At 65.2% G+C, this 54,465-nt stretch carries 57 protein-coding genes (2 of these 57 cut by a window edge); 33 read left to right on the forward strand and 24 right to left on the reverse strand.

From position 1 onward, the window contains the following. On the forward strand, positions 1–83 hold the final stretch of the coding sequence (locus tag LRS11_RS06380; RefSeq protein WP_260496033.1) for a bifunctional diguanylate cyclase/phosphodiesterase. Its footprint begins 1,591 nt before the window's first position; 83 of the gene's 1,674 nt are visible here — the last part of the coding sequence; the start codon falls outside the window, past its left edge; it ends in the stop codon at positions 81–83. Positions 84–189: 106 nt separating this feature from the next. Here LRS11_RS06380 and LRS11_RS06385 read toward each other — a convergent pair whose 3' ends face one another. Continuing rightward, on the reverse strand, positions 190–1,575 hold the full coding sequence (locus LRS11_RS06385; protein ID WP_260496034.1) for a NorM family multidrug efflux MATE transporter: 1,386 nt from the start codon (positions 1,573–1,575) through the stop codon (positions 190–192). Positions 1,576–1,710: 135 nt separating this feature from the next. On the opposite strand from LRS11_RS06385, the gene LRS11_RS06390 reads away from it, so the two are divergent. Beyond that, the gene (locus LRS11_RS06390) at positions 1,711–2,640 is read left to right on the forward strand and encodes a LysR substrate-binding domain-containing protein (protein WP_260496035.1); all 930 of its coding nucleotides are present in this window, start codon (positions 1,711–1,713) and stop codon (positions 2,638–2,640) included. On the opposite strand, the gene LRS11_RS06395 is transcribed toward LRS11_RS06390, so the two are convergent. Then, positions 2,637–4,130, reverse strand: a complete 1,494-nt coding sequence (locus tag LRS11_RS06395; protein ID WP_260496036.1) for a YifB family Mg chelatase-like AAA ATPase — start codon at positions 4,128–4,130, stop codon at positions 2,637–2,639. The genes LRS11_RS06390 and LRS11_RS06395 overlap by 4 nt on opposite strands. Positions 4,131–4,169: 39 nt before the next feature. Then, the gene (locus LRS11_RS06400; RefSeq protein WP_260496037.1) at positions 4,170–4,430 is read right to left on the reverse strand and encodes an accessory factor UbiK family protein; all 261 of its coding nucleotides are present in this window, start codon (positions 4,428–4,430) and stop codon (positions 4,170–4,172) included. Between the two features lie 412 nt (positions 4,431–4,842). Between LRS11_RS06400 and glnK the strand changes: the two genes are divergently transcribed. From glnK to sutA, 5 genes are all read left to right on the forward strand, one after another. After that, positions 4,843–5,181: a P-II family nitrogen regulator gene (glnK, locus tag LRS11_RS06405; RefSeq protein ID WP_021700071.1), complete on the forward strand. Its 339-nt coding sequence runs from the start codon at positions 4,843–4,845 to the stop codon at positions 5,179–5,181. A gap of 35 nt (positions 5,182–5,216) precedes the next feature. Continuing rightward, a complete protein-coding gene (locus LRS11_RS06410) occupies positions 5,217–6,533 on the forward strand; it encodes an ammonium transporter (protein ID WP_260496038.1) in 1,317 nt (438 codons plus the stop codon). Between the two features lie 92 nt (positions 6,534–6,625). Further along, a complete protein-coding gene (locus tag LRS11_RS06415) occupies positions 6,626–7,876 on the forward strand; it encodes an ammonium transporter (protein ID WP_260496039.1) in 1,251 nt (416 codons plus the stop codon). Between the two features lie 182 nt (positions 7,877–8,058). After that, the gene (locus tag LRS11_RS06420) at positions 8,059–8,484 is read left to right on the forward strand and encodes a secondary thiamine-phosphate synthase enzyme YjbQ (protein ID WP_260496040.1); all 426 of its coding nucleotides are present in this window, start codon (positions 8,059–8,061) and stop codon (positions 8,482–8,484) included. 97 nt (positions 8,485–8,581) lie between these two features. After that, positions 8,582–8,911, forward strand: coding sequence for a transcriptional regulator SutA (gene sutA / locus LRS11_RS06425; RefSeq protein WP_260496041.1), 330 nt, complete (start codon positions 8,582–8,584; stop codon positions 8,909–8,911). Positions 8,912–9,010: 99 nt separating this feature from the next. Here the strand turns inward: sutA and LRS11_RS06430 are convergent, their stop codons facing one another. The 6 genes from LRS11_RS06430 to lptM all read right to left on the reverse strand — a co-directional run bounded on the left by LRS11_RS06430 (position 9,011) and on the right by lptM (position 13,684). After that, positions 9,011–9,703: an HAD family hydrolase gene (locus LRS11_RS06430; RefSeq protein ID WP_260496042.1), complete on the reverse strand. Its 693-nt coding sequence runs from the start codon at positions 9,701–9,703 to the stop codon at positions 9,011–9,013. Beyond that, positions 9,700–10,659 carry a tyrosine recombinase XerC gene (xerC, locus tag LRS11_RS06435; protein ID WP_260496043.1) on the reverse strand — a complete coding sequence of 320 codons (960 nt, stop codon included), beginning with the start codon at positions 10,657–10,659 and terminating at the stop codon, positions 9,700–9,702. Before xerC ends, LRS11_RS06430 begins: the two co-directional genes overlap by 4 nt. A gap of 98 nt (positions 10,660–10,757) precedes the next feature. Then, a complete protein-coding gene (locus tag LRS11_RS06440) occupies positions 10,758–11,456 on the reverse strand; it encodes a DUF484 family protein (RefSeq protein ID WP_260496044.1) in 699 nt (232 codons plus the stop codon). Then, positions 11,453–12,283: a diaminopimelate epimerase gene (gene dapF, locus LRS11_RS06445; protein ID WP_260496045.1), complete on the reverse strand. Its 831-nt coding sequence runs from the start codon at positions 12,281–12,283 to the stop codon at positions 11,453–11,455. The genes LRS11_RS06440 and dapF overlap by 4 nt, the downstream gene beginning before the upstream one ends. A 6-nt stretch (positions 12,284–12,289) precedes the next feature. Next, entirely contained in the window at positions 12,290–13,537 is a 1,248-nt protein-coding gene (gene lysA / locus LRS11_RS06450) for a diaminopimelate decarboxylase (RefSeq protein WP_260496046.1), read from the reverse strand. Positions 13,538–13,546: 9 nt separating this feature from the next. Further along, complete coding sequence (gene lptM / locus LRS11_RS06455; RefSeq protein ID WP_173211174.1) at positions 13,547–13,684, reverse strand: LPS translocon maturation chaperone LptM; 138 nt, start codon at positions 13,682–13,684, stop codon at positions 13,547–13,549. Positions 13,685–13,858: 174 nt separating this feature from the next. Between lptM and LRS11_RS06460 the strand changes: the two genes are divergently transcribed. The 5 genes from LRS11_RS06460 to LRS11_RS06480 all read left to right on the forward strand — a co-directional run bounded on the left by LRS11_RS06460 (position 13,859) and on the right by LRS11_RS06480 (position 17,300). Beyond that, positions 13,859–14,911 carry an AraC family transcriptional regulator gene (locus LRS11_RS06460; protein WP_260496047.1) on the forward strand — a complete coding sequence of 351 codons (1,053 nt, stop codon included), beginning with the start codon at positions 13,859–13,861 and terminating at the stop codon, positions 14,909–14,911. A gap of 10 nt (positions 14,912–14,921) precedes the next feature. Continuing rightward, a complete protein-coding gene (cyaY, locus tag LRS11_RS06465) occupies positions 14,922–15,254 on the forward strand; it encodes an iron donor protein CyaY (protein ID WP_173211179.1) in 333 nt (110 codons plus the stop codon). A 16-nt stretch (positions 15,255–15,270) separates the two neighbouring features. After that, positions 15,271–15,456 carry a DUF1289 domain-containing protein gene (locus tag LRS11_RS06470; RefSeq protein WP_260496874.1) on the forward strand — a complete coding sequence of 62 codons (186 nt, stop codon included), beginning with the start codon at positions 15,271–15,273 and terminating at the stop codon, positions 15,454–15,456. Between the two features lie 317 nt (positions 15,457–15,773). Continuing rightward, positions 15,774–16,181, forward strand: coding sequence for a nucleoside diphosphate kinase regulator (gene rnk / locus LRS11_RS06475; RefSeq protein ID WP_260496048.1), 408 nt, complete (start codon positions 15,774–15,776; stop codon positions 16,179–16,181). Positions 16,182–16,499: 318 nt separating this feature from the next. Further along, positions 16,500–17,300 (forward strand): lipase family protein, encoded by an 801-nt coding sequence (locus LRS11_RS06480; RefSeq protein ID WP_260496049.1) that lies wholly within the window; start codon positions 16,500–16,502, stop codon positions 17,298–17,300. Between the two features lie 11 nt (positions 17,301–17,311). Here LRS11_RS06480 and LRS11_RS06485 read toward each other — a convergent pair whose 3' ends face one another. From LRS11_RS06485 to LRS11_RS06505, 5 genes are all read right to left on the reverse strand, one after another. Continuing rightward, positions 17,312–18,007: a glycine-rich domain-containing protein gene (locus tag LRS11_RS06485; protein ID WP_260496050.1), complete on the reverse strand. Its 696-nt coding sequence runs from the start codon at positions 18,005–18,007 to the stop codon at positions 17,312–17,314. 32 nt (positions 18,008–18,039) lie between these two features. After that, positions 18,040–20,892 carry a class I adenylate cyclase gene (locus LRS11_RS06490; RefSeq protein ID WP_260496051.1) on the reverse strand — a complete coding sequence of 951 codons (2,853 nt, stop codon included), beginning with the start codon at positions 20,890–20,892 and terminating at the stop codon, positions 18,040–18,042. Positions 20,893–21,233: 341 nt separating this feature from the next. Then, positions 21,234–21,476: a TIGR02647 family protein gene (locus LRS11_RS06495; RefSeq protein WP_260496052.1), complete on the reverse strand. Its 243-nt coding sequence runs from the start codon at positions 21,474–21,476 to the stop codon at positions 21,234–21,236. An 85-nt stretch (positions 21,477–21,561) separates the two neighbouring features. Further along, a complete protein-coding gene (locus LRS11_RS06500; protein ID WP_260496053.1) occupies positions 21,562–22,338 on the reverse strand; it encodes an ABC transporter substrate-binding protein in 777 nt (258 codons plus the stop codon). Between the two features lie 98 nt (positions 22,339–22,436). Beyond that, positions 22,437–22,712: a hypothetical protein gene (locus tag LRS11_RS06505; protein WP_260496054.1), complete on the reverse strand. Its 276-nt coding sequence runs from the start codon at positions 22,710–22,712 to the stop codon at positions 22,437–22,439. Between the two features lie 133 nt (positions 22,713–22,845). On the opposite strand from LRS11_RS06505, the gene LRS11_RS06510 reads away from it, so the two are divergent. Continuing rightward, positions 22,846–23,505, forward strand: a complete 660-nt coding sequence (locus tag LRS11_RS06510) for a glutathione S-transferase family protein (protein ID WP_260496055.1) — start codon at positions 22,846–22,848, stop codon at positions 23,503–23,505. A 42-nt stretch (positions 23,506–23,547) separates the two neighbouring features. On the opposite strand, the gene LRS11_RS06515 is transcribed toward LRS11_RS06510, so the two are convergent. From LRS11_RS06515 to argH, 4 genes are all read right to left on the reverse strand, one after another. Then, positions 23,548–24,303, reverse strand: coding sequence for an endo alpha-1,4 polygalactosaminidase (locus LRS11_RS06515; RefSeq protein WP_260496056.1), 756 nt, complete (start codon positions 24,301–24,303; stop codon positions 23,548–23,550). Between the two features lie 91 nt (positions 24,304–24,394). Then, the gene (locus LRS11_RS06520; RefSeq protein WP_260496057.1) at positions 24,395–24,874 is read right to left on the reverse strand and encodes a GNAT family N-acetyltransferase; all 480 of its coding nucleotides are present in this window, start codon (positions 24,872–24,874) and stop codon (positions 24,395–24,397) included. Positions 24,875–24,893: 19 nt separating this feature from the next. Then, on the reverse strand, positions 24,894–25,136 hold the full coding sequence (locus LRS11_RS06525; protein ID WP_260496058.1) for a hypothetical protein: 243 nt from the start codon (positions 25,134–25,136) through the stop codon (positions 24,894–24,896). A gap of 27 nt (positions 25,137–25,163) precedes the next feature. Further along, positions 25,164–26,558: an argininosuccinate lyase gene (gene argH, locus LRS11_RS06530; RefSeq protein ID WP_260496059.1), complete on the reverse strand. Its 1,395-nt coding sequence runs from the start codon at positions 26,556–26,558 to the stop codon at positions 25,164–25,166. A gap of 217 nt (positions 26,559–26,775) precedes the next feature. Here argH and LRS11_RS06535 point away from each other — a divergent pair, with 217 nt between their 5' ends. The 9 genes from LRS11_RS06535 to rsd all read left to right on the forward strand — a co-directional run bounded on the left by LRS11_RS06535 (position 26,776) and on the right by rsd (position 34,834). Continuing rightward, on the forward strand, positions 26,776–27,858 hold the full coding sequence (locus LRS11_RS06535; RefSeq protein WP_260496060.1) for a sensor histidine kinase: 1,083 nt from the start codon (positions 26,776–26,778) through the stop codon (positions 27,856–27,858). Next, positions 27,855–28,601: a LytR/AlgR family response regulator transcription factor gene (locus LRS11_RS06540; RefSeq protein WP_260496061.1), complete on the forward strand. Its 747-nt coding sequence runs from the start codon at positions 27,855–27,857 to the stop codon at positions 28,599–28,601. Before LRS11_RS06535 ends, LRS11_RS06540 begins: the two co-directional genes overlap by 4 nt. 100 nt (positions 28,602–28,701) lie before the next feature. After that, the gene (gene hemC, locus LRS11_RS06545) at positions 28,702–29,643 is read left to right on the forward strand and encodes a hydroxymethylbilane synthase (RefSeq protein WP_260496875.1); all 942 of its coding nucleotides are present in this window, start codon (positions 28,702–28,704) and stop codon (positions 29,641–29,643) included. Then, positions 29,640–30,419 (forward strand): uroporphyrinogen-III synthase, encoded by a 780-nt coding sequence (locus LRS11_RS06550; protein ID WP_260496062.1) that lies wholly within the window; start codon positions 29,640–29,642, stop codon positions 30,417–30,419. Before hemC ends, LRS11_RS06550 begins: the two co-directional genes overlap by 4 nt. A 16-nt stretch (positions 30,420–30,435) precedes the next feature. Further along, positions 30,436–31,560, forward strand: coding sequence for a uroporphyrinogen-III C-methyltransferase (locus LRS11_RS06555; RefSeq protein WP_260496063.1), 1,125 nt, complete (start codon positions 30,436–30,438; stop codon positions 31,558–31,560). Continuing rightward, entirely contained in the window at positions 31,557–32,792 is a 1,236-nt protein-coding gene (locus LRS11_RS06560; protein ID WP_260496064.1) for a heme biosynthesis HemY N-terminal domain-containing protein, read from the forward strand. The genes LRS11_RS06555 and LRS11_RS06560 overlap by 4 nt, the downstream gene beginning before the upstream one ends. A gap of 275 nt (positions 32,793–33,067) precedes the next feature. Then, a complete protein-coding gene (locus tag LRS11_RS06565; protein ID WP_260496065.1) occupies positions 33,068–33,559 on the forward strand; it encodes a disulfide bond formation protein B in 492 nt (163 codons plus the stop codon). Positions 33,560–33,648: 89 nt separating this feature from the next. Beyond that, complete coding sequence (locus tag LRS11_RS06570; RefSeq protein WP_260496066.1) at positions 33,649–34,176, forward strand: DUF3833 domain-containing protein; 528 nt, start codon at positions 33,649–33,651, stop codon at positions 34,174–34,176. A 184-nt stretch (positions 34,177–34,360) separates the two neighbouring features. Then, the gene (gene rsd / locus LRS11_RS06575; protein ID WP_260496067.1) at positions 34,361–34,834 is read left to right on the forward strand and encodes a sigma D regulator; all 474 of its coding nucleotides are present in this window, start codon (positions 34,361–34,363) and stop codon (positions 34,832–34,834) included. 21 nt (positions 34,835–34,855) lie between these two features. Here rsd and LRS11_RS06580 read toward each other — a convergent pair whose 3' ends face one another. Then, positions 34,856–35,503, reverse strand: a complete 648-nt coding sequence (locus LRS11_RS06580) for an FKBP-type peptidyl-prolyl cis-trans isomerase (RefSeq protein WP_260496068.1) — start codon at positions 35,501–35,503, stop codon at positions 34,856–34,858. A 127-nt stretch (positions 35,504–35,630) separates the two neighbouring features. On the opposite strand from LRS11_RS06580, the gene LRS11_RS06585 reads away from it, so the two are divergent. Further along, positions 35,631–36,728 (forward strand): AlgP family protein, encoded by a 1,098-nt coding sequence (locus tag LRS11_RS06585; RefSeq protein ID WP_260496069.1) that lies wholly within the window; start codon positions 35,631–35,633, stop codon positions 36,726–36,728. Here LRS11_RS06585 and LRS11_RS06590 read toward each other — a convergent pair. Further along, positions 36,725–37,183 carry a TIGR02444 family protein gene (locus LRS11_RS06590; protein ID WP_260496070.1) on the reverse strand — a complete coding sequence of 153 codons (459 nt, stop codon included), beginning with the start codon at positions 37,181–37,183 and terminating at the stop codon, positions 36,725–36,727. The genes LRS11_RS06585 and LRS11_RS06590 overlap by 4 nt on opposite strands. 104 nt (positions 37,184–37,287) lie before the next feature. Between LRS11_RS06590 and LRS11_RS06595 the strand changes: the two genes are divergently transcribed. The 3 genes from LRS11_RS06595 (at position 37,288) to LRS11_RS06605 (ending at position 40,493) form a co-directional block, all read left to right on the forward strand. After that, positions 37,288–39,198, forward strand: a complete 1,911-nt coding sequence (locus tag LRS11_RS06595) for an ATP-binding cassette domain-containing protein (RefSeq protein WP_260496071.1) — start codon at positions 37,288–37,290, stop codon at positions 39,196–39,198. Between the two features lie 138 nt (positions 39,199–39,336). After that, positions 39,337–39,966 carry a LysE family transporter gene (locus LRS11_RS06600; RefSeq protein WP_260496072.1) on the forward strand — a complete coding sequence of 210 codons (630 nt, stop codon included), beginning with the start codon at positions 39,337–39,339 and terminating at the stop codon, positions 39,964–39,966. Positions 39,967–40,043: 77 nt separating this feature from the next. Next, entirely contained in the window at positions 40,044–40,493 is a 450-nt protein-coding gene (locus LRS11_RS06605; protein WP_260496073.1) for a YaiI/YqxD family protein, read from the forward strand. 94 nt (positions 40,494–40,587) lie between these two features. Here the strand turns inward: LRS11_RS06605 and LRS11_RS06610 are convergent, their stop codons facing one another. Both LRS11_RS06610 and elbB read right to left on the reverse strand, forming a co-directional pair. After that, a complete protein-coding gene (locus LRS11_RS06610; RefSeq protein WP_260496074.1) occupies positions 40,588–41,058 on the reverse strand; it encodes a thioesterase family protein in 471 nt (156 codons plus the stop codon). A 172-nt stretch (positions 41,059–41,230) separates the two neighbouring features. Then, a complete protein-coding gene (gene elbB / locus LRS11_RS06615) occupies positions 41,231–41,896 on the reverse strand; it encodes an isoprenoid biosynthesis glyoxalase ElbB (RefSeq protein WP_182832382.1) in 666 nt (221 codons plus the stop codon). Positions 41,897–42,046: 150 nt separating this feature from the next. On the opposite strand from elbB, the gene LRS11_RS06620 reads away from it, so the two are divergent. From LRS11_RS06620 to ppk1, 3 genes are all read left to right on the forward strand, one after another. Next, entirely contained in the window at positions 42,047–43,285 is a 1,239-nt protein-coding gene (locus tag LRS11_RS06620) for a sterol desaturase family protein (RefSeq protein ID WP_260496075.1), read from the forward strand. A gap of 97 nt (positions 43,286–43,382) precedes the next feature. Continuing rightward, entirely contained in the window at positions 43,383–44,396 is a 1,014-nt protein-coding gene (gene hemB / locus LRS11_RS06625) for a porphobilinogen synthase (protein ID WP_260496076.1), read from the forward strand. A 20-nt stretch (positions 44,397–44,416) separates the two neighbouring features. Next, positions 44,417–46,618, forward strand: a complete 2,202-nt coding sequence (gene ppk1, locus LRS11_RS06630; protein ID WP_260496077.1) for a polyphosphate kinase 1 — start codon at positions 44,417–44,419, stop codon at positions 46,616–46,618. A gap of 98 nt (positions 46,619–46,716) precedes the next feature. On the opposite strand, the gene ppx is transcribed toward ppk1, so the two are convergent. Further along, positions 46,717–48,219 (reverse strand): exopolyphosphatase, encoded by a 1,503-nt coding sequence (gene ppx / locus LRS11_RS06635; protein ID WP_260496078.1) that lies wholly within the window; start codon positions 48,217–48,219, stop codon positions 46,717–46,719. Positions 48,220–48,702: 483 nt separating this feature from the next. On the opposite strand from ppx, the gene trxA reads away from it, so the two are divergent. The 4 genes from trxA (at position 48,703) to LRS11_RS06655 (ending at position 53,334) form a co-directional block, all read left to right on the forward strand. Then, positions 48,703–49,029, forward strand: a complete 327-nt coding sequence (trxA, locus tag LRS11_RS06640; protein WP_173210248.1) for a thioredoxin TrxA — start codon at positions 48,703–48,705, stop codon at positions 49,027–49,029. Positions 49,030–49,425: 396 nt separating this feature from the next. Then, positions 49,426–50,685, forward strand: coding sequence for a transcription termination factor Rho (gene rho / locus LRS11_RS06645; RefSeq protein ID WP_173210246.1), 1,260 nt, complete (start codon positions 49,426–49,428; stop codon positions 50,683–50,685). Between the two features lie 119 nt (positions 50,686–50,804). After that, a complete protein-coding gene (gene ubiD / locus LRS11_RS06650) occupies positions 50,805–52,271 on the forward strand; it encodes a 4-hydroxy-3-polyprenylbenzoate decarboxylase (RefSeq protein WP_260496079.1) in 1,467 nt (488 codons plus the stop codon). 97 nt (positions 52,272–52,368) lie between these two features. Continuing rightward, positions 52,369–53,334 carry a CDP-6-deoxy-delta-3,4-glucoseen reductase gene (locus LRS11_RS06655; RefSeq protein ID WP_260496080.1) on the forward strand — a complete coding sequence of 322 codons (966 nt, stop codon included), beginning with the start codon at positions 52,369–52,371 and terminating at the stop codon, positions 53,332–53,334. Between the two features lie 253 nt (positions 53,335–53,587). Here the strand turns inward: LRS11_RS06655 and LRS11_RS06660 are convergent, their stop codons facing one another. Continuing rightward, on the reverse strand, positions 53,588–54,465 hold the 3' portion of the coding sequence (locus LRS11_RS06660; protein ID WP_260496081.1) for an NADPH:quinone oxidoreductase family protein. 100 nt of this gene lie beyond the right edge of the window; 878 of the gene's 978 nt are visible here — the last part of the coding sequence; the start codon falls outside the window, past its right edge; it ends in the stop codon at positions 53,588–53,590.

Consider the following 54,465-nt stretch of genomic DNA (forward strand, 5'->3'; position numbering starts at 1 on the left):
GCAAGGCCCTGCCGCTGGCCGACCTGGCGCGCTTCCTGGTGTTCGGCGTGCGTCAGCCGCTGCTGTCTGGCCTGCCTTCGTAGGAGCGAGCTCTGCTCGCGAAGCGGTTGCGCGCCTGTTTGTGGTCAATACGTAGCCCGGATGCCATCCGGGAAAGCAGGCCACTCGGTCCCCCGGATTGCATCCGGGCTACGACAGGCAGGTCTCTGCGATGGCCGGTTTTGGCCGCAACAGGCGCGCAGTCTTCCACTCGAAACCCAGGGTCAGGCCGATCGCCGCGCAGGCCAGGCCGCCCGCCAGGCCCCACCACACCCCTTCGGCGCCCCAGCCCAGGGGGAAGGCCAGCGCCCAGGCCAGCGGTGCGCCGATCAGCCAGTAGCAGCCGAGTCCGACCCAGAAGGTGGTCTTGCCGTCCTTGAGGCCGCGGATGGCGCCCATGGCGATGGTCTGGATGCCGTCGAACAGCTCGAACCAGGCTGCCACCGCTAGCAGACTCACGGCCAGGGCGATGATCTCGGCGAAGTCCGGGTTGTCGAGGTCGAGGAACATCCCCACCACCCACTGCGGCGCCAGCCAGAACAGCAGGGCGAAGCCGAGCATGCAACAGGCGCCCAGGGCGATACCCAAGCGTCCAGCGCGGCGGGCCTCAATCAGGCGGCCGGCGCCGAAGTGCTGGCCGATACGGAAGGTGGTGGCGTAGGAGATCCCCACCGGCACCATGAAGGCCACGTACACCGACATGATCGCCACCTGGTGTGCGGCCAGCGCCTGGCTGCCGATGGCGCCCATGCTCAGGGCGGCGAAGGCGAACAGGCCGGACTCCACCGCGTAGGTGCCGCCAATTGGCAGGCCCAGGCGCAGCAGCTCCTTGAACTCCGCCAGGCACGGCTTGAGCAGACCGCGGCGCAGCGGGTAGGCGGCGTAGGCCGCATGCCCGGTGAGGTGCCAGGCCAGCAGCAGCGCCATGGCGCTGCTGACCAGCGCGGTGACCAGGCCGATGCCGGCTAGACCCAGCGGCGGCAGGCCGAACCAGCCGTGGATCAGTACATAGTTGAGAACGAAGTTGGCCACGGCACCGCCGATGCTGATGGCCATGACCGGGCCCGGCCGGCCGATGGCGGCAGTGAAGCCGCGCAGGGCCATGAAGCTGAGATAGCCGGGCAGGGCGAACACTAGGGTCGCGAGAAACTGCTGGGCGCCGGCGATGTTGTGTGGCTCCTGGCCGAACTGGGCCAGCAGCGGGCCGAGGTTCCACAGCAGCAGGCCGGCGCCCAGGGCCAGGCCCCAGGCCAGCCACAGGCCGGTCTGGGTCAGGCGGGTGACGCCGGGGTTGTCTTCGGCGCCATGGCGGATGGCGACCAGGTTGCCCACCGCTGCCAGCACGCCGACGCAGAAGATCGAGACGAACGAGTAGCTGGCTGCGCCGAGGCCGCCGGCAGCCAGTTCGGCGGGGCCGAGCCAGCCCATCATCAGGGTGTCGGTGAACACCATCAGCACATGTGCCAGCTGTGCGGCGATCAGCGGGCCGGCCAGGCGGACGAGGGCGAAGAGTTCCAGGCGGGCGGCGGATGACATGATTCTGACTCAGGTAGATGGCTTGCCGGACAAATCCTGTACGGCGGAGAATGTCGCCATTCTCCTGAGCCAAGCGAGTTGGCACAAAATGAAAAAGCAGATGCTATGCATGATTAAAACTCATGGGTTTGCTCGATGAGCCGGCGCTTGCCGCCGCTCTATGCCCTGCGCGCCTTCGAGGCGGCGGCGCGGCATGCCTCCTTCACCCGCGCCGCCGAGGAGCTGGCGATCACCCAGAGCGCGGTGAGCCGGCATGTCCGCACCCTCGAGGAACACTTCGCTTGTCGCCTGTTCGAGCGCAAAGGTCGCAACTTGCAGCTCAGTGAAACCGGGCGCACCCTGCTGCCCGGCGTGCGCGATGGTTTCGACGCCCTGGAGCGGGCCTGCACCGCCCTGCGCGCGGATGACGCGACCCTGCGCCTGAAGGCGCCCTCGACCCTGACCATGCGCTGGTTGCTGGCGCGGCTGTCGCGCTTTCGCCTGCTCAATGCCGATATCGAGGTGCAGCTGACCAGCGCCTGGATGGACGTGGACAAGGTCGACTTCCACCACGAGCCGTTCGACTGCGCCGTGCTGCTCAACAGCGGCGCGGCCTTCCCCGAGGAGTGGGAAGCGGTCGAGCTGTTCGCCGAGTGGCTGATCCCGGTGTGCGCGGTGGATGCACTGAGCGAGCAGCCCTGGGACCTGGCGCGGCTGCAGGCCAGCGAGTTGCTGCATCCGACCCCGGATCGCCGCGACTGGCGTCAGTGGCTGCAGGCCATGGGCCTGGCCGAGCAAGTGCCGCTCAAGGGCGGCCAGGTATTCGACACCCTGGAACTGGGCATGGTCGCCGCCGCCCGTGGCTATGGCGTGTCGATCGGCGACCTGGTGATGATCGCCGAGGACGTCGCCCAGGGTCGCCTCGGCTTGCCCTGGCCTAGCGCGGTGCCCAGCGGCTGCAGCTACTACCTGGTGTGGCCGCGTGGTCGTCGGGGCGAAGAGCGCCTGCGCCGGCTGCGCGATTTCCTGGTGGCCGAAGTGGCGGCGATGCAGTTGCCGGATGTGGCGCGGGTCAGATCGGCTTAGCCGGCGGCCGGGCGGTACTGCAGGGCTTCGGCCAGGTGCGCACGGCTGATCTGTTCGAGTTCCTGCAGGTCGGCCAGGGTGCGCGCCACCTTTAGCAGGCGGTGGGCGGCGCGTAGCGACAGGTTGAGGCGCTCGCAGGCACTTTCCAGCCAACGCTGGTCGTCGGCCTGCAGCGGGCAGTGCTGGCGCAAACCCGGCAGGTCGAGAAAGGCATTGGCGCAGCCCTGCCGGCGCATCTGCCGCTGCCGCGCGTTGGCGACTTCGGCGGCGACGCTGGCGCTGTTCTGTCCACTCTCGGGGTCGGCGTGCAGCGCGGTGCTTTCCCGGGCCACGGTCAGATGCAGGTCGATACGGTCGAGCAGCGGCCCGGACAGTTTGCCGCGGTAGCGCTGAATCTGTTCCGTGCTGCAGCGACAGCGCCCGCTGGGGTCACCCAGATAGCCGCAAGGACAGGGATTCATCGCTGCCACCAGCTGGAATCGAGCGGGAAAACGTACCTTGTCGCGCGCTCGGGCAATCACGATCTGCCCGCTTTCCAGTGGCTCGCGTAGCACCTCCAAGACCTTGCGATCGAATTCCGGCAGTTCGTCCAGAAACAACACGCCCTGATGGGCCAGGGTGATCTCGCCGGGCTGCGGGCGACTGCCGCCACCGACCAGCGCCGGCCCGGAGGCACTGTGATGCGGCTGGCGAAAGGGTCGTTGCGGCCAGCTGGTCAGCGGCGCCTGGCTGGCCACCGAGTGGATGGCGGCCACCTGCAGGGCTTCTTCTTCATCGAGTGGCGGCAACAGCCCGGGCAGGCGGCTGGCCAGTAGGGTCTTGCCGGTGCCCGGTGGTCCGGTAAACAGCAGGTTATGCCCGCCACTGGCGGCGATCAGCAGGGCGCGCTTGGCCGCCAGCTGGCCCTGCACTTCGGCCAGGTCCGGGTAGGGCGTGCAGGTGCGCAGCAAGCCGCCGGCTTGGTATGGCGCCAGTGGGGTGTGGCCATTGAGGTGGGCGGCGAGCTGCAGCAGGTGCTCGACGGCCAGCACGTTCAGGCCGGAGGCCAGGCAGGCTTCCTCGGCATTGGCGTTTGGCACCACTAAGGTGCGTCCGGCCGCGCGCGCAGCCAGGGCGGCGGGCAATACGCCCTGAACCGGGCGTACGGCACCGGACAGCGCCAGTTCGCCGAGGCATTCCAGATTGGCCAGGCTGGCGGCAGGCACCTGGCCGCTGGCAGCCAGCACGCCGAGGGCGATGGCCAGGTCGAAACGCCCGCCATCCTTAGGTAGGTCGGCCGGTGCCAGGTTGAGGGTGATGCGTCGGGTGGGGAATTCGAAGCCGGAAGTGAGGATGGCGCTGCGCACGCGGTCCTTGCTTTCTTTCACCGCCGTTTCCGGCAGGCCGACCAGGGCCATGCTCGGCAGGCCGTTGGCCAGATGGGCTTCGACGGTAACGGCCGGCGCTTCGACGCCGACCTGGGCACGGCTGTGGACTATGGCCAGGGACATGATCACTCCTTGATCAGGTCGCCGGCCGCTGATCGGTGATCAGTCGGCGGGCGGGTTTGGCTGCGCTTCCAGGGCGGCCACCTTGGCCTCCAGGGCTTCCAGGCGGGCGCGGGTGCGCGCCAGAACAACCATCTGGCTGTCGAATTCGTCGCGGCTGACCAGGTCCAGTTTGCTGAACGCACTCTGCAGCAGCACCTTGAATTGCGCCTCGAACTCGCTGCGTGGCAGCGGCGTTTCGCCGTTGAACAGGCGGGAGGCGTGGCTGGTCAGGGCGTCGAGCAGGGCTTTGGGCGGCAGCATGATGGGGGTTCCGGAGTCAGACGGGCGCCAGTGTAGCACGCAGCCCCTGGCGCCACGGCGCAGGGCATGACTGCACGGTTTTTGACCACTGCTGGTGTTTGCTGTGCACCGTTTACGTGCAATGACTCGCTGGTCGAAAACCTGATAACCCCGGTTTATTGGGCTAACTCCATGAAATCAGGGCATTTGTCATAGCTGGCAAGCTTTCTGCTAAGTGACCTGTGACGTGTGCACCGATGCAGTACCGGTGCACGGAGTGAGGCGGGGGGAATGCTTCACTGCATGCGGTTGGTTGGCACTGGAAAGGTCGGCGTGATGGCCTACGGTGCGTTTCAAAAGCCAGACACTGCGCTTAGACTTGAGCCGGGTTTGTTCTTCCTGGGGCAAGTCCACCAAATACGGGAGAGAGTTAATGAAGCTAGTCACTGCCATCATCAAGCCGTTCAAGCTGGACGACGTGCGCGAGTCGCTGTCGGAGATCGGCGTGCAGGGCATCACCGTCACCGAAGTCAAAGGCTTCGGTCGGCAGAAGGGCCACACCGAGCTGTACCGTGGCGCTGAATACGTGGTGGATTTCCTGCCCAAGGTGAAGATCGACGTAGCCATCGCCGACGACCAGCTGGATCGGGTTATCGAGGCGATCACCAAGGCGGCCAACACCGGCAAGATCGGTGACGGCAAGATTTTCGTCGTCAATCTGGAACAGGCCATCCGCATCCGTACCGGCGAAACCGGCACCGACGCAGTTTAAGCCTCAGAACCTCACACGCCCCAGGAGAAAACAATATGACTCTGCGTAAGATCGCAGGGCTAGGAGCCCTCTTGTCCCTCGTTACCCCTGGCCTGGCCATGGCTGACGAGGTTGTCCTCAACTCTGGCGACACCGCCTGGATGCTGACCGCCACCATTCTGGTGCTGCTCATGACCATCCCGGGCCTGGCGCTGTTCTACGGCGGCATGGTCCGCTCGAAGAACATCCTCTCGGTAATGATGCAGTGTTTTGCCATCACCGGTCTGATCAGCATCCTGTGGGTCGTCTACGGCTACAGCATCGCGTTCGACACCACCGGCATGGAGCAGGGCGTTGTTAACTTCAACTCCTTCGTCGGCGGCCTGTCCAAGGCGTTCCTCGCTGGTCTGACCCCGAGCAGCCTGATTGGCGCCTTCCCGGAAAGCGTGTTCATCACCTTCCAGATGACCTTCGCCATCATCACTCCGGCCCTGATCGTCGGTGCCTTCGCTGAGCGCATGAAGTTCTCCGCGATGCTGATCTTCATGGCGGTGTGGTTCACCCTGGTCTATGCACCGATCGCACACATGGTCTGGTCCGGCAACGGCGGCCTGATGTGGGACTGGGGCGTACTGGACTTCGCTGGTGGCACCGTGGTGCACATCAACGCCGGTATCGCTGGCCTGGTTGCCTGCATCGTACTGGGCAAGCGCAAAGGCTTCCCGACCACCGCCATGGCTCCGCACAACCTGGGCTACACCCTGGTCGGCGCAGCGATGCTGTGGGTAGGCTGGTTCGGCTTCAACGCCGGTTCTGCCATCGCTGCCAACGGCACTGCCGGTATGGCCATGCTGGTTACCCAGATCGCTACCGCCGCTGCAGCCCTGGGCTGGATGGGCGCCGAGTGGATCACCCACGGTAAGCCGAGCGCCCTGGGCATCGCCTCCGGTGTGGTTGCCGGCCTGGTCGCCATCACCCCGGCTGCCGGTACCGCTGGCCCGATGGGTGCCATCGTGATCGGTCTGTCCGCTGGCGTGATCTGCTTCTTCTGCGCCACCAGCCTGAAGCGCAAGCTGGGCTACGACGACTCCCTGGACGCCTTCGGTGTACACGGTATCGGCGGCATCGTCGGCGCCTTGCTGACCGGCGTGTTCGCGGCACCGGCCCTGGGTGGCTTCGGTACCGTTGAAGACATCGGCGCGCAACTGTTCATCCAGTTCAAGGGTGTTGCCTTCACCGTTATCTACACCGCCGTGGTCACCTTCGTGATCCTGAAAGTGCTGGACATGGTGATGGGCCTGCGTGTCAGCGAAGAAGCCGAGACCGTCGGTCTCGACCTCTCCGAGCACAACGAGCGCGGCTACAACCTGTAAGCCCTGCTGATGTGCAAAACGCCCGGTTCGCCGGGCGTTTTTTTGTCCGCGCCAACGGCGGCGCAAGGTGTAACCGTACAACGGAGTACGTGATGGAAAGCACAGCCCTGATTCCCCTGCAGTACGCGTTCGATACCTTCTATTTCCTGATCTGTGGTGCATTGGTGATGTGGATGGCGGCAGGCTTCGCCATGCTCGAATCCGGCCTGGTACGGGCGAAGAACACCACGGAAATCCTCACCAAGAACATCGTGCTCTACGCCCTGGCGTGCGTGATGTACCTGCTGTTCGGCTACTACCTGATGTACAGCGGTGACGCCGGTGGCGTGCTGCCCAATCTCGGCTTTTTGATCGGCGCTGAGCATGCGCTTGAAACCGTCGCCGCCGGTGGCGAGGGTGCGCCCTACTACGCCAAGCGCGCCGACTTCTTCTTCCAGGTGGTATTCGTCGCCACCGCCATGTCGATCGTCTCCGGTGCGGTGGCCGAGCGCATGAAGCTGTGGGCCTTCCTGGCTTTTGCCGTGGTCATGTGCGGCGTGATCTACCCGGTGGAAGGTTACTGGACCTGGGGCGGCGGTTTCCTCAAGGAAGCCGGCTTCAAGGATTTCGCCGGTTCCGGCATCGTCCACCTGGCGGGCGCCACCGCGGCGCTGGCCGGGGTGATCCTGCTCGGCGCGCGCAAGGGCAAGTACGGCAGCAATGGCCAGATCAACGCGATCCCCGGCGCCAACCTGCCGCTGGCGACCCTCGGTACCTTCATCCTGTGGTTCGGCTGGTTCGGCTTCAACGGCGGCTCGCAGCTGAAGATGAGCACCATCAGCGATGCCAACGCGGTGGCCTCGGTGTTCGTCAACACCAACCTGGCCGCGGCCGGCGGCCTGCTGGCGGCGCTGGTGGTGGCGCGCATCCTGTTCGGCAAGGCCGACCTGACCATGATCCTCAACGGTGCCCTGGCCGGCCTGGTGGCGATCACCGCCGAGCCGTCCACGCCGACCGGTGTGCAAGCGGCGCTGATCGGTGCGGTGGGCGGTGTGCTGGTGGTGTTCAGCATCCTGCTGCTGGACAAACTGCGTATCGATGACCCGGTCGGCGCCATCTCGGTGCACGGTGTCAGCGGCATCTGGGGTGTGCTGGCCGTACCGCTGACCAACAGCAGTGCCAGTTTTGCCGCGCAGCTGCTGGGCGTGGCCTGCATCTTCGCCTGGGTGTTCGTCGCCAGCCTGCTGGCCTGGGGTCTGATCAAGCTGGTCATGGGCCTGCGTGTCAGCGAGGAAGACGAGTACGAAGGCGTCGACATCGTCGAATGCGGCATGGAGTCCTACCCGGAGTTCACCCGTAAGTAAGTCCAAGCGTTGCTTTGCAAGGGGCGCTGCGGCGCCCTTTGTCTTTTCTGGCTTCTGCGCAGGGCTGGGGTGCTACATCACTAAAGTTGCAATTAACTGTATTTGTTCTGCTGCGCCTAGGTGAAATACGCGCGGACAGGCCCTAAAATGCGCCCGCAACGAGATCTGCAGGTACGCCGGTGATGTGGCTGCAACGAGTGATTACCCTGGGTGCCAGGGCGCGCGGTTTCCACCTGGTGACGGATGAGCTTCTCGCCGGCTTGCCGGAGCTGCGCACTTGTCGAGTTGGCCTGCTGCACCTGTGGCTGCAGCACACTTCGGCCTCGCTGACCGTCAACGAGAATGCCGATGGTGCGGTGCGACGTGACTTCGAGCGCTTCTTCGGGCGTCTTGTGCCCCGGGGCGCAGACGGCTACGAGCACGATTACGAAGGACCGGATGATCTGCCGGCACATTTCAAGTCCAGTCTGCTGGGCTGTCAGCTAAGCCTGCCGATAACCTCGGGGCAGCTGGCGCTGGGTACCTGGCAAGGGATTTACCTCGGTGAACACCGGGATCGGGGCGGCGCCCGCCGTGTGCTGGCGACGCTCCAGGGTGAGCTCGCATGAGGCACGGGCAATGGCCCATGAATTTTTTCTGGCGGCGTTTGCAATGCACGCGGCTGGGCTATAACTAACCTGCTTTGCGTAAGTCATGAGGTAGAACATGAGCGACGAAGAACTGGAACAAGACGAACTCGAAGCTGGCGACGAGGACGAAGGCGAGGAGCTGGAAGCGGCCGACGACGATGTCGCGGACGATAGCGAAGACAGCGGCTCCGATGTCCCCAGCGTCAAGCCTGGCAAGAAAGCCAAGGCGGCGGTGGATGTCGAGGAACTGCCGAGTGTAGAAGCCAAGCAGAAGGAGCGCGACGCCCTGGCCAAGGCCATGGAAGAGTTCCTCTCGCGTGGTGGCAAGGTGCAGGAAGTCGAGGCCAACGTCGTCGCCGATCCGCCCAAGAAGCCGGACAGCAAGTACGGTAGCCGCCCCATCTGAGGCCGCTAGCGTGATGAAAAAGCCCGCCAATCGGCGGGCTTTTTCATGTCTGGCTGACGGCGGAGTCAGTCGCGAGCGCTGCTCTGCCCATCTGTGCCACTACCAGCGTTCCAGCAGCGCCGGCAGTTCGGCCAGGCTGGCGATCTGTGCATCCGGCAGTACATCGCCTTCCCAGGCTTTGCCCTGCGGGTTGAACCAGATTGCGCGCATGCCGGCGGCACGCGCTCCGGCGATATCGTCGCTGGGGTGGTCGCCGATATGCACGGCCTGCGCGGCTGCCACTCCGGCGCGCTGCAGGGCGGTCTGGAACGGATGCGGGTCGGGCTTGCCGACCCCCAGTTCCTCGGCGCACAGGGCGAACTGGAAGTAGTCGGCCAGGCCCAGGCGGCGTACGTCGGCATTGCCGTTGGTGATCACTCCGAGGCTGAAGCGCAGGGCCAGGCGCTCCAGGGTCGGGTGCACTTCGGGAAACAGCTCGACCCGGTGGCGGGCGGCGAGAAACACCTGGAAGCCCTGTTCGGCCAGTTCACGCGACTCGGCCTCGGCATAGCCGGCGTCCTCCAGGGCGTGAAAGAGGATGCGCCGGCGCAGCTCGCTGAGGCGGTGCTTGAGCATCGGCTCGGCGCTCAGCAGGCGGCTACGGATCGCCCACAGGTGCTCGATCGGCACCGGCCCCAGGCGTGGCGCCTGGGCGGCCAGCCAGTCGCGCAGGCTGGCCTCGGCACCGTGCATCACCGGCGCCACATCCCACAGGGTGTCATCGAGGTCGAAGGTGATCAGACGCAGGCTCATTCGTCGTTTCCTGTACTGCGAATAGTGATTGCAGGCGCGAGGGGCGCATCCTGTGCAGTGCTGGCGCTGCTGCGCTTGGCCCGCGGATGGGCCTGGTCGTAGACCGTCGCCAGGTGCTGGAAATCCAGGTGGGTGTAGATCTGCGTGGTGCTGATGTCGGCATGTCCGAGCAGTTCCTGCACCGCGCGCAGGTCCTGGGATGACTCGAGCATATGACTGGCGAAGCTGTGCCGCAGCATATGCGGGTGCAGGTTCTGCCCCAGCTCGCGCACCCCAGCCTGGCGTACGCGCAATTGCACGGCGCGGGCGCCGAGACGGCGGCCCTGCTGGCTGACGAACACGGCGCCATCGGCCGGGTTGCTCAGCAGGCGCAGCTCCAGCCAGGCCTGCAGCGCTTCGCGGGCCTTGCTGCCGACCGGCAGCTCGCGTGTCTTGTTGCCCTTGCCGACCACCCGCACCAGGCCGGCCGGCAGATCCAGGCCGCTCAGGTCGAGGCCGACCAGCTCGGACAGGCGCAGGCCCGAGGAATAGAACAGTTCGAGCATGGCCTGGTCGCGACGGGCGATGAAGTCGTCCTCCACCGCGCCGTCCAGCAGTTGCACGGTACGGTCGGCATCCAGGGTGCGCGGCAGACGGCGTTCGCCCTTGGGCGGGCTGAGGCCGGTGGCCGGGTCATGCCGGCACAGGCCTTCGCGGTTGAGGTACTGATACAGGCCGCGCACCGCCGAGAGCAGGCGTGCCAGTGAGCGGCTGGACTGGCCCTGGGCGTGCAGGCGCGCAACGAAACTGCGCAGGCTGCGGCCGTCGAGGTCGCCCCAGTGGGCGATGGCGTTCTTCTCGCAGAGGGCGAGGATCTTCAGCAGGTCACGCCGATAGCCGTCGAGGGTATGTGGCGACACCTGGCGCTCGCGGCGCAGGTGTTCGAGGTAGGCATCGAGGTCGGCGGCAAGCTTCAACTATTATGCTCCAGGTTGTGTAGGAGCCAGCTTGCTGGCGATCCCGCCGATCACAGAGCATCGCCAGCAAGCTGGCTCCTACGGCAAGCCTGTTGTGCTCAGCGTACCGAACGCAGCGGCGCGGCGAAGTGCGGCAGCACGCGGGCGAGGACTTCGGCTACGTAGCCGAGGAACAGGGTGCCGAGGCTGCTCTTGTAGTGCTGCGGGTCCGGGCTGCCGATGGCCAGCACGCCATGCAGGCCCTGGTGACTGAGGCTGACCACGGCAGCCGAGCCGACCTGGGCGAACTCATCTGCACCGAAGAGAAATTCCAGCTCGTTGGGGCGCAGCACGCCACAGGTGGTCTTGCCGCCCGCCAGCAGGCTGCCGATGGCCTGGTGCGCCTCGGCGCTGGTCACTGCGCGGCCGACGCCCAGCGGCGTTTCGCTGAACAGGATCAGGCTGACGAAGGGCACCTGGAACTCGTGGCGCAGGCTGTCTTCTGTGGCGCTGATCACTTCTTCCAGGCTGCTGGCATCGAGCAGGGCGAGGATCAGGCGGCGGGTCTTGTCGAACAGGCGGTCGTTGTCGCGGGCCACGTCCATCAGCTGCGACAGGCGATGGCGCATCTCGATGTTGCGCTCGCGCAGCAGTTTCACCTGGCGCTCGACCAGCGACACGGTGTCGCCGCGCTGGTGCGGAATACGCAGCTCGGGAATCAGCTCGTCGTGGTCGATAAAGAACTCCGGATGCTGTCGCAGGTAGGCGGCGACTGCCTCCGCGTCGAGCTGAACGGGCTGATCCTGGCTGTCACTCATAGACGAACTTGTCCTTCGTACACGCGAACGGCGGGTCCGGTCATCATAACCGGCTGGCCCGGGCCTGCCCACTCGATGCACAGCTTGCCGCCGGGCAAATCCAGCTGCAGTGGTGAATCCATCCAGCCCTGGCGAATGGCCGCCACGGCGGCGGCGCAGGCGCCGGTGCCACAGGCCTGGGTCTCGCCGGCGCCGCGCTCCCACACGCGCAGGCGCGCATGCTGGCGATCGACCACCTGGAGGAAACCGACATTGACCCGCTGCGGGAAGCGCGGATGGTGTTCCAGCTTCGGCCCAAGCGTGTGTACCGGCGCGTTATCGAGGTCGGCGACGCGCAACACCGCATGCGGGTTGCCCATGGACACGGCAGCCAGTTCGACGCTCTGCCCGTCGACTTCGACCGCATAGTTCAGCGCCTCGGCCTCGGCCTGGAACGGAATGACCTTGGGATCGAGGCGCGGCGGGCCCATGTCGACGGTGATCTGGCCATCCGGGCGCAGGTTCAGCTCGATGATGCCGCCCTTGGTCTCGACGCGGATCTGCTTCTTCACCGTCAGGCGCTTGTCGATGACGAAGCGGGCGAAGCAGCGCGCACCGTTGCCGCACTGCTCCACTTCCGAGCCATCGGCATTGAAGATGCGATAGCGGAAGTCGACGTCCGGGTTGCTCGGCGCCTCGACCAGCAGCAGCTGATCGAAGCCAACGCCGGTATGGCGATCACCCCAGGCCTTGGCATGCTTGGGCTGGATATGCGCGTGCTGACTGATCAGGTCGAGGACCATGAAGTCGTTGCCCAGGCCGTGCATCTTGGTAAAGCGCAGCAGCATGGTCGCTTACTCCGGCAGCAGGCTTTCGCCAGCATAGAGTTCGGCCAGGGTCTCGCGGCGGCGAACTTCGAAGGCCTGCGCACCATCCACCAGCACCTCGGCGGCGCGGCCGCGGGTGTTGTAGTTGGAGCTCATGACGAAGCCATAGGCACCGGCCGAACGCACGGCCAGCAGGTCGCCTTCGGCCAGGGCCAGTTCGCGGTTCTTGGCCAGAAAGTCACCGGTCTCGCAGATCGGTCCGACCAGGTCGTAGTTACGCGTCGCGCCGTCACGCGGCTGCACCGGGGTGACGTCCATCCAGGCCTGGTACAGCGCCGGGCGGATCAGGTCGTTCATCGCCGCATCGACGATGGCGAAATCCTTGTGCTCGGTGTGCTTGAGGTATTCCACGCGGGTCAGCAGCACGCCGGCGTTGGCGACGATGGAACGGCCCGGCTCGAATACCAGGGCCAGGTCGCGGCCCTTGATGCGCTCGCGCACGGCGGCGATATAGTCGCCGGCCAGCGGCGGCTGCTCGTCGCGGTACTGCACGCCGAGACCGCCGCCGAGGTCCAGATGCTTGATCCGGATGCCTTGCGCGGCGAGCAGGTCGATCAGCGCCAGCAGGCGCTCCAGGGCATCGAGGAAAGGCGGCAGACTGGTCAGCTGCGAGCCGATATGGCAGTCGACCCCGACCACTTCCAGGTTCGCCAGCGCTGCGGCGCGGGCATACACGGCCGGCGCCTGCTCGATGTCGATGCCGAACTTGTTTTCCTTGAGACCGGTGGAGATGTACGGGTGGGTGCCGGCATCCACGTCCGGGTTGACCCGCAGCGAGATCGCCGCGGTCTTGCCCAGTTCGGCGGCGACCACTTGCAGGCGTTCCAGCTCGTCCACCGATTCGACGTTGAAGCAGTGCACGCCGACTTCGAGGGCGCGGCGCATGTCGTCGCGGCTCTTGCCGACGCCGGAGAAGACGATCTTGGCCGGTTCGCCACCGGCGGCCAGAACGCGTTCCAGCTCACCGCGGGAGACGATGTCGAAGCCGGCGCCGAGGCGCGCCAGGACGTTCAGCACGCCGAGGTTGGAGTTGGCCTTGACGGCGAAACAGACCAGATGCGGCATGCCGGCCAGGGCATCGGCGTAGGCACGGTACTGCGCCTCGATGTGGGCGCGCGAGTAGACGTAGGTCGGCGTGCCGAAGCGCTCGGCGATGGCGGACAGGGCCACGCCCTCCGCGAACAGTTGCCCGTCGCGGTTGGTAAAGGCTTGCATGGAACCCCCTTAGAGGAAAACGTCTTTGTCGCGATCTTGCGTGGTTTTCTGATCATCCGGGTGATAAAGCGGGCCTTTCTGGCCACAACCGGCGAGGGCAGCAGTAACGACGACGAGCGCGATGAAGGGCAGCAGCAGGCGCTTCATGGTGAATTCCTTTGCGAAATCGAGATTGCTCGGGAGTATACCGGCCGCCCGACAGCTTGCCTATGCGCTGGAATTCACGCCCGGCGGGCTCTGTAAACCCCAGTCAATGGCGCGTTTGGCTTGCCTGTCCAGGCAGGTTTGCGGCTAGCATGGCGAATAAAAAACGGAGTCCCGATGGAAAGCCCAGCCCCTCTCGCCAGCTCGGTCTCGGTCGCCTACCTGCAAGGCCTGCTCGATTACCTGGATCGCCAGGGCTTCGCCAGCGCCGATCTGCTGGCCAGGGTGCAGCTCAGCCCGAGCCTGCTCAGCCAGCGTGATCAGCGTGTGGCGGCCAGCGCCTACCTGGAGTTGCTCGGCGAAGGCGCACGCCTGACCGGCGACGAGCAGCTTGGCCTGCACCTGGGCGAGGCGATTCGCCCCGGCTACTACGGCGTGCTTGGCTACCTGATCATGAGCTGCGCGACCCTCTCCGATGCCCTGCACCGGCAGGCGCGCTATGCCAGCCTGGTCGGCAACCTCGGCCGTGTCGAACTGGACGAGGAGCCGCCGCGTGCGGGCCTGGAGCCGCAGGTGGTGCACAGCTGGCACCCGTCCTTGCCGCAGCACGAGCGCCTGCATGCCGAGGAAACGCTGGCCGGCTGGGTGACCTTCGGCCACTGGATCACCGGCCTGCAGATCCCGCCCACCGAGGTGCGCTTCCAGTACCCGGCGCCGGCCGACACTTCCGAGTACCAGCGCATCTTCCGCTGCCCGGTGCTGTTCGGGCAGGCCGACAATGCTCTGGTATTTCCCAAGCGCCTGCTGGCCACGCCACTGGGCCAGGCCGATGCGCAACTGCGCCAGCTGCTCGATGCACACGCCGATCGCCTGCTCGGTGAGCTCAAGCAAGGCCACAGCGTGCTTGACCGTGCGCGCCACGAATTGGCCCTGCAGTTGCCGGAACAGGGTGCCGATCTGGAGTTGCTGGCGCAGACCCTGCAACTCAGTCCGCGCACTTTGCAGCGGCGTTTGCGCGAGGCCGGGTTATCCTTTAGCCAGCTGCTCGACGAGACGCGCGAGCAACTGGTACTGCATTATCTGCGCGACCCGGCGCTGGAACTGGCGGAAATCGCCTTCCTCGTCGGTTTCAGCGAGGCCGGTTCCCTGGCCCGCGCCTTCCGCCGCTGGACCGGGCAGAGCCCCGGCGCCTACCGGCAGAACCTGGCCGACCCCGCATCCCTTCCCTGAGGTAGTTGTAATGAGTTTGAGCGAAGCCCGTTTCCATGATCTGGTCGATGCCGTGCAAGAGGCCGTGGAAGATATTTTCGACGACAGCGACATGGATATCGATCTGGAAAACTCCGCCGGCGTGCTGACCGTGCGCTTCGAGAACGGTACTCAGCTGATCCTCAGCCGCCAGGAACCGATCCGCCAGCTGTGGGTGGCGGCGCGTTCCGGTGGCTTCCACTTCGACTACGACGAAGAACAGAGCCTGTGGATCTGCGATACCAGCGAAGAGCCGCTGGGCGAGTTGCTGGCGCGGGTGACCCTGGAGCAGTCCGGTGAACAGCTCGAATTCGAAGAGCTCTGATTCGCAGAGCCCTGATCTGGCCCGCGCAGAAACGGTCGAGTCGCCTTGCCGCCGCCAGTGCTGCCTGGATGATCACGATGAGTGCCTGGGCTGCGGTCGCACCCTGGCCGAGATCCTCGAATGGGGCAAGGCCGACGGTGCGCGGCGCCGGGAAATCTGCCAGGCCGCGCAACAAAGACTGCGCCCGCCACTGCGTGGATGACCGCACAGTCGCTTTTGTCGGCAGGCTTGTGCTAGGTTGAATTCTGACCTGATGATCAAAACCCCGCCTTCGCAGGCTGTGTGAAAACTACTGCGCTCGGCCATACGGCGTTAAAAGCCGGCTCAAAATGCTCATTTACAGCACGTAAACTGCGCTTTTTCGCCGGTTTTATTCGCAGGCGCTCACCCTACGGGCCAGCCTCTGGCTGTTACTCCCGCTGGTCGTTGCGCCTTGTCTGACCTTCGCTCGCGACGTTTTTACACAGTCTGTTCGGCGGGGTTTTGTCATTTCTAGCACCAAGGAGAATCAACACAGCCATGAGCAGCACCCCAGCCATCACCATCACCCGTCTCGATCTGCAACGTCTGGAGCGCCTGCTCGATACCCTGGAGGACTTCGGCCCGGCCGCGGCCGCCCTGGAAACAGAGCTGGCACGGGCCCAGGTGGTGGGCCATGCGGAAGTGCCGGCCGGGGTGGTGACGATGAACTCGCGGGTGCATTGCCGCGAGGAGAGCAGCGGCAAGGATTACCACCTGACCCTGGTCTATCCGCAGGATGCCGGGGCCGAAGGTACGGTATCGATCCTCGCGCCGGTGGGCTGTGCGCTGCTCGGCCTGTCGGTCGGCCAGCACATCGACTGGCCGGCACCCGGCGGCAAGCAGCTCAAGCTGACCCTGCTGGCGGTGGAATATCAGCCGGAAGCGGCGGGCGAATACAGCCGCTGAGTCAGGCGGCCTGGCAATCCAGGCCACTCAGGTCGAAGGTTTCGGCGAGTAGCTAGCGCAAAAGGCGATGCCGAAAAGCGCCAGACCAGCCAGAGTGGTATTGCGCGGTGTTGCGCAATCCGCCGCCTCATAGCGAGTGTCCAGCGCCGTATGCGCTGGGACGCCAGGCTCGTTCAATGCTGTTCGATGGATTGGTGCAGGTCTGACGCAGTAACTATCAGCTTAATTGATCGTTAGCTCGCCGGCATGGAACGATGCCGGCGTTTGCCAGTCAGTGAACTAGAGTGACAAAGTCACACGCCGGCAAGGAGGCCCCGTATGTCCAGCCTGCCCCTGTACTTCCCCAATGAGTTTTCCCTCGACCGTGCCCTGCTGTGTGCGCGCCTGGTCGATCAGGCCTACGGGCAATATCGCCAGTGGCTGGCTCAGCGCCAGCCGCATCGGCCCGAGGATTTCCACTGGGTCCCGCCGGACATGCCGGGCTGGCGCTTCTCCGCGCCGGTGTGGAGCATTCTCAGCGAGCTGCACTTTCTCAACGAGTCCGAACCGTTCGGCTTCGCCGCCGCCAATGACCAGGGTGAAACCTACCTGGTGCTGCGTGGCACCGAGTCTGTAAACGACTGGCTGGATGACCTGGATGCCGACCAGCGCGCCTGGCCCTGGAGCGATGGCGCCGGCCCGGTGCACCATGGTTTCCTCAAACTCTATGCCTCGCTGCGCGACCTGGCTCTGGCGGCCCTGGACAGTTTGCAGCCGCGCGGGCCGATCTGGGTCTGCGGGCACAGCCTGGGCTGTGCGCTGAGCAGCATGGCGGTGCTTGACCTGCACGAGCGCTGGCCCGATCAGCCCTTGCAGCATTACAACTTCGCCAGTCCGCGCCTGGCCTCGCCACAGTTTGCCGCCGGCTACAACGGCCTGGACATCCCGACCTACCGGGTGGTCAATGACAGCGATCTGGTGCCGGAGATACCGCCAGCGGTAACCGGCGACTTCCTCTACCAGCACCTGGGGCTGGCGGTGAGCTTTACCGCCAGCTATGCCAGCGTGGCGGCCAATCACAGTCTGGAAGGCAGCTATCTCTATGCCTTGCAGCACCCGCAGGCGCCGATGAGCAGTTGAGTGTGGCGGCGCTAGTCGCCGCCCCCGCCTCCACAACCACCCCCGCAGCCACCGCCATCGCCGCCTCCATCACTGCCGCCCGAGGATGAGCCGCTGTCGCCGCTGCAACCGCTGGCACAACCCGAACTGCAGCCGATATGGCTGGCGCAGTAGGCGTCGCCGCTACGGTAGCTGCCGGGGTTGGCGCCGCAGTCCAGGCGATAGTGGAAGCCATCGGCGATCCCCAGTTGGGCGTCCAGGGCGAACAGCAGCGGCAGGCGCGCGGGTGCCCGTGGGTCGAGGTTCTCGCGCAGGCAGGCCAGGCGCCAGGCGCGGCGGATACCCTCGCTGGCGCTGCGCTGATTGGGCATCACGTCGTTTGGCACATGGTGCAGGAAGCGCCCCAGGCCCTTGCGGCAGAAGATCCGGTACTGGCGGGTGTAGAGGATGAATTCGTGCCAGGCCAGATCCACCGCCTGCGAGGGCATGGCGACCATCCGCCGGTTGGCCAGGCGACACAGCTGGAAGTATTCGCGCAGGCCGCGCAGTACCTCGCCGGTCTGGGTCGGCGTGAGGTGCGGGTAACGCTGCTGCAGCTTGCTGCGCAGGCGATCGGGAAAGGCGAAACCGGCGATGAACGCATCGCGTTGCTGGCGGCGCAACTTGCGCCAGAGCCAGTAGCCGCTGGCGAGGGCGGCGCCGCCGAACAGGGTGGTGGTCAGGGTCATGGCGGCATCCTTGTCCGGTTCGGAGCGGTTTATCAGGCGTTCTGCAGGGCGTTGTTCAGCGCCGTTTCCAGCTCGGCCTTGTAACGCAGGTAGTGAATGGTCTGCGCCTGGCCGTCGCCGAGAATGCGCGACAGATCCAGGTCGGTGATATAGCAGGGATAGCGCTCGCTGGTGCGGCGCTGGGCGAGGATATGCCGGGCCACGGCGGCGAACAGGTCGGCGCCATATTCCAGCTCGGAAAACTCGCGGTGGTTGCAGTACAGGGTGACGTGCACGTGGGCCTGGTCGGCCGGCTCGACAATGGCCTGCACGTCGTAAAACGGGTGGCTCACCGGCGCCTGGGGTGGCGAGCGCCGTTCCAGGTGACGGGCGCGCTGCGGCGGCGCGGGTAGCAGTTCGTAATACAGCACTTCCAGCGCTGCCGGAGGCAGGGGGGCGTCCAGTGGCAGCAGGGCGTTGCGCCGGTACAACACCGACTGCAGGAAGCGCTGCAGCGGAGTGAGCAGGCTTTGCTCATCGCGATACGGCAGGCGCTGGCGCCACAGCGCGTTGTGCTCGTCGAGCACGCTGAGTTCGGCCTGCTGGCCGTCCAGGCGGTAGAACACCTGGATGCACTCGGGCCGACCGAGCGGCAGGATCAGCGCCAGGTCTTCGCCTTCCAGGGCGAAGCGGTCGACCTGCAGCGGGCTGTACTGCGGGTGCTCCTCGCCGAGGTGTTCGATCAGTGTCGGTAGATCGGCCAGGGCACTGTGGCTGACCTGGCCCGGTTGCAGTTCGAGGACGTGATAGTGCTGCTGCACCTGCAGCAGGTAACGGCTATGGCGGTGGCTGCCGAGGCTGGCCAGGACATCGCGGAACAGTTCTTCGACGCGCTGGGCGATGGCGCTGGCGCGGTTGCGACAGAAGCAGCGCACCTGCAGCCGCGGGCGGCGGCCGTCGGCCGGCAGACTGTTGCTGTAGTCGCGCAGGCAGTCGAGCAGGGCATTCGGCCCGTCATAACGGCTGACCAGCAGTTCGTTCCAGCTGTTCAGGCTGACCTGATCGAGGGTCACCACCAGGTTCTCGCGCACTCCGGAATAGCCCAGCGAGTCGGTGCGGCCGGTGGTCATGTGCACGTTGAGTTGGCTGTGTGCCTTTAGCGGGTCGAGGCCAACATTGACCAGCAGCAGCACCTCGGCCGGTTCCGCGCCATGCAGCAGGGCTTCTTCCGCCACGGGCGGCATCGGTAGCGGCAGGGTCTGTTGCAGGCTGCTGAGCAGGTTGGACAGTTCGAACTCGCTCAGGTCGCTGCTGCCGGGGTGCAGTGACAGGCGGGTGCTGCTGTCGATCACGCCGTTGCGGTGGCACCAGGCGAGCAGCTCGATCAGCTCGCGCGCCCGTTTCAGTGGGGCAAAGTCCGGCCATTCCTGGCCGTTCAGGCTGCCGTTGTACAGCGCCCACTGGGTTTCCCCGCCGGTCTCGGCGCTGGTGCTGTGGACCAGGGTCAGAGTGTCTTCGGCCAGGTCCGGGGCGATCCCCGGGTTGATGAATTCGATCTTCCCGGCCTTGCGCTCGAACGCTGCATACAGGCGCCGGCCGAGTACGCCGAGGTCACGGCTGTTGAGCTGGCTGCCGGTCTGCTCGCTGCGGGCGAACTGGGAGAGGAAGCGGTAGCTGTAGGTCAGCTCGTTGACCAGCGCGCGGCGTTCGGCGCTGACCTGGCGCACCTTCCACTGGCTGCGGCTGTCGAGCATGGCCAGCTCGCGCTGGCTCCAGTGCCACTCGCCGGTCAGGCGCTCGAACAGCAGGCGTTGCCAGCTCTTGGCGCGGTTGCGCGGCGGGCTGCTGAGCTTCTTGTTGACCTTGAGGTACAGGCAGCGGCGGATCAGTTCCAGGCGCTCCAGCTCGCCGCGCCCAGTGAGGTATTCCTCCAGGCGGCGGTAGACCACGATGTAAGGGTCCAGCTCGTCGAGGTCGAGGCGGTTGGCGAACACTGCCTGCTTGTAGCGCAGGCTCAGGCATTCCACCCGCGGGTGCTCGCTGGCGTAGACCTCGGTGAGCAGCAGCTTGAGCACCGATTTGTAGGGCGACTCGATGCCCTTGAACAACTGCCACATGCCGGCGCCGATGAACTCGCCTGGCGGAATACGCGCCAGGTGGCCGAGGTCGAGCACCTCTTCGGCGCGGATGAAGCGCTTGCTCAGCAGGGCGTGGGTGTAGGCGGCGTAGTTGGCCTCCTCGTACACCGGCACCAGCCACCACAGTGGCGTGCGCCCGCCGAGCCAGATCGCCGTGCGGTAGAACTCGTCGAGCAGCAGATAGTGCTGGGTGGTGCCGCAGTCGTCGGAGGTCAGCTGGGCGTCCTCGCGGTCACCGGCGGTGAAGCGCGCCGGGTCGACCAGGAAGAAGTGCGCCTCGGCACCCTGGGTGGCGGCCCAGGCTTCGAGCAGGTCGCACTTCTTGCGCAGCTCGTGCAGGGCCTTGCTGTCCAGGCTCGGTGCGTGGCAGACCCACAGGTCCATATCGCTCTGCTCGGCCTGGGCCACGGTGCCCAGGCTGCCCATCAGGAACAGGCCGTGGATCGGCAGCGGCGGATTACCGCGGCGCGGTTTGTAGATGAAGGAGCGGGTCAGGCGTGCGGCTTCGGCGAGCAGCTCGTCACTCGGCTCGAAGCCACACAACCCGGCCGGAGCGGTGCCGGAAACGTAGCCGGGGAGCAATGGATGGTTCACATGCAGCAGCAGCGGCAGCAGCTTGAGCACCAGTTGCTGGCGTGTCGACAGCGCCTGCATGGCCCGCGCCAGGCGCCCGCTATTGACCTTGAGAAAACGCGCGCGCAACTGCGCCAGCACCTTGCGGTCGATGCCGTCATTGATGTCCGGGCGGATTTCCTGGGTGCGCGTCATGTACTGCTCGAGCCGGGGATTACGGCAAGCCTACCAGTCGTGGCGATGACGTGGCAGGGGACCTTAGAACCTATTCAAAGTCTGCTGCGCGTCGGCCATGCTGCGTTGAAATCGGGCTCAGAATGCTCATTTACAACTCGTAAACTGCGCTTCTTCGCCCGATTTATTCGCTGGCGCTTACCCTTCGGGCCAGCCTGCGGCTGTTACTCCCGTTGGTCGTTGCGCCTTGCCTGGCTCTAGCTCGCGAGACTTTGAACAGGTTCTTGCATTGTATCGGCAGGCCGTTGGCCGAGCTGTAGGGTTGACGCTGCGGGTGTAGACAACCCGCAGCGCGAGCCGGGTCAGGCGTGTTGCGGGGTGAGGATGGTCAGCAGGGCCTGGGCGTGTTCGGCGGCGTCCAGGCCGAGGCTGGTCAGGTAGCCGCCGTCCGCCTGAGTGACCAGACCTTTTTCGTGCAGGCGGGTGATGGCCGCCTGGGATTTGTTGGCAGCGTTGTTATGCACCTTGATGCCTTCCTGCACGTTATCCAGGTTGTACAGCGCGAGGATTTCCATCTCGGCGATCAGTTCGGGGGTGTAGGCCATAAGGACTCCGGGTTCTTGTTATGGGGCAAGGGTCTGTTGACGTCTCGGCGCGCCCGCGACCAGTTTTCAGTGTAGCGGGCGCGGCTCAGTCTGCCTCCTGTTGATGCTGCCACTGGGCAAGTATCTGCTGGTAGCGGCCGTTTTGCCTGATTGTGCGCATGCCCTGGTCAAAGCGCTGTTGCATGGCTTCGGCCTGCGGGTGGTAACGGGAAAAACTCAGGTAGAGCTTGGCCTGCAGCAGGGTGGCTACCGGGCTGAACGCGTCGCGCAGCTCCGGCTCTTCGCGAAACAGGGCCTGCGCGGTGCCGCGGTAGGCGGCGGTGAACTCGACCCGGCCGTGCTGCAGCATGCGAAAGCCATTGCGATCGCGGCGCACGGGCACCCGCAGCAGGTCGCGGTTGCTGTCAAAGGCGCTGCCGTACTCGTAACCGATGGTCACCGCGACCTGGCGCCCGGCCAGTTGCTTGAGATCTGTGACGGGGGCCGCCTGGTTGCGATTGGCCCAGAGCAGGATTTCATCGCTGAACAGCGCTTCCTCGGGCAGGCGGAACTCGGAGGCGATGCGGGCATCGGGTGCGGTATTGAAACAGGCGGCGAGCTGCCCGATGCGGGTCAGCTCCATGCAGCGCGAATAAGGATAGGGCTGCAGTTCGATGCGGGTGTTGCTGGCGGCGAAGGCGGCGCGCACGATGTCGACCGACATGCCCTGCACCTGGCCGTCGCGCAGGGCGGTGTAGGGATACCAGTCGTCTTCGGCGCCGATGCGCAACACGTCGTCCGCCACCGTCCAGCCCGGCAGGCACAGGCAGAACAGGGCGCTCAGTAGGCGCAGACGAAGGCGACGAGCGGGGCAATCCAACACATGTGCATCCCGGCCGGGGTATACCTGCACCTTAACAGTGTGGGCTCGACGCGGAATAGACCGAGGTCAAGAAAGTTGCCAACCCTCGGCGCCGGTTCTCAGTCTTCGCTTGGCAGCTCCGGCAGGGCGCGCAGGGCCTGCTCGTACCAGGCCATGTCGAAGGCGCGGTCGTCACGCAACATGGCGCCGATCTCGTGGGCCAGCACCAGGGCCATGAGCTGGAGGATTTCCTCGCGCTCGTAGCCGACCAGGGTCAGCTTGTTGAGGGTGGCCTTGGCGGCGGGCGGGCTGTCCGCTTCCAGCTGGTTCTCGATGGCCTGGATCAGGGTTTCTTCGGCGAAGGCTTCTTCTTCGCTGTCGTCATGCTCGCTCATGGGCGGCTCCTCGGTGGCAGGCGCGCAGTGTGCCATGACTGGCCGTCGGCCTGGGTATTCAGCAGGCTGATGCAGCTGCCGGGGCGCACTCGTTCGGCTATAACTCTGGCAGTCCCTGCCCATGGAGAGCGCCATGCTCAAGCTTCACGGATTCGCCGTCAGCAACTACTTCAATATGGTCAAACTGGCCCTGCTGGAAAAGGGCGTGCCCTTCGAGACGGTCGTCGTGCATGGCGGGCAGAGCCCGGAGTTCCTCGCCATCAGCCCGCGCGGCAAGGTGCCGGTGCTGCAGACCGAGCAGGGCTATATCAACGAGACCAGTGCCATCCTCGATTACCTGGAAGAGCGCGGCGAAGGCCGTCCGTTGCTGCCGGCCGAACCCTATGCGCGGGCCCAGGTGCGCGCGCTGATGAAAGAGATCGAGCTGTACATCGAACTGCCGGCGCGCAGCTGCTACCTGGAAGTGTTCTTCGGCGGCAAGGTCGACGAGGTGACCAAGAGCAAAGCCAAGGCCGACTTGCTGGCCGGGGTGGCCACCCTCAAGCGGCACGGCAAGTTCGCCCCCTATGTGGCTGGCGCGCAGTTCAGCCTGGCCGACCTGTATTTCCTCTACAGTCTGGACCTAGCCGGCATCGTGGCGAAGAAGCTGTTCGCCCTCGACCTGCTGGCCGAGTTGCCCCAGGCCCGCGCGCTGTTCGCCCTGCTCGAGCAGAACCCGCATGTGCAGCAGATTGCCGCGGACAAGCAGGCGGCGATGGCTGACTTTCTCGCGGCGATCAAGGCCAAGGGCTGAGGGCCGTCCCCCGCGTTGGCGTATCTGCGGTCTGGCCGAATCTCAGGGGCAGGGCTTGCCGACACCCTTCAAATCGAGCTTGAAGAACTGCAGGCGATAGCCAGAGGCCTTGGCCTGGCTGCACAACTTGCTGTTGTAGGCCCGGTAGTCGGCAATGAACACCGGCTTGCCCTGGCTGCGCAGTAGCGAATAGCCGGCACATTCGTTGTACTGGTAGCAGCTCTCGTTGACGGCGAAGTCGAAATGGCTGGCCAGTTGCGGCAGCAGGTCGACGGCATTCTTCAGGCCGACGCTGAGGTTGCGCTTGTGCGCCTCCTTGGCCAGCCAGCGGTTGAAGTCGAGCTGCTGGGCCTGGGTCAGCTTGAGGCCGTTGGCGTTGCTGTAGCCGTCCACGTTGTCCGGGTCGACACCATTGCAGCCCTTGTTGCGCGCCAGGTCCAGGCGCTTGGCCAGCAGCGCGCGCACGTCGCTGCGGCGAAAGTCCAGCCAACGCTCGCCGGGCCAGTCCGGCAGCGGCTTGCCCAGGGCGGCCTTGGGGTAGAGCTTGGCGTCGCTGCGCCAGTCTTCCCAGGTGCCGGCGCTGAAATAGCAGATAACGATGCGTCCCTGGGCCTTGAGGTTGCCGATGGTCTGCTTGGGCGTGTCGTACAGGTCGATGTCATAGACATGCCGGTTGGGCGTCTGCAGCGTGCCATTGAGCTGCAGGTGCCAGCTGCTGCTGGCTGGAATGGCCAGTGGCGCGGCCAGGCTGGGGACGGCGATGGACAGCAGGGTGGCAAGGGCGAACAGCGAGCGCATGGTGGCAACTACCTGACGGATATGGGCTGAAAAAATAGGCGAATGGCCCGCGCTACCCAAGTACTGGACGCCGGGCGGTAGGGCGCCGGGCTCAGCCGGCGGCGAAGTCCAGCAGCGCCTGGCCCGTCAGGCGGTAGCAGACCCAGTCGTCCTTGGGGCGGGCGCCAAAGGCTTCGTAAAACTCCATGGCCGGCGTGTTCCAGTCCAGCACCGCCCACTCCATGCGCCCGCAGCCCTTGGTCACGGCCAGCTGGGCCAGGTGCCGCAGCAGGGCTTTGCCGGCACCGAGCTTACGGTGCTCGGGGGCGATATACAGGTCTTCCAGGTAGATGCCGTGCTTGCCCAGCCAAGTCGAGTAGCTGAAGAAGTACACGGCGAAGCCGACGGGTACGCCGTCCTGCTCGCAGATCAGGCCGTGGGTGGTGCTGCCGGCGCCGAACAGGCTATCGCGGATGCCGGCCACATCGGTCTTCACCTCGTGCTCGGCCTTCTCGTAGATGGCCAGGTCGGTGATGAAACGCAGGATCAGGGCGGCGTCGTCGATGGTGGCGGGGCGAATATGCAGGCTCATGCGAATGCTCTCGAAGTGTTCAGCCGTAGAGAAAGACCGGGATGGCCAGCGGCAGGCCGACCAGGCAGAGGAAGCCAAAGGCGGCAATCCAGCTGGTGCGCGAGTTAATAGGGTCGGACACGCGCAGCGGCAGGCGTGGATAGCGGCCCAGGGTCAGCAGGCGCAGCGCCAGCCAGCCCACGCTGTAGAAGAGGTAGCTGAAGATCAGCTCCAGGATGGTCTCGCCCAGGAAAAGCAGGGCGCGTAACAACAGTTCGAACATGGGAAGTCCCTTTCCCTCGTCTGGCGATCAGCGCGTCACCAGCAGTGTCTTGCCGCGCGCCACGGCGGCGCGTACCTGGTTCGGCGCGGTGCCGCCGATATGGTCGCGGGCGTTGACCGAGCCTTCCAGGGTCAGCACGGCGAACACGTCGTCGCCGATCTGCTCGCTGAACTGACGCAGCTCGGTGAGGCTCATCTCGGCCAGGTCCTTGCCGCTGTCGACGCCGTACTTCACTGCGTGGCCGACGATCTCATGGCAGTCGCGGAACGGCAGGCCCTTGCGTACCAGGTAGTCGGCCAGGTCGGTGGCGGTGGAGAAGCCGCGGCGGGCCGCCTCGCGCATGATTTCGCGCTTGGGCTTGATCGCCGGGACCATGTCGGCGAAGGCTCGCAGCGAGTCGCGCAGAGTGTCGGCGGCGTCGAACAGCGGTTCCTTGTCTTCCTGGTTGTCCTTGTTGTAGGCCAGCGGCTGGCCCTTCATCAGGGTCAGCAGGCCGGTCAGGGCGCCGAACACGCGGCCGGTCTTGCCACGCACCAGTTCCGGCACGTCCGGGTTTTTCTTCTGCGGCATGATCGAGGAGCCGGTGCAGAAGCGATCGGGCAGGTCGATGAACTGGAACTGCGCCGAGGTCCACAGCACCAGCTCTTCGGAGAAGCGCGACAGGTGCATCATCGCCAAGGATGCGGCGGCGCAGAACTCGATGGCGAAGTCGCGATCGGACACGCCATCCAGCGAGTTGCCGCCAACGGCGTCGAAACCCAGCAGTTCGGCAGTGATCTCGCGGGCAATCGGGTAGGTGGTGCCGGCCAGGGCGGCCGAGCCCAGCGGCATGCGGTTGACCCGCTTGCGGCAGTCGACCAGGCGCTCGTAATCACGCGAGAGCATCTCGAACCAGGCCAGCAGGTGGTGGCCGAAGGTGACCGGCTGGGCGGTCTGCAGGTGGGTGAAGCCGGGCATGATGGTGTCGGCTTCGGCTTCAGCCAGACCGAGCAGGCCCTGCTGCAGGCGGGTAACTTCGGCGAGGATCAGGTCGATCTCGTCGCGCAGCCACAGGCGGATGTCGGTGGCCACCTGGTCGTTGCGGCTACGGCCGGTGTGCAGCTTCTTGCCGGTGACGCCGATGCGGTCAGTAAGACGCGCCTCGATGTTCATGTGCACGTCTTCCAGGTCGATGCGCCAGTCGAACTGGCCGGCTTCGATTTCCGCCTGGATCTGCTTGAGCCCGGCCTCGATGCTGTCGCGCTCTGCGTCGGTCAGTACGCCGACCTTGGCCAGCATGGTCGCATGGGCGATGGAACCCATGATGTCGTGACGATACAGGCGCTTGTCGAACTCGACGGAGGCGGTGAAACGGGCAACAAAAGCGTCGACCGGCTCGCTGAAGCGGCCGCCCCAGGACTGGTTGGTTTTCTCGGTGCTCATGGCAGAACTCGCGGGAAAGGCAGGCGCGGTGCCTGCGAAAAGGAAAAAGTGTGCCGATAATAACAGCCTTGCCGGTAAAACCGAGGTTCCGTTCCGCCGGCAGGGAAATGTCGCCGCGCTCACAGTTTTAAGCTCGGGACGACACTTGGGTGCCTTATTTCGCCCATCCGCAGCGCTCTGGCTTGCCGCCCGAGGGGTGCACAAGGAAACTGCCGGGATGCAAATCAAATGGTTCAACCAAGGGCGCAGCCTCGGCCCGGACGACGACTTCTTCCTGCCGGAGCTGTGCCTGCCTGAAGCGCTGCTGAGCATGGTTCTGCTCGCCGAGCTGTTGGTGCTGGTGCTGGTGCTCTCCGAGCCGATGCAGCCCGGCTTCAACTGGGTGCGCCTGGCGCTGACCTCGTTGTTCGTGCAGTGGATCGTGCTGCTCTCGGCCGCCTTGCTGTGTCGCCTGCGCCCGCTGCTGGCACGTCTGCGCGCGGCGCTGGCCGGCAGTCTTTGCTGCGCCATCGTGGTCGGCCTGGCCCTGGCCTGCACCGCTGTGGCGGATTACTTCGAACTGGGCGGGCCGTTGCCGCGCAGTGGCGAAGTCAACCTGTACCTGCGTCATGGCCTGATCAGCCTGATCATGTCGGCGCTGCTGTTGCGCTACTTTTATCTGCAGAGCCAGTGGCGTCGGCAACAACAGGCGGAACTGCGAGCGCGGATTGAGGCCTTGCAGGCGCGCATTCGCCCGCACTTCCTGTTCAACAGCCTGAACAGCATCGCCAGCCTGGTGGTGATCGACCCGTACAAGGCCGAGCAGGCGGTACTCGATCTGTCCGACCTGTTTCGCGCCAGTCTGGCCAAGCCCGGCACGCTGGTGCCCTGGCACGATGAACTGGAGCTGGCGCGAAGATATTTGTCGATCGAGCAATATCGGCTCGGCGACAGGCTACAGTTGGATTGGCAGGTGGACGCAGTACCGGATGATTTGCCGATCCCGCAACTGACCTTGCAACCGCTGCTGGAAAATGCCCTGATCTATGGCATCCAGCCGCGCATCGAAGGAGGGCTGGTGCGGGTGGAGGCGCAGTATGAAGACGGGGTATTCCAGCTCTGTGTGAGCAACCCCTATGACGAAGGTGTCGAGCAGCAGCCATCGCGCGGCACCCATCAGGCGTTGGTGAATATAGATGCGCGTTTGGCGGCACTTTTCGGGCCGCGCGCAAGTCTCAGCGTGGATCGCCGTGACGGGCGCCACTTCACCTGTCTACGCTATCCATGTGAGAGACTCACGCAGGAAGCCAGAGCAATATGAATGTGCTGATCGTCGATGACGAACCCCTTGCCCGCGAGCGCCTCAGCCGACTGGTTGGCGACCTCGAGGGTTATCGTGTCCTCGAACCCGCGGCAAGCAATGGCGAAGAGGCCTTGGCCCTGATCGACAGCCTGAAGCCCGACGTGGTGCTGCTGGATATCCGCATGCCCGGCCTCGATGGTCTGCAGGTGGCGGCCAAGCTGTGCGAGCGCGAGGCGCCGCCGGCGGTGATCTTCTGCACCGCCCATGATGAATTTGCCCTGGAGGCCTTCGACGTCAGCGCCGTCGGCTACCTGGTCAAGCCGGTACGCCCCGAGGCCCTGGCGGCTGCGCTGAAGAAGGCCGAACGGCCCAATCGCGTGCAGCTCGCCGCGCTGACCCGTCCGGCTGGTGCCAACGGTGCCGGCCCGCGCAGTCATATCAGTGCGCGCACGCGCAAAGGTATCGAGCTGATTCCGCTGGAGCATGTGATCTTCTTCATCGCCGACCACAAGTACGTGACCTTGCGCCATGAAGGTGGCGAGGTGCTGCTGGATGAGCCACTGAAGGCGCTGGAAGACGAATTCGGTGACCGCTTCGTGCGTATCCACCGCAATGCTCTGGTCTCGCGCGAGCGCATCGAACGCCTGCAGCGCACGCCGCTGGGGCACTTCCAGCTGTACCTCAAAGGTTTGGGTGGCGATGCCCTGACCGTTAGCCGTCGGCATGTGGCAGGGGTGCGCAAGTTGATGAACAACCTCTAACGGCTGTGGCCGCACGGATTGTCGCCGGCCGCGGCAATCCGGCGCCGACCTCGGCCGAGCCAGCCTGTTATCATTCCCGGCAGTTAAGTTTCCGGAAGTGATCATGTCCCGCGAAATCCGTATTGCCACTCGCAAGAGTGCCCTGGCCCTGTGGCAGGCCGAACACGTCAAGGCGCGCCTGGAACAGGCCCATCCCGGCCTCAAGGTCAGCCTGGTGCCGATGGTCAGCCGTGGCGACAAGCTGCTCGATGCGCCGCTGGCGAAGATCGGCGGCAAGGGCCTGTTCGTCAAGGAACTGGAAACCGCCCTGCTGGAGAACGAAGCCGATATCGCCGTGCATTCGATGAAGGATGTGCCGATGGACTTCCCCGCCGGCCTCGGCCTGTTCTGCATCTGCGAACGGGAAGACCCGCGCGACGCCTTCGTTTCCAATACCTACGCCAATTTCGCCGAGCTGCCGGCCGGTAGCGTGGTCGGCACCTCCAGCCTGCGCCGTCAGGCCCAGCTGCTGGCGCGCCGGCCCGACCTGAAAATCCAGTTCCTGCGGGGCAACGTCAACACCCGTCTGGCCAAGCTGGATGCCGGCGAGTACGACGCCATCATCCTCGCCGCCGCCGGGCTGATTCGCCTCGGCTTCGAGAGCCGCATTCGCGCCTCGATCAGCGCCGAAGACAGCCTGCCGGCTGGCGGTCAGGGCGCGGTGGGGATCGAGTGCCGCACGGCCGATAGCGAGATTCACGCCCTGCTGGCACCGCTGCACCATGCCGATACCGCCGACCGGGTGAATGCCGAGCGGGCGCTGAACAAGCACCTCAATGGCGGCTGCCAGGTACCGATCGCCTGCTACGCCCTGCTCGAAGGCGATCAGTTGTGGTTGCGCGGCCTGGTCGGCCAGCCGGATGGCGGCCTGCTGCTGCGTGCCGAGGCCCGTGCGCCACGCGCCGCTGCCGAGCAGCTGGGTGTGCAGGTGGCCGAGCAACTGCTGGCGCAGGGCGCGGCGCAAATCCTCAAGGCGGTCTACGGCGAGGCCGCTGCCGAGTGACGGGCTGGCGCCTGCTGCTGACCCGTCCGGCCGCCGAGAGTGTGGCCCTGGCCGCGACCCTGGCCGAAGCTGGGGTGTACAGCAGCAGCCTGCCGCTACTGGATATCCAGGCGCTGGCGGAAACCAGCGAGCAGTGCGCGACTATGGCTGAACTGGCGCGCTACAGCGCACTGATCGTGGTCAGCAAGCCGGCCGCACGCCTGGGCTTGCAGCTGCTCGAGCGCTACTGGCCACAGCCGCCAGCCAATCAGCGCTGGTTCAGTGTTGGCGCGGCCACCGCGCAAATCCTCGATGCGTACCTCGAACCTCACGGCCAGCGGGCGACCTGCCCGGCTGCTGGCGATGACAGCGAAGCCCTGCTGGCGCTACCCGAACTGCAGCAGGCACTGGCCGTAGCGGCGCCGCGGGTGCTGATCCTGCGTGGCGAGGGCGGTCGCGAATTGCTCGCCGATACCCTGCGCGCGCGTGGCGTGGCGGTCGATTATCTGGAACTCTATCGCCGCGTGCTGCCGGATTACCCACCCGGTTGTTTACTGCAGCGCGTGCGCGGGGAACGTCTCAACGCCCTGCTGGTCAGCAGTGCCCAGGGCCTCGCACATCTGCAGCAACTGGCCGGGGCTGACTGGCCTGAGCTGGCTCGGCTACCCTTGTTGGTGCCCAGCCCACGGGTCGCCGAGCTGGCTTGTGCAGCCGGTGCCCTGCACCCTATCGATTGTCGCGGCGCCAGTGCTGCGGCTGTTCTGGCGGCCTTGCGCGCAAGCGCGCCGCCCCTCTGATGCAAAGGATGGACATGTGAGCGAGACAGCCCCGCAGATCAGCGAACCGACCCAGGACACCCAGACCAAGGATCAGCCCGTCGTTGCGCCGGCCAAGGCCAAGGGCCGTGGCCTCGCCGCAGTGGCGCTGCTGATCGGCGCCGCCGGGTTGGCCGCCGGTGGCTGGAGCAGCTGGCAGCTGTACCTGCAGCAGGGTCAGGCGGCGGACCAGTTGAACCAGGTGCAGCAGGTCGGTGAGGCGGCCAAGCAGCAGATCGAGGACAGCGAGAGTCGGGTCGCCAAGAGGCTGGCTGGGCTGCCCACGGCGGATCAGCTGGCCACCCAGCGCGACCTGCTGGTCAGCCTGCAGGGCGACCAGCAGCGCCTGGCGCAAAGCCTGTCCGGGCTGCTCGGTAAGAGCCGCGAAGACTGGCGCCTGGCCGAGGCCGAGCACTTGCTGCGCCTGGCCATGCTGCGTCTCAGCGCATTGCAGGACGTCAACAGCGCCACCGCCTTGGTGCAGGGTGCCGACAGCATCCTGCAGGCACAGGATGATCCGCAGGCCTTCGCCGCTCGTGGCGAGCTGATCAAGGTGCTGGAGGCGTTGCACAGCCTGCCACAGGTTGATCGCAGTGGTCTGTTCCTGCAGCTGGCGGCTTTGCGCGGACAGGTCGATCAGCTGCAGATGCTCGCCCCCGAATACATCCTGCCGAGCGAAGTACCGACTGCCGTCAGCGCCAGCGACAGCAGTCGCTGGGCCGAGCTGTGGGCGCAGCTGTCGCGCTATGTGCGCCTCGATCTGCAGGCCGATCAGGACGTGCGTCCGCTGCTGGCCGGACAGAGCCTGGCGCAGGTGCGCCTGACCCTGGCGCTGGCCCTGGAACAGGCGCAATGGGGCGCGCTGAATGGCCAGGCGGACGTCTACAAGCAGGCGCTGGCTTCTGCCGACAACGTGCTGGGCAGTTATTTCGATCGCGACAACCAGGCGGTCAAGGCCATGCAGCAACGCATCGGCGAGCTGGGCGAGCAGGCGGTCGTGGCCAAGCTGCCCAGCCTGGACCCGGCGCTGAATACCCTGCAGGCCTACCTCAAACTGCGTGAGGCCCGTGAGCTGATGCCGGAAGCGGTGGAAGCGTTGGAAACCGAGGAGGACGGGCAATGATCCGCGCCATCCTCCTGCTGCTTCTGGTGGTCGCCGCCACCACCCTGCTCGGTCTGGCCATCGCCGAGCACAGCGGCTACGTGCTGATCGCCTGGAAAAGCTTTCGCTATGAGTCCAGCCTGTGGGTGTTCCTGCTCCTGGCGACCCTGGCCTGGCTATTGGTCTGGGGCGTGCGCTGGCTCTGGCGGCTGTTCGTGGCGTCCGGTGGCCTGCTCAATCCCTGGTCGCGGCGCAATCATGGCAAGCGTCAGCAACTGGCGGCCGACAAGGGCCTGCTGGATCTCGCCGAAGGGCGCTGGGAACGTGCGGTGCGCCATTTGCAGCAGGCGGCTGAAGGTGAGCGCCAGCCGCTGATGCACTACCTGGGCGCAGCCCGGGCGGCGCAGCAACTGGGTAATTACGAACAGAGCGATAGCTTTCTCGAACGTGCCCTGCAGCGTCAGCCGCAGGCCGAGCTGGCCATTGCCCTGGCCCATGCCGAACTGCAGCAGGCGCGTGGCGAGAGTGCCGCCGCCCAGGAAACCTTGCAGTTGATGCGCCAGCGTCACCCGCGCCACCGTCAGGTACTGCGCCAGTTGCAGAGCCTGCTGCTGGCCCGGGCAGACTGGTCGGCCCTGCTCGATCTGTTGCCCGAGCTGCGCAAGGGCCAGGTGCTCGACAATGAGGAACTGGCAACCCTGGAACGGCAGGTCTGGCAGGGTCGTCTGCTGGCCGCCGGGCAGGCCGGCTTGAACCAGGGTGAGGCCGCTTTGCAGCCGCTGACTGCGGCCTGGCAGCAGTTGTCCTCGGCCCAGCGCAGCGAGCCGGAGCTGCTGCTTGCCTATGCCGATCAGTTGCAGCAACTTGGCGCCCCGGAAGAGGCCGAGGAGGTCTTGCGCAAGGGCCTCAAGCAGGCTTATGACAGCCGCCTGGTAAGGCTCTATGGCGTGCTGCGTGGACGTGATCCGGCGCGTCAGCTGCAGACGGCCGAAGCCCTGCTCAAGCAGCATCCGCAGGACCCCGTGTTGCTGCTCACGCTGGGCCGTCTGTGCCTGCAGAACAGCTTGTGGGGCAAGGCCCGCGAGTATTTCGAGATCAGCCTGGAGTTTTCCCGCAGCGCGGAAACCTGTGCCGAGCTGGCCCGTCTGCTGGCGCAGCTGGGCGAGCTGGAAAAGAGCAATCAGTTGTTCCAGGAAGGCCTCGGCCTGCTCGATCAGCAACTGCCGAACCTGCCACTGCCGGCGCGCGCCTGAGCGCATGGGTAGTGGCCTGTTTGGCTAATTCAAATATCCAATTTCGGCGCCAGACTTCGCCATACTGCGTTGCCGCTCCTCACCGTAGCTCTGCTACGACTCGTCGCGGCGCCTTGTCTGGCAAACCCTGGCACTCGAACTTGAATGCACGGATTAGCCGCACAGGCCACTAGACGTGCGGCACCTGGTCACGGACGAGGTGTCGCACGTTGCCTTGAAAGCCTGAGCGGCTTTCCTCTACCGTAACCGCCTTTCCCGCCTGCTTCGGAGTCCTCATGGCTTTGGCCAATCCGCGTACCCTGTTTCTCCTCGCTTTTCTCGGTTGCCTGGGCCTGATGGGCGGTGCGTTGTTCCTCGAGCACTATGTCGGCCTGGAGCCGTGCCCGATGTGCATCGTGCAGCGCGTCTGCGTGATCCTCTTCGCCGTGGTCTGCCTGATCGCCGCCATCCATGGCCCGGCGCGCCTGGGGCGTCGTCTGTATGCCGCGCTGGCCCTGTTGTTCGCGGCGCTGGGTGCCGGCACGGCCGGCCGCCAGGTGTGGCTGCAGAGCGTGCCGCCGGACCAGCTCGAGGCCTGTCTGCCGAGCCTGGAATTCATGCTCGATGCACTGCCGCTGCAGGAAATCATCCGTCTGGTGTTCCATGGCACCGCCGATTGCGCGGAAGTGACCTGGACGCTGTTCGGCATGAGCGTACCGGAGTGGAGCCTGCTGGCATTCGTCGGCATGATTCTGTTCAGCCTGTTTCAGTTGCTGCGCCGCAGCTGATCCGGCAACAGCCGGTAACGGCTGGCGTTTGCCCACGGTCGCCGCGCGCTGCATAGTCCTGGCCTACCTGCGACTGGCGGAGTCCCATCATGCGTGCCTTGCTCGTCTTGCTGTTCGCCCTGTGCATGGCTGGCTGTACGGGCATGGGTGTGCGCCAGTACGCCGCCGAGCAGCCGGCGCTTGAGCTATCGGACTACCTGAACGGCGAACTGGAAGCCTGGGGCATGTTCCAGAACCGTTCCGGTGAAGTGGTCAAACGCTTTCACGTGGCCATGACCGGTACCTGGCAGGGGGATGTCGGTACCCTCGACGAACGCTTTACCTACAGCGACGGCAGCACCGAGCGGCGTGTCTGGACCTTGCGCCGGCAGGCTGACGGCAGCTGGCGCGGAACCGCCGGTGATGTCGTTGGCGAGGCCATCGGCGAGGTGTCCGGCAATGCCTTGCACTGGCGCTACCAGCTACTGCTCAAGGTCGATGGCGAACGGTACGTGGTCGACTTCGATGACTGGATGTTCCTCATGGACCAGCGCGTGATGCTCAACCGTGCGCGCATGTCCAAGTGGGGAATCGACCTCGGGCAGGTGACCCTGAGCTTCTACAAGCCGCTGAAATGACCCGGCTCAGCAATTTCCCGATCAAGGTGACTTGAAGGCGGAAGCCGGCGGGCATACTCTGGCCCAACGCCTCGTCAGTAATCCGGCACTTCGCCGGGTATTTTTTCGGGGCTGCCCAAGTTGCCAAATAATCGGCTCGGGGCTGCGGTACACCAGCATTCACCTGTAGGGAAGTGAGGACATCATGCTCGAGAGCTGCCAGAACGCCCAGGAACGTTGGGGTGGAGTACACCAGCTGATCGACCGCTGGCTTCAGGAACGTCATGAGCTGGTTCGCGCCTATGACCTCCTCAGTGACAAGCCTCAGGCACCTGCGGCCAATGCTCAGGATCTGCAGCGCTTCTGCGAGATTCTGGTCGACTATGTTTCGGCCGGGCACTTCGAGGTCTACGAGCAACTGACCGGCGAGGCCAAGGCCTTTGGCGACCAGCGCGGCCTCGAACTGGCCAAGCAGATCTACCCGCGTATCGAAGCGATTACCGAAGTGGCGCTGGCTTTCAATGACCGTTGCGACAACGGTGACTGCCGCGATACCGCTTCACTGAGCGCCGAATTGAAACGCCTCGGGCAACTGCTGCATGAGCGCTTCGAGCTGGAAGATTGCCTGATCGAAGTACTGCACAATTCCCACGAGCAACAAGGCGTCGCCTCGGCCTGAGTGGGTGCTGGACGCCGACTGCTAGTCGGCGATATCCAGCAACTCCAGCTCGAACACCAGCGGTGCATCCGGCGGAATCAGATCGCCGGCGCCAGCCTGGCCATACGCCTGCGCCGCGGGAATCACTACTCGCCATTTGGCCCCCACCGGCATCGCCCGCAGGGCGGTCTGCCAGCCGCTGATCAGGCTGTTGAGGCGGAACCACTGCGGCCCTTCACTCTGGTCAAACAGGCTGCCGTCGGCCAGTTCGCCACGATAGCGTACCTGCACCCGTGCGGCATTGCCGGCTTGCCCCGTGCCGGGACGCAGCTCATGAACCAGTACGCCCCCGGCCAATTCACGGACCCCGGGCTTGGCTTTTTCCGCCGCCAGAAAGCGCTGCTCCGTGGCCCGCGCCTGCTCGTGACGGGCGGCCGCTGCGCGCAGCGCGAGGCGCTCCTCGTGTTCATCCAGCAGGCTGTCGATGCGCTCTGGCGGCAGCCGCAAAGGCTCCGCGCGATAGGCCTGGCGCATGCCTTCGAGCAAGGCTTCCAGTTGCAGGTCGGGCACTTCGCTGCGCAGCCGCTCACCCAGTCTGGCGCCCAGGCTATAGGCCAGATCATCCTCTTGCGTGGCGGCTGCAAGCAGTGCAGGCGAGAGGCAGAGCAGGAGTAAAAGACAGCGCAGCATTGGGGAAAGTCTCGGGGTGAATGTGTGGGCGATTATGCCAGTGCTGGTCATCGTCACAATGTGCAGCTAGCGACCGGAGAATCTGGCGTCTAGTATGGGGTCACCAACGTCCGTTAGGAGGCACGTCATGCCGACCAACAATAAGAAGTCCGTTACCACTCCGCTGCACCTGCTTCAGCAACTCTCCCACAGCCTGCTCGAACATCTGGAAAAGGCCTGCTCGCAGGCTCTCGTCGAAGCCGAAGGCCTGCTGACAAAACTGGAAAAGCAACGTGGTAAGGCCCAGGAAAAACTGCACGAAGCCCGCAGCAAATTGCAGGATGCGGCCAAGGCCGGCAAGGCCAAGGCGCAGGACAAAGCCAAGTCGCTGATCAGCGAACTGGAAGAGCTGCTCGACAACCTCAAGACCCGCCAGACCGAAACCCGTAACTACATTTTGCAGCTCAAGCGCGATGCCCAGGAAAGCCTGAAACTGGCCCAGGGTGTAGGCAAGGTGCGCGAGGCGGCCAACAAGGCCCTGAGTAGCCGTGCTGCAGCCAAACCCGTGGCCAAGGCTGCGGCGAAACCCGTCGCCAAACCCGCAGTCGCGAAGAAGCCGGCAGCCAAACCTGCGGCAGCCAAGGCGCCGGTCAAGGCCGCCGCCAAGCCGGCCGCGAAGCCTGCAGCCAAGCCAGCCGCCAAACCGGCGGTGGCGAAGAAACCTGCAGCCAGCGCCGCCAAGCCTGCGGCAGCCAAAGCACCGGTTAAGGCTGCGACCAAGCCGGCCGCGAAGCCTGCAGCCAAGCCAGTAGCCAAACCGGCGGTGGCGAAAAATCCTGCAGCCAGCGCTGCCAAGCCAGCGGCAGCCAAGGCGCCGGTCAAGGCCGCCGCCAAACCGGCTGCGAAACCCGCGGCCAAGCCGGCAGTGGCGAAGAAGCCAGCAGTCAGTGCGGCCAAACCGGCGGCCGCCAAGGCAGCGGTCAAACCGGCTGCTAAGCCTGCGGCAAAACCTGCAGCCAAGCCCGCAGCGAAGGCGCCGGCGGCCAGCGCGGCCAAACCAGCGGTAGCCAAGCCCGCCGCGAAACCGGCGGCAAAACCTGTGGCCAAACCAGCCGTGAAGAAAGCCCCGGCCGCCAAGCCGGTCGCAGCCAAGCCGGCCCCTGCTCCGGCTGCTGCTCCTGCGTCCGCTCCGGCCGCCGCTGCACCTGCCGCCAGCAATGGCAGCACCCCACCGACCGGCGCTTAAGTCCGGTCTGCCACGGCGCGCAGCACCTGCAGCGCGTCGTGGTGCTGTTCTCCTGCACTGGTGGCCAGGGCCTCAAGCCAGGCCGCCGGTTGCGGTTGCTGCGGCCAGGCACCCGCCAGGGTTTCCAGGCGCCGCAACAGCTCGCGCTCGGCTTCCAGTTCCAATGCCTTGACCTGCTCGCGCAGGCGCAACTGCGCCGCATCGAGCTGGGCCGCCTCCCGCCAGTTCTGGCGTAGCTCCCGCAGTGGTTGCACGACCTGGCATTGCCAGGGATCGCTGAGTGCCTTGAGTGCTGCCAGGCGCTTGTCGTCGCAGGCCACGCCGCGCTGCTCCAGCCACAGTCCGCACAGCAGCAGGCAAACGTCCGCCCCTGCCGCCTGCAGGCGCAGACAGGCCGCTTCGACGCCGGGGCGGGCGTAGCACTGGCTGGCAAAAGTCCACAGGTCAGACGGCATGAGGCTCTCCGGGCGAGGGTGGGGCGAAACTGATAGACTGCGCCGCCTTTGGGCGTGCTCACACTACAGCGGCGCGTCCGCTCGATACAGTGTGAACGCGCGCGATGATCCGACTTCAGAACCTTACCTTACAACGTGGTCCACAACGCCTGCTCGAAGGCGCCGAAATGACCCTGCACGCCGGCCACAAAGCCGGCCTGATCGGTGCCAACGGCGCCGGCAAGTCCAGCCTGTTCGCCCTGCTGCGCGGCGAGCTTGGCCCGGATGCCGGCGATTGCCACCTGCCGCCGGACTGGCGCATCGCCCACATGCGCCAGGAGGTCGACGACCTCGAACGTCTGGCCGTGGACTATGTGCTCGATGGCGACATCCACCTGCGTCAGGTGCAGCGCGGCCTGGCGGCTGCCGAAGCGGCCCATGACGGCACGGCCATCGCCCGCCTGCACAGTGAGCTGGACAACGCCGACGGCTACACCGCCGATGCCCGCGCGCGCAAGTTGCTGGCCGGCCTCGGCTTCAGCAACGAACAGATGGACAAGCGCGTCGGCGACTTCTCCGGTGGCTGGCGCATGCGCCTGAACCTGGCCCAGGCGCTGATGTGCCCGTCGGATCTGCTGCTGCTCGATGAACCGACCAACCACCTCGACCTCGACGCCATCCTCTGGCTGGAAGAGTGGCTGAAGAGCTACCCCGGCACCCTGTTGCTGATCTCCCACGACCGCGACTTCCTCGATGCCGTGGTCGACCATGTGGCGCACCTCGAGCAGCAGAAGCTGACGCTCTACCGTGGCGGCTACTCGGCCTTCGAGCGCACCCGTGCCGAACGTCTGGCGCAGCAGCAGCAGGCGTACGAGAAGCAGCAGGCGCAGCGCGAGCACATGGAAAAGTACATCGCCCGCTTCAAGGCCCAGGCGACCAAGGCGCGTCAGGCGCAGAGCCGGATCAAGGCCCTGGAACGCCTGGAGGAACTGGCGCCGGCGCATGTCGATTCGCCGTTCGACTTCGTCTTCCGCGAGGCCGACAAGATTTCCAGCCCGCTGCTGGACATGGCCGACGTGCAGCTCGGTTATGGCGACAAGGCGGTGCTGCAACAGGTCAAGTTGCAGCTGGTTCCGGGTGCGCGCATCGGCCTGCTCGGCCCCAACGGTGCCGGCAAGTCGACCCTGATCAAGACCCTGTCCGGCGAGCTCACGCCGCTGTCCGGCCGTCTGGCCCGTGGCGAGAACCTGTCGATCGGTTACTTCGCCCAGCACCAGCTCGACTCGCTGGATGCCAAGGCCAGCCCGCTGCTGCACCTGCAGCGCATTGCCCCGGGCGAACGCGAGCAGACCCTGCGCGACTTCCTCGGCGGCTTCGACTTCCGCGGCCCGCGTTGTGACGAGGCGGTGCAGAACTTCTCCGGTGGCGAGAAGGCGCGCCTGGCCCTGGCGCTGATCGCCTGGGGCAAGCCCAATCTGCTGCTGCTCGACGAACCGACCAACCACCTCGACCTGGAAATGCGCCTGGCGCTGACCATGGCCCTGCAGGAGTTTGCCGGCGCGGTGCTGGTGGTCTCCCACGATCGCCACTTGCTGAAAAGCACCACCGACGAATTCCTCCTGGTCGCCGATGGGCGCGTGCAGCCCTTCGATGGCGATCTTGAAGACTACGCGCGCTGGCTGGTCGACTTCCGTGCCCGCCAGCAGCCGCAAACCACGGCCACGCCGGCCGCCGACAAGACCGACAAACGCGCTCAGCGCCAGGTCGCCGCCGCCCTGCGTCAGCAGCTGGCACCGCACAAGCGCGAGGCGGACAAGCTGGAAAGGGAGCTGGGCAAGCTGCATGAGCAGCTGGCCAAGGTCGAACAGCGTCTAGGCGACAGTGACATCTACGAGGCCGCGCGCAAGGACGAGCTGCGCGACTTGCTGGCCGAACAGGCGCGTCTGAAAAGCCGTGAAGCCGAGCTGGAAGAAAGCTGGATGGCCGCCCTGGAGCAGCTCGAAGCGCTGGAGCAACAGCTGGCGCAAGCCGACTAAGCTGTTCTCCATCACGGCCTGCTTTTCCGCTTTCGTTTAGCGGCCGTGTCTGCTGGGCGGCGTGCCGGCAAACGCGTAGGCTGGCGGCTGGGCGTTCGCCGTCTGCCGTCATTCCTTGCAATCACTGAGGTATTCGCCATGGCTATCGAGACCTGGCTCGCTTTCTTCGTCGCCTGCTGGGTGATCAGCCTGTCGCCGGGTGCCGGTGCCATCGCCTCGATGAGCGCTGGCCTGCAGTATGGTTTCTGGCGTGGCTACTGGAACGCCCTCGGCCTGCAGCTGGCGTTGCTGATGCAGATCGCCGTGGTGGCGGCCGGCCTCGGTGCGGTGCTGGCTACCTCGGAACTGGCTTTCAATCTGATCAAGTGGTTTGGTGTGGCCTACCTGGTCTATCTCGGCTGGAAGCAGTGGGTTGCCTTGCCCGGCGAGATTTCCACGGATGAGGGCGAGCGGCCGCTGGGGCGACCTTTGACCCTGGTGCTGCGCGGCTTTCTGGTCAACGCCAGCAACCCCAAGGCGATCATCTTCATCCTTGCGGTGTTGCCGCAGTTTCTCGATCCCAAGCAGTCGCTGCTGATCCAGTACGCGGTGATGGCTGCCACCATGGTGGCGGTGGATCTGGTGGTCATGGCCGGCTACACCGGCCTGGCCGCGCGCGTCCTGCGGGCGCTGCGCTCACCGCGCCAGCAGCGCATTCTCAGCCGCACCTTTGGCGGCCTGTTCATGGCTGCCGCCGGCCTGCTGGCCATGGTGCGACGTACCGCCTGAGGGGCTGCTCAAAGGCGCCCAGCTTTCGGCGGCTGACTTACCATGGCGGCTTTTCCGTGGTTGGAGTACCCCACGCAATGCGAGTCTGGATCGATGCCGACGCCTGCCCCCGGGCGGCGCGGGATCAGGTGGTGAAGTTTGCCCTCAAGCGTGGCTTCGAAGTGGTGCTGGTGGCCGGCCAGCCGGTGGCGCGGCCGGGCTTTACCTGCGTGCGGCTGATCGTGGTGCCCAGTGGCCCGGATGCGGCGGATGATTACCTGGTCGAGCATGCCGTGCCCGGCGAACTGGTGATCTGCAGCGATGTGCCGCTGGCCGATCGCCTGGTGAAGAAGGGCGTCAGTGCCCTCGATCCGCGCGGTCGCGAGTTCGACGAGCGCAACATGGGCGAGCGCCTGGCGGTGCGCAACCTGTTCACCGATCTGCGTGAACAGGGCCAGATGGGCGGCGGCCAGGCCGCCTATGGCGAGAAGGACCGCCAGGCCTTTGCCAACTCACTGGACCGTATTCTTACCCGCCTGATGAAGTAGCCCGGATGCAATCCGGGTCGGAGTTGCCTGCTTCCCGGATTGCATCCGGGCTACGGGTTGGCACATACGCCTTACGGAAAATTCGTGGCGGCTCTCAGCCGCACAGGTAGGTGCCGGTGCCCACGGCCACCAGGCTACCGTCGTCGCTGTGCAGCTCGCTGCGTACCACCGCCACCTTGTTGCCGGAACGCAGCAGCACGGCCGTGGCGGTGAACAGCTGGCCGCGGCCGGGGCGCAGGTAGTCGACGCGCAGGTCGATGGTGCCGAGCTTGGACAGCCGCGCCATGCGTTCGCTGCTGGACAGGTGCTGGTGCTTGTCGAACGCGCCGATCAGCGCCATGGCGCCGCCGGCGACGTCGAGCAGCGAGGAAATCACCCCGCCATGCAGGATGCCGTGGACGAAGTTGCCGATCAGCTCGGGCTTCATCGGCAGCTCCATCACCACCTTGTCAAGGGACAGCTCGACCAGCTGGATGCCCAGCACCTGGTTGAACGGAATGCGTTGGAAGAAACCGGCGACGGCGTCGCGCAGTTCGGCGGTGAGTTCGAAGGTGGGCTGGCTCATGGGCGGTTAGGTCTGCGGCAGGGGCGGAAGGCCCCACGCTGCCGCAGTTGCGCGCGCTTGACCAGTGGGGCGGCGGAGCCACGGTGTGGAATGGCTCTTTTGCCCCGCTGATGGTGCGGGAGGTCTGTCTGCGTAGGGTGTGCCGTGCGCACTGCGCACACCGGTCAGGTTCTCAGTGCGGGTGTGCCAGCTCTAGCACCCGATCAACCAGCTTGTTGATTCCACTAGCCGCTTCGGCAATCGACTGGGCGAGCATGTAGGCCGGGGTGCTGACCAGTTTGTGCGCGCTGTCCTCGACTATGTCTTCCACGGCACAGGCCTGGTGGCTACCGCCCATGGCCTGCAGGGCTTCGGCGGCCGGGTCTTCGGCGCTGCCCAGGGTGCAGGTGACCCCCGCGCCAAAGATCTTCACCGCAAGGGCCGGGGCGATGCAGATCAGGCCGATCGGCTTGCCGGCCTTGGCAAAGGCCTGGGCTGCGGCGAGCACGTCGGCTTGCACCGTGCAGTCGGCGCCCTGCAAGGCGAAGTCGGAGAGGTTCTTGGCCACGCCAAAGCCGCCCGGCAGTATCAGCGCATCGAAGTGCTCGACGTGCAGTTCGCGCACATCCTCGACATTGCCGCGGGCGATGCGCGCCGCTTCGATCAGCACATTGCGGCTTTCCGCCATTTCCTCGCCGGTCAGGTGGTTGATCACGTGCATCTGCGCCACGTTCGGCGCGAAACACTGCACCTGGGCGCCGCGCTGGTCGAGGCGCAGCAGGGTGATCACGCTTTCGTGGATTTCTGCGCCGTCGTAGACGCCGCAACCGGAGAGGATGACGGCTACCTTTTTGCTCATGGTGTGCTCCTGATCGGGAAAACAGCGGGTGTCGCCAAATGCCGGTCACCCTGGCATGCCCGGTACTCGGTGCGCGCGGGTGCGTGGCTTAGCATGGCAACAGATAGGGCAATCCTAGCCCGCGATCCGCCGCAACGATATGGGTGACCCGTGAATTACATCCTCTATGCCGTGCCCGTGTTCTTTCTGCTGATCGGTCTGGAGTTGCTCGCCGACCGTTGGCGCGGCCTGCGTACCTATCGTCTGGCCGACTCCCTGAACAGCCTCAGCGCCGGCGTGCTGTCGACCACCAGCGGCCTGCTGACCAACGCCATTGGCCTGCTGACCTACGCCTTTGCCTGGCAACAGCTGGCGTTGTTCGAACTGTCGGCCGACAGTCTGTGGGTCTGGTTGCTGGCTTTCGTCTTCTACGACTTCTGCTACTACTGGCTGCACCGCATGGGGCACGAGCGCAGCATCCTCTGGGCGGCCCATTCGGTGCATCACCAGAGCGAGGAGTACAACCTCTCCACCGCCCTGCGCCAGACCAGCACGGGCTTTATCTTCGGCTGGATCTTCTATCTGCCGATGGCGATCGCCGGGGTGCCGCCGCTGGTCTTTCTCACGGTCGGTGCGCTCAATCTGCTCTATCAGTTCTGGGTGCATACCCGGCACATCCCCAAGCTCGGCTGGTTCGAGTGGTTCTTCGTCAGCCCGTCCAACCACCGCGTACACCATGCGCAGAACCCGGTGTACATGGATCGCAACTACGGCGGCGTGTTCATCCTCTGGGATCGCCTGTTCGGTACCTTCCAGGAGGAGCTGGACGACGAGCCGGTGGTGTTCGGCGTGACCACCCCGCTGCGCAGCTGGAATCCGCTGTGGGCCAACCTGCAGGTGTATGCCGCGTTGTGGCAGGACGCGCTGCGCGCCGAGTCCTGGTGGGACAAGCTGCGCATCTGGTTCATGCGCACCGGCTGGCGCCCGGCGGATGTCGCCGCGCGCTTCCCGCACGGCAAACCCGACCTCAGCCAGTTCCAGCGCTTCGAGGTGCCTTTGGCGCGGCCCCGCCAGCTGTATGCGCTGCTGCAGTTCGTGCTCTATGTGCTGGGGGGCACTTGGCTGCTCGGGCATGATGAGCAGGTGCCGCTGTCGGTACTGCTGCTTGGCTGCGCCTGGGTGACCTTCGGTCTGTATGCCATCGGCACCTGGCTGGAGAACCGTCCCTGGGCCGCTCGCCTGGAACTGCTGCGCCTGCTGCTCAACCTGCCGCTGCTCGGGCTGGCGCAGCAGCTGGGTCTGCTGGCGGCGTCGGCGAATGCCTGGGCGCTGCTGGCCGGTTACACACTGGTCAGCTTGCTGGCGCTGATCCTGCTGCAGCGGCAATGGGTCGCGCCGCTGCGCGCCTGATTCCTTGCCGCGACGCTGTCGCGTCGTCATCAATTGGTCATAATGGGGGCTTATAACCGTCACACTGAGCCCGCGCGCGTGGGCCCCGGAGTTTGCCGTGAGCTTTACCCCCGCCAATCGCCTGTTCCCCGCCACCCGCCTGCGCCGCAACCGCCGCGATGATTTTTCCCGCCGCCTGGTGCGCGAGAATCGCCTGAGTGTCGACGACCTGATCCTGCCGGTGTTCGTCCTCGACGGGGAAAACCGCCGCGAAGCGATCCCCTCGATGCCGGGCGTCGAGCGCCTGTCCATCGACCTGCTGCTCAAGGAAGCGGAAGAGTGGGTGGCCCTGGGTATTCCGGCGCTGGCGCTGTTCCCGGTGACGCCGCTGGAGAAGAAGTCGCTGCTCGGTGAGGAAGCCTGGAACCCGGATGGCATTGCCCAGCGTGCGATCCGTGCCCTGCGTGCGAAATTCCCTGAGCTGGGGGTGATCAGCGACGTGGCCCTCGACCCCTTTACCACCCACGGTCAGGACGGCATCCTCGACGACAGTGGCTACGTGCAGAACGACATCACCGTCGATGCGCTGGTCAAGCAGGCGCTGTCGCATGCCGCTGCCGGTGCCCAGGTGGTGGCGCCGTCGGACATGATGGATGGGCGCATTCAGGCGATCCGCGAGGCCCTCGAGCTGGCTGACCACAGCAACGTGCGCATCATGGCCTACTCGGCCAAGTACGCCAGCGCCTACTACGGCCCGTTCCGCGATGCGGTCGGCTCGGCGGCCAACCTGGGCAAGGCCAACAAGGCCAGTTACCAGATGGACCCGGCCAATGGCGACGAGGCGCTGCACGAAGTGGCGGCCGACCTGGCCGAAGGCGCCGACATGGTCATGGTCAAGCCGGGCATGCCGTATCTGGATATCCTGCAGCGGGTTAAAACGGAATTCCGTGTGCCGACCTTCGTCTATCAGGTCAGCGGCGAGTACGCCATGCACATGGCGGCGATTCAGAATGGCTGGCTCAGTGAAGCGGTCATCCTTGAGTCGCTGACGGCTTTCAAACGTGCAGGGGCTGATGGCATCCTCACTTACTTCGCCAAGCGGGCGGCAGAATTGATCAAGGCGGGGCAGTAAGCCCCCTGGGAAGTGATGGCATGAACACCGAGGGATTGAGCAATAACGCGGCGCTGGACGCACAGCCGAGCAACGAGAGCGTGGTCGAGCCGGTCGTAGTCGAGGCGGTCGTCGTCCCGCCCGCGCCGGTCGTAGCGCCCATCGCGGTGCCGGGGCTGGATGACAGCAGCCTGTACATCCACCGCGAGTTGTCCCAGCTGAAGTTCAACATCCGCGTGCTGGAACAGGCGCTGGACGAGTCCTATCCGCTGCTCGAACGCTTGAAGTTCCTGCTGATCTTCTCCAGTAACCTCGACGAGTTCTTCGAGATCCGCGTGGCCGGCCTGAAGAAGCAGATCAACTTCGCCCGCGAACAGGCCGGTGCCGATGGCCTGCAGCCGCACCAGGCGCTGGCGCGGATCTCCGAGCTGGTGCATGTACAGGTAGAGCGGCAGTACGCGATCCTCAACGACACCCTGCTGCCGGCCCTGGAGCAGCACCAAGTGCGCTTCATCCGCCGACGCAACTGGACGGTCAAGCTAAAGGCCTGGGTGCGCCGCTATTTCCGTGACGAGATCGCGCCGATCATCACCCCGATCGGCCTCGACCCGACGCACCCGTTCCCTTTGCTGGTGAACAAGAGCCTGAACTTCATCGTCGAGCTGGAAGGCATCGATGCCTTCGGCCGCGACTCCGGTCTGGCGATCATCCCGGCGCCACGCCTGCTGCCGCGCATCATCAAGGTGCCGGAAGAGGTCGGCGGGGCGGGGGACAACTACGTGTTCCTCTCCTCGATGATCCACGCCCACGCCGACGACCTGTTCCAGGGCATGAAAGTCAAAGGCTGCTACCAGTTCCGCCTGACCCGCAACGCCGACCTGTCGGTGGACACCGAGGACGTCGAGGACCTGGCCCGTGCCCTGCGCGGCGAACTGTTCTCCCGCCGTTACGGTGACGCGGTGCGCCTGGAGGTGGCCGACACCTGCCCGAAACAGCTGTCGGACTACCTGCTCAAGCAGTTCAACCTGAGTGAGAGCGAGCTGTATCGGGTCAACGGTCCGGTCAACCTGACTCGCCTGTTCAGCATTACCGGCCTGGATAGCCACCCGGAGCTGCAGTACGCGCCGTTCACCCCGGTGATCCCTAAGCTGCTGCAGAACGCCGAGAACATCTTCAGTGTGATCAGCAAGCAGGACATCCTCCTGCTGCACCCCTTCGAGTCCTTCACCCCGGTGGTCGACCTGCTGCGCCAGGCGGCGAAAGACCCGCACGTGCTGGCGATCAAGCAGACCCTGTACCGCTCGGGGGCCAACTCGGAGATCGTCGACGCGCTGGTTGAGGCGGCGCGCAACGGTAAGGAAGTCACCGCGGTGATCGAGCTGCGCGCGCGCTTCGACGAAGAGTCCAACCTGCAACTGGCCAGCCGCCTGCAGGCTGCCGGTGCGGTGGTGATCTACGGCGTGGTCGGCTACAAGACCCACGCCAAGATGATGCTGATCCTGCGCCGCGAGAACGGCGAGATCGTTCGCTACGCGCACCTCGGCACCGGCAACTACCACGCCGGTAACGCCCGCCTGTACACCGACTACAGCCTGCTCACCGCCGATGTGGCCCTCGGTGAGGACGTGTCCAAGCTGTTCAGCCAGCTGATCGGCATGGGCAAGACCCTGCGCATGAAGAAGCTGCTGCATGCGCCCTTCACCCTGAAGAAGACCCTGCTTGATCTCATCGCCTTCGAGACCCTGCAGGCCAGCGAAGGCAAGCCGGCGCACATCATTGCCAAGTTCAACTCGCTGACCGATCCGAAGATCATCCGCGCGCTGTACAAGGCCAGCCAGACCGGGGTGAAGATCGACCTGGTGGTGCGCGGCATGTGCTGCCTGCGTCCTGGCGTGCCCGGGGTGTCGCACAACATTCAGGTGCGCTCGATCATCGGCCGCTTCCTCGAACATACCCGGGTGTTCTACTTCCTCAATGGCGGCGAGGAGAAGATCTACCTGTCCAGCGCCGACTGGATGGAGCGCAATCTCGACAAGCGCGTGGAGACCTGCTTCCCGGTGGAAGGGCGCAAGCTGATCGTGCGGGTGAAGAAGGAGCTGGAAGCCTATCTGACCGACAACACCCAGGCTTGGGCGCTACAGCCGGATGGGCGCTACGTGCGCATCACGCCGAGCGGCAACGCCAACCTGCGCAGTGCCCAGGCCAGCCTGTTGGAGAAGCTGACCAGCCCGCTGGCGCGCTGACACCGCGCGTTTGTGCGCTCAGCACCATGCAAAAGCCCCGCATCCGCGGGGCTTTTGCATGGTGTCGATGATCGGTGGTGCGCCTGGCAGGGCCCGGCCTAGTGAATGGTCAGGGTGAAGCCGATACGCTTCAACCATTCGGCTTCCTGGGCGAAGTCGGCCTGGGTCAGCGGGTTGAGCTCCAGCCAACCCGCCGGGAAGGTCAGGTCGAGGCTCTGCGGCCCGCCTTCCAGCTGCACCTTGGGCATTTCCTGGGCACCGCGGATGTGGTGGAAGAGGATGGCGAAGCGCAGCAGGACGCACAGGCGCAACAGCTTGATGCCTTCCTCGCCGAACTCGGCGAAGCGGTCTTTGGGGATGTTGCGGCGGTGGCCGCGTACCAGCAGGGCCAGCATCAGCTGATCCTGGCGCGAGAAGCCGGGCAGGTCGGAATGCTCGATCAGGTAGGCGCCGTGCTTGTGGTACTGGTAGTGGGCGATATCCAGACCGATTTCGTGCACCCGTGAGGCCCACTGCAGCAGGTCGCGGTGCCAGTCGTCGTCCAGTTGCCAGGCGGCGGTGACCTGTTCCAGCGCCGAGAGTGCCTTGGCCTCGACCCGAGCGGCCTGCTGCAGGTCGACGTGGTAGCGCTCCATGAGGGCGCTGAGGGTGCGCTCGCGCACGTCCTCGTGGTGGTGGCGGCCGAGCAGGTCATACAGCACGCCTTCGCGCAGGGCGCCTTCGGAGTGATCCATGCGCTGCAGGTCGAGGGCGTCGAAGATCGCCTCGGCGATGGCCAGGCCGGCCGGGAAGATATGCCGGCGGTCCGGCTTGATGCCATCCAGATCCAGTTTGTCGACCTCACCCAGCTTGAGCAGCTTGCGCTTGAGCCAGGCCAGGCCTTCGGGGTTGATCTCGCCATTGCCCAGGCCGCCGGCCTTGATTGCCAGCCCGACGGCGCGCAGGGTGCCGGAAGCGCCCACCGCTTCCTGCCAGCCCAGGCGTTGCAGGCCCTGTTCGATGGTCATCAGTTCCAGGCGCGCGGCGGTATAGGCCTGGGCATAGCGCGCGGCGGTGATCTTGCCGTCCTTGAAATAGCGCTGGGTGAAACTGACGCAGCCCATCTGCAGGCTTTCGCGCAGCAGCGGCTCGAAGCGCTGGCCGACGATGAACTCGGTGCTGCCGCCGCCGATATCGGCGACCAGGCGCTTGCCCGGGGTGTCGGCGATGCTGTGGGAAACGCCGAGGTAGATCAGACGCGCTTCTTCACGGCCGGAGATGACTTCCACCTGATGGCCGAGCAGGGCTTCGGCGCGGCGGATGAATTCAGCCCGGTTGCGCGCTTCGCGCAACGCGTTGGTGCCGACGATGCGTACCGCACCCTGGGGCAGGCCCTGGATCAGCTGGGCAAAGCGGCTCAGGCAGTCGAGGCCACGGAGCATGGCTTCTTCGCTGAGCAGGCGTTCGTCGTCGATGCCGGCGGCCAGCTGCACCTTCTCGCCGAGGCGCTCGAGGATGCGCACTTCACCATGTTCGGCCTTGGCCAGCACCATATGGAAGCTGTTCGAGCCGAGGTCGATGGCGGCGATCAAGGAAAACGACTTGGGAGCGGCTTGCGGCATGGTCAGGGGTCTCGATGCTGAACGGAGGCATCCTGCCGCGATCGGGCAGTCGGTTCAATGAGGTGCATGTTACCCTCCCAGACCCCGCCTGCCTCACTCTTTCATCAGCTTATTGCTGCATATCAATAGCTAGGGTCTGTTGCCGTTTCGTTCGCGAACCGCGTTGCTGCGCAAAATCGCGCCAGGCTAGGCGCGGGACGCAGGCAATGGTCATTCCCTTGCCAAGTCCCGCAACGACGCATGGCGCGATTTTGCGCGCAACCCGCAGGGACGGGCCCGTTTTTGTGCGGGACGTCGTTACTCGACGGCTCATTTGGACGACCAAACTTCGCGTCTCGCGCCTAGCCCCGCGCAAAAACGGGCTCCGTCGCGGCCGTGAACGAAACGGCAACAGACCCTAGGCTCAATCGACTGCGACTTTCAGTGAGGTCAAAGCCGGGCTATGATGGCGCCACTTTTTGCTTCAGAACCTGGAGACTATCCATGAGCGATTTCATCACCAACGTCAGCGACGCCAGCTTCGAAGACGACGTGATCAAGGCCGACGGCCCGGTCCTGGTCGACTACTGGGCCGAATGGTGCGGTCCGTGCAAGATGATCGCCCCGGTCCTCGACGAAATCGCCCAGACCTACCAGGGCAAACTGAAGGTCTGCAAGCTGAACATCGACGAGAACCAGGACACCCCGCCGAAGTACGGCGTGCGTGGCATCCCGACCCTGATGCTGTTCAAGAACGGCAACGTCGAAGCGACCAAGGTCGGTGCCCTGTCGAAGTCGCAACTGGCGGCTTTCCTCGACGCCAACATCTGATTGCGCGCGGCTCTGCCGCCCCAGTCAGCTGCTGTAAGAAGCCCCGCACCTAGCGGGGCTTTTTCTTGGGCAGGCTAGCAGGCTGTTGAAAAACTACCTGCGTTGCCATCGCGGCGTTAAAAACAGGCTCAAAATGCTCATTTACAGCTCGTAAACTGCGCTTTTTCGCCTGTTTTTGCCTTGCGCTGGCTGCCTCGCCAACGTTTTTCAACAGCCTGCTAGACGCGTTGCCGGGGCCGGTGTTACATTCGGCCGGTCAGCGGTTCCTCCGCTGCCCTCCAAGCCGTCGCCGACGCATCCTAATTCGATAATATCGAGCGATTCAGTCGCCTTCTCGCGGCGCGGCTTCCAAAGCCCAGTGCTTTCCCTTCCCTTCCTCAAAGCTACGTCATTCCTATGAATCTGACCGAACTCAAGCAAAAGCCGATTGCCGATCTGCTCGAAATGTCTGAACAGATGGGCCTGGAAAACATGGCCCGTTCGCGCAAACAGGACATCATCTTCGCCCTGCTGAAAAAGCACGCTAAAAGCGGCGAAGAGATCTCCGGCGACGGCGTGCTGGAGATCCTCCAGGACGGCTTCGGCTTCCTGCGCTCCGCGGACTCCTCGTACCTGGCCGGCCCTGACGACATCTACGTCTCGCCCAGCCAGATCCGCCGCTTCAACCTGCGTACCGGTGACACCATCATCGGCAAGATCCGCCCGCCGAAAGAAGGCGAGCGTTACTTTGCCCTGCTCAAGGTCGACTCGATCAACTTCGACCGCCCGGAAAACGCCAAGAACAAGATCCTCTTCGAGAACCTCACGCCGCTGTTCCCCAATGAGCGTCTGAAGATGGAAGCCGGCAACGGCTCCAAGGAAGACCTCACAGCACGGGTGATCGATCTCTGCGCCCCGATCGGCAAGGGCCAGCGCGGCCTGATCGTCGCCCAGCCGAAAGCCGGTAAGACGATCATGCTGCAGAACATCGCGGCCAACATCACCCGCAACAACCCCGAGTGCCACCTGATCGTTCTGCTGATCGACGAGCGCCCGGAAGAAGTGACCGAGATGCAGCGCACCGTGCGCGGCGAAGTGGTTGCCTCGACCTTCGACGAACCGCCGACCCGCCACGTGCAGGTTGCCGAAATGGTGATTGAGAAGGCCAAGCGCCTGGTCGAGCACAAGAAGGATGTGGTCATCCTGCTCGACTCCATCACCCGTCTGGCGCGTGCCTACAACACCGTGATCCCGAGCTCCGGCAAGGTCCTCACCGGTGGTGTCGACGCCCACGCCCTGGAGAAGCCGAAACGCTTCTTCGGCGCCGCGCGTAACATCGAGGAAGGCGGTTCGCTGACCATCATCGCCACCGCGCTGGTAGAAACCGGCTCGAAGATGGACGAAGTGATCTACGAAGAGTTCAAGGGCACCGGCAACATGGAGCTGATCCTTGATCGCCGCGTTTCCGAGAAGCGCGTGTTCCCCGCTATCAACATCAACAAGTCCGGCACCCGCCGCGAAGAGTTGCTGACCGGCGAGGAAGAGCTGTCGCGCATGTGGATTCTGCGCAAGCTGCTGCACCCGATGGACGAAATCGCCGCCATCGAGTTCCTCCTCGACAAGCTGAAAGACAGCAAGACCAACGATGAATTCTTCCTCTCCATGAAGCGGAAATAATTCAGTCGTGACCACAAAGGCCGGGGAAACCCGGCCTTTGCATTTCTGCGGCCTTCTGAATAACCCAGTTCGGCGCTAAACTTTGCGCCCCGACCTGCACGCCTATACGAGGCTCAAGCATGCAGTATCGCGACCTTCGCGACTTTATCCGCGGCCTGGAACAGCGCGGCGAACTCAAGCGCATCCAGACGCCGGTTTCCCCCGTGCTGGAAATGACCGAAATCTGCGACCGCACCCTGCGCAAGGGCGGCCCGGCGCTGCTGTTCGAGAACCCCACGGGCTTCGACATGCCGGTGCTCGGCAACCTGTTCGGCACGCCCAAGCGCGTGGCCCTGGGCATGGGCGCCGAGGAAGTCAGCGAGCTGCGCGAGATCGGCAAGCTGCTGGCCTTCCTCAAGGAGCCGGAGCCGCCGAAAGGCCTGAAGGATGCCTGGAGCAAGCTGCCGATCTTCAAGAAGGTCCTGAGCATGGCGCCCAAGGTGCTCAAGGATGCACCGTGCCAGGAAGTGATCGAGGAGGGCGACGACGTCGACCTGACCAAGCTGCCGGTGCAGACCTGCTGGCCGGGCGATGTCGGCCCGCTGATCACCTGGGGCCTGACCATCACCAAGGGCCCGAACAAGGACCGGCAGAACCTCGGCATCTATCGCCAGCAGGTCATTGGTCGCAACAAGGTGATCATGCGCTGGCTCAGCCACCGTGGTGGCGCCCTGGATTTCCGCGACTGGTGCGAGAAGTTTCCCGGCCAGCCCTATCCGGTGGCCGTGGCCCTCGGTGCCGACCCGGCGACCATTCTCGGCGCGGTCACCCCGGTGCCGGACAGCCTCTCCGAGTACGCCTTTGCCGGCCTGCTGCGCGGCAACAAGACCGAGCTGGTCAAGGCCCGCGGCAGCGACCTGCAAGTGCCGGCCAGCGCCGAAATCGTCCTCGAAGGGGTGATCCATCCCGGCGAGATGGCCGACGAAGGCCCGTATGGCGACCACACCGGCTACTACAACGAAGTCGACCGCTTCCCGGTATTCACCGTCGAGCGCATCACCCGCCGGCAGAAGCCGATCTACCACAGCACCTACACCGGCCGCCCGCCGGATGAGCCGGCGATTCTCGGCGTGGCGCTGAACGAAGTGTTCGTGCCGATCCTGCAGAAGCAGTTCCCGGAAATCACCGACTTCTACCTGCCGCCGGAAGGTTGCTCGTACCGCATGGCGGTGGTGACCATGAAGAAGCAGTACCCCGGCCACGCCAAGCGCGTGATGCTCGGCGTGTGGTCGTTTTTGCGACAGTTCATGTACACCAAGTTCGTTATCGTCACCGACGACGATATCAATGCACGGGACTGGAACGACGTGATCTGGGCGATTACCACGCGCATGGACCCCAAGCGCGACACGGTGCTGATCGACAACACGCCGATCGACTACCTCGACTTCGCCTCGCCGATCTCCGGCCTGGGCTCGAAGATGGGCCTGGATGCGACTCACAAGTGGCCGGGTGAAACCAACCGCGAGTGGGGCCGCGCCATCGTTCAGGACGAGGCGGTCAAGCAGCGGGTGGATGAGCTGTGGGCTGAGCTGGGGATCGACTGATGAGTTCGGCTGCTACTTGTAGGAGCCAGCTCGCTGGCGATTTTCTGTTGCCGTCCATGGATCGCCAGCAAGCTGGCTCCTACAGGGCTGGGCAGGCATGAAAGTCACCCTGCAACCCTCCGGCGCGGTACTCGAGGTCCAGGCCGGCGAGCGCATCCTCGATGCCGCACGGCGTCTCGGCTACGACTGCCCGCAGAGCTGTCGCAACGGCAACTGCCATATCTGCTCGGCCCTGCTGGTCGAGGGCCGGGTACGCCAGAGTGGTGAAGAGCGCGACCACGGCGAGCTGTACACCTGCCTGGCCGAACCGCTGCAGGACTGCGTGTTGCATTGGGATGGCGTGTTGGCACCCGGTGAGTTGCCGCTGCGCGAGCTGAACTGCCAGTTGCTCGAATGCACCGACGTGGGTGGTGATGTGTTTCGCGTGCGTCTGCGCACCCCGGCCGGCAAGCTGCCGCGTTACCACGCCGGGCAATACCTGCTGGTGCAGCGTGAGGATGGCGAATATTCCGCCTTCTCCCTGGCCTCGGCGCCGCACAGTGGGCGCGAGCTGGAACTGCATGTGCTGGCCCGCGAAGAAAGCGCCAGCGAGTTGCTGGCATTCCTGCGTCGCCAGGGTTTTGCCAGGGTGCAGCTGCCCTTCGGCGACACCCACCTGGCCGAACTGCCGGCCGGGCCGCTGGTGCTGATCGCCGCCGGTACCGGCATGGCACAGATGCACAGCCTGATCGAACACTGCCGCGCCGCCGGTTTCCAGCACCCGGTGCATTTGTACTGGGGCGTGCGCCACGCCGAGGACTTCTACCAGCTGCCGCACTGGGCCGACTGGCAGCAGACCCCCGGTCTGCACCTGCATCGGGTGGTCAGTGAGCAGGGGGAGTGGTCCGGGCGCTGTGGCCTGCTGCACGAGGCGGTGTGCGAGGACTTCGCCGACCTCAAGGCCCTGCATGTATATGCCAGCGGCTCGCCAGCGATGGTCTACGGCACCCTCGACGCGCTGGTCGAAGCCGGGATGGATGCCCACCAGATGCGCGCCGACGTGTTTGCCTACGCCCCACGCTAAGGCATTAGCGTAACGCGTAGCCCGGACTTCAGTCCGGGAGTCGGGCGGCGGATGTCCCGGACTGAAGTCCGGGCTACGTCACTTCACCGATCCACCACGCGTATGCGAGTGGTGGATGAAAAAGGCGTCATCCACCCTACGGCCTGATCCTGTAGGAGCCAGCTTGCTGGCGATAGGCAGACAGCGTCCCGCTGATCGCTAGCAAGCTGGCTCCTACAAAACGTAGATAAGGTTGTGCTGAATAACAGTCAGCTCAGCGCACCTGCACCACCACCTTGCCCACCGCCTTGCGCTGGCCCAGGGCATTGATCGCCTCGGCGGCCTGCTCCAGCGGGAAGACCTGCGACACCAGCGGCTTGAGTTTGCCCTCGGCATGCCAGGCGAATAGCTGCTTGAAGTTGGCGGCGTTGTCCTGCGGCTGGCGCTGGGCGAAGGAGCCCCAGAACACCCCGACCACCGCCGTGCCCTTGAGCAGGGTGAGGTTGACCGGCAGCTCGGGGATGCGCCCGCTGGCGAAACCGACCACCAGCAGGCGGCCATTCCAGGCGATGGCGCGGATGGCTTGGTCGAACAGGTCGCCACCGACCGGGTCGTAGATCACGTCCGCGCCCTGGCCGCCGGTGAGCTTCTTCACTTCTTCCTTGAGGCTCGACTCGCTGTAGTTGATCAGGTGGTCGGCGCCAGCCGCCTTGGCCACGGCCAGCTTCTCTGCGCTGCTGGCGGCGGCGATCACGGTGGCGCCCATCGCCTTGCCGATCTCCACCGCAGCCAGGCCAACACCACCGGAGGCGCCGAGTACCAGCAGGGTTTCACCCGGCTGCAGGTTGGCGCGCTGTTTGAGGGCGTGCATCGAGGTGCCGTAGGTCATGCCGAAGGCGGCGGCGGTATTGAAATCGAGGCCGCGCGGAATCGGCATGACGTTGTAGCCGGGCACGGCCACCTGTTCGGCGAAGCTGCCCCAGCCGGTCAGCGCCATCACCCGGTCGCCGGCCTTGACGTGCTCGACCTTCTCGCCGACTTCCAGCACCACCCCGGCCGCTTCGCCGCCCGGGGAGAAGGGGAAGGGCGGCTTGAATTGGTATTTGCCTTCGATGATCAGGGTGTCGGGGAAGTTGACCCCGGCGGCGTGCA

The sequence above is a fragment of the Pseudomonas sp. J452 genome (assembly GCF_024666525.1).
Classification (GTDB): domain Bacteria; phylum Pseudomonadota; class Gammaproteobacteria; order Pseudomonadales; family Pseudomonadaceae; genus Aquipseudomonas.

What these genes read in the sequence shown, in the direction of transcription:
- LRS11_RS06570 (WP_260496066.1), top strand. Translation starts at nt 33,649, where the DNA reads ATGCGTGCCTTGCTCGTCTTGCTGTTCGCCCTGTGCATGGCTGGCTGT.
- lptM (WP_173211174.1), bottom strand. Translation starts at nt 13,684, where the DNA reads ATGAAGCGCCTGCTGCTGCCCTTCATCGCGCTCGTCGTCGTTACTGCT.
- LRS11_RS06385 (WP_260496034.1), bottom strand. Translation starts at nt 1,575, where the DNA reads ATGTCATCCGCCGCCCGCCTGGAACTCTTCGCCCTCGTCCGCCTGGCC.
- LRS11_RS06420 (WP_260496040.1), top strand. Translation starts at nt 8,059, where the DNA reads ATGTGGCTGCAACGAGTGATTACCCTGGGTGCCAGGGCGCGCGGTTTC.
- glnK (WP_021700071.1), top strand. Translation starts at nt 4,843, where the DNA reads ATGAAGCTAGTCACTGCCATCATCAAGCCGTTCAAGCTGGACGACGTG.
- dapF (WP_260496045.1), bottom strand. Translation starts at nt 12,283, where the DNA reads ATGCTGCTGCGCTTTACCAAGATGCACGGCCTGGGCAACGACTTCATG.
- LRS11_RS06410 (WP_260496038.1), top strand. Translation starts at nt 5,217, where the DNA reads ATGACTCTGCGTAAGATCGCAGGGCTAGGAGCCCTCTTGTCCCTCGTT.
- LRS11_RS06480 (WP_260496049.1), top strand. Translation starts at nt 16,500, where the DNA reads ATGTCCAGCCTGCCCCTGTACTTCCCCAATGAGTTTTCCCTCGACCGT.
- LRS11_RS06565 (WP_260496065.1), top strand. Translation starts at nt 33,068, where the DNA reads ATGGCTTTGGCCAATCCGCGTACCCTGTTTCTCCTCGCTTTTCTCGGT.
- LRS11_RS06390 (WP_260496035.1), top strand. Translation starts at nt 1,711, where the DNA reads ATGAGCCGGCGCTTGCCGCCGCTCTATGCCCTGCGCGCCTTCGAGGCG.
- LRS11_RS06495 (WP_260496052.1), bottom strand. Translation starts at nt 21,476, where the DNA reads ATGGCCTACACCCCCGAACTGATCGCCGAGATGGAAATCCTCGCGCTG.
- LRS11_RS06580 (WP_260496068.1), bottom strand. Translation starts at nt 35,503, where the DNA reads ATGCTGCGCTGTCTTTTACTCCTGCTCTGCCTCTCGCCTGCACTGCTT.
- LRS11_RS06540 (WP_260496061.1), top strand. Translation starts at nt 27,855, where the DNA reads ATGAATGTGCTGATCGTCGATGACGAACCCCTTGCCCGCGAGCGCCTC.
- LRS11_RS06595 (WP_260496071.1), top strand. Translation starts at nt 37,288, where the DNA reads ATGATCCGACTTCAGAACCTTACCTTACAACGTGGTCCACAACGCCTG.
- lysA (WP_260496046.1), bottom strand. Translation starts at nt 13,537, where the DNA reads ATGCAAGCCTTTACCAACCGCGACGGGCAACTGTTCGCGGAGGGCGTG.
- LRS11_RS06560 (WP_260496064.1), top strand. Translation starts at nt 31,557, where the DNA reads ATGATCCGCGCCATCCTCCTGCTGCTTCTGGTGGTCGCCGCCACCACC.
- LRS11_RS06610 (WP_260496074.1), bottom strand. Translation starts at nt 41,058, where the DNA reads ATGAGCCAGCCCACCTTCGAACTCACCGCCGAACTGCGCGACGCCGTC.
- LRS11_RS06490 (WP_260496051.1), bottom strand. Translation starts at nt 20,892, where the DNA reads ATGACGCGCACCCAGGAAATCCGCCCGGACATCAATGACGGCATCGAC.
- LRS11_RS06440 (WP_260496044.1), bottom strand. Translation starts at nt 11,456, where the DNA reads ATGAGTGACAGCCAGGATCAGCCCGTTCAGCTCGACGCGGAGGCAGTC.
- LRS11_RS06605 (WP_260496073.1), top strand. Translation starts at nt 40,044, where the DNA reads ATGCGAGTCTGGATCGATGCCGACGCCTGCCCCCGGGCGGCGCGGGAT.
- LRS11_RS06510 (WP_260496055.1), top strand. Translation starts at nt 22,846, where the DNA reads ATGCTCAAGCTTCACGGATTCGCCGTCAGCAACTACTTCAATATGGTC.
- cyaY (WP_173211179.1), top strand. Translation starts at nt 14,922, where the DNA reads ATGAGTTTGAGCGAAGCCCGTTTCCATGATCTGGTCGATGCCGTGCAA.
- LRS11_RS06590 (WP_260496070.1), bottom strand. Translation starts at nt 37,183, where the DNA reads ATGCCGTCTGACCTGTGGACTTTTGCCAGCCAGTGCTACGCCCGCCCC.
- LRS11_RS06655 (WP_260496080.1), top strand. Translation starts at nt 52,369, where the DNA reads ATGAAAGTCACCCTGCAACCCTCCGGCGCGGTACTCGAGGTCCAGGCC.
- LRS11_RS06400 (WP_260496037.1), bottom strand. Translation starts at nt 4,430, where the DNA reads ATGCTGCCGCCCAAAGCCCTGCTCGACGCCCTGACCAGCCACGCCTCC.
- LRS11_RS06415 (WP_260496039.1), top strand. Translation starts at nt 6,626, where the DNA reads ATGGAAAGCACAGCCCTGATTCCCCTGCAGTACGCGTTCGATACCTTC.
- LRS11_RS06430 (WP_260496042.1), bottom strand. Translation starts at nt 9,703, where the DNA reads ATGAGCCTGCGTCTGATCACCTTCGACCTCGATGACACCCTGTGGGAT.
- ppx (WP_260496078.1), bottom strand. Translation starts at nt 48,219, where the DNA reads ATGCCGCAAGCCGCTCCCAAGTCGTTTTCCTTGATCGCCGCCATCGAC.
- sutA (WP_260496041.1), top strand. Translation starts at nt 8,582, where the DNA reads ATGAGCGACGAAGAACTGGAACAAGACGAACTCGAAGCTGGCGACGAG.
- LRS11_RS06395 (WP_260496036.1), bottom strand. Translation starts at nt 4,130, where the DNA reads ATGTCCCTGGCCATAGTCCACAGCCGTGCCCAGGTCGGCGTCGAAGCG.
- LRS11_RS06535 (WP_260496060.1), top strand. Translation starts at nt 26,776, where the DNA reads ATGCAAATCAAATGGTTCAACCAAGGGCGCAGCCTCGGCCCGGACGAC.
- argH (WP_260496059.1), bottom strand. Translation starts at nt 26,558, where the DNA reads ATGAGCACCGAGAAAACCAACCAGTCCTGGGGCGGCCGCTTCAGCGAG.
- LRS11_RS06525 (WP_260496058.1), bottom strand. Translation starts at nt 25,136, where the DNA reads ATGTTCGAACTGTTGTTACGCGCCCTGCTTTTCCTGGGCGAGACCATC.
- LRS11_RS06520 (WP_260496057.1), bottom strand. Translation starts at nt 24,874, where the DNA reads ATGAGCCTGCATATTCGCCCCGCCACCATCGACGACGCCGCCCTGATC.
- rsd (WP_260496067.1), top strand. Translation starts at nt 34,361, where the DNA reads ATGCTCGAGAGCTGCCAGAACGCCCAGGAACGTTGGGGTGGAGTACAC.
- LRS11_RS06585 (WP_260496069.1), top strand. Translation starts at nt 35,631, where the DNA reads ATGCCGACCAACAATAAGAAGTCCGTTACCACTCCGCTGCACCTGCTT.
- ppk1 (WP_260496077.1), top strand. Translation starts at nt 44,417, where the DNA reads ATGAACACCGAGGGATTGAGCAATAACGCGGCGCTGGACGCACAGCCG.
- LRS11_RS06485 (WP_260496050.1), bottom strand. Translation starts at nt 18,007, where the DNA reads ATGACCCTGACCACCACCCTGTTCGGCGGCGCCGCCCTCGCCAGCGGC.
- elbB (WP_182832382.1), bottom strand. Translation starts at nt 41,896, where the DNA reads ATGAGCAAAAAGGTAGCCGTCATCCTCTCCGGTTGCGGCGTCTACGAC.
- LRS11_RS06460 (WP_260496047.1), top strand. Translation starts at nt 13,859, where the DNA reads ATGGAAAGCCCAGCCCCTCTCGCCAGCTCGGTCTCGGTCGCCTACCTG.
- trxA (WP_173210248.1), top strand. Translation starts at nt 48,703, where the DNA reads ATGAGCGATTTCATCACCAACGTCAGCGACGCCAGCTTCGAAGACGAC.
- LRS11_RS06515 (WP_260496056.1), bottom strand. Translation starts at nt 24,303, where the DNA reads ATGCGCTCGCTGTTCGCCCTTGCCACCCTGCTGTCCATCGCCGTCCCC.
- LRS11_RS06505 (WP_260496054.1), bottom strand. Translation starts at nt 22,712, where the DNA reads ATGAGCGAGCATGACGACAGCGAAGAAGAAGCCTTCGCCGAAGAAACC.
- ubiD (WP_260496079.1), top strand. Translation starts at nt 50,805, where the DNA reads ATGCAGTATCGCGACCTTCGCGACTTTATCCGCGGCCTGGAACAGCGC.
- rnk (WP_260496048.1), top strand. Translation starts at nt 15,774, where the DNA reads ATGAGCAGCACCCCAGCCATCACCATCACCCGTCTCGATCTGCAACGT.
- LRS11_RS06600 (WP_260496072.1), top strand. Translation starts at nt 39,337, where the DNA reads ATGGCTATCGAGACCTGGCTCGCTTTCTTCGTCGCCTGCTGGGTGATC.
- rho (WP_173210246.1), top strand. Translation starts at nt 49,426, where the DNA reads ATGAATCTGACCGAACTCAAGCAAAAGCCGATTGCCGATCTGCTCGAA.